We start from the raw sequence: 56,020 nt of genomic DNA, 5'->3' as shown, positions 1-56,020 counted from the left end.
TCAACGCCTTCGTCGGCTTGAAGCGCAACCCGCACGACATCGAACTGATGATGTTCGCCCAGGCGAACTCCGAGCACTGCCGTCACAAGATCTTCAACGCCAGTTGGGACATCGACGGCGAAAGCCAGGAAAAAAGCCTGTTCGGCATGATCAAGAACACCTACGTGATGCACAGCGAGGGCGTTCTGTCGGCTTACAAGGACAACGCCTCGGTGATCGTCGGCTCCGTGGCCGGGCGTTTCTTCCCGGACCCCGAAACCCGCCAGTACGGCGCGGTGCAGGAGCCGGTGCACATCCTGATGAAGGTTGAAACCCATAACCACCCGACCGCGATTGCCCCGTTCCCGGGCGCGTCCACCGGTTCCGGTGGCGAGATTCGTGACGAAGGCGCGACCGGTCGTGGCGCCAAGCCAAAAGCTGGCCTGACCGGTTTCACCGTGTCCAACCTGCAGATCCCGGGCTTCTTACAGCCGTGGGAAGTGCCGTACGGTAAGCCCGAGCGCATCGTTACCGCGCTGGACATCATGATCGAAGGCCCACTGGGCGGCGCTGCGTTCAACAACGAATTCGGTCGTCCGGCACTGACCGGCTACTTCCGTACCTTCGAACAGTCGATCAGCACCCCGCACGGTGATGAAGTGCGCGGTTACCACAAGCCGATCATGCTGGCTGGCGGCATGGGCAACATCCGTGAAGAACACGTCAAGAAAGGCGAGATCGTGGTCGGCTCCAAGCTGATCGTGCTCGGCGGCCCGGCGATGTTGATCGGCCTGGGCGGCGGCGCGGCTTCTTCCATGGCCACCGGCACCAGTTCGGCAGACCTGGACTTCGCCTCCGTGCAGCGTGAAAACCCTGAGATGGAGCGTCGCTGCCAGGAAGTCATCGACCGTTGCTGGCAACTGGGCGACAAGAACCCGATCAGCTTCATCCACGACGTGGGTGCGGGCGGCCTGTCCAACGCCTTCCCGGAACTGGTCAATGACGGCGACCGTGGTGGCCGTTTCGAACTGCGCAACATTCCAAACGACGAGCCGGGCATGGCCCCGCACGAAATCTGGAGTAACGAATCCCAGGAACGCTACGTGCTGGCAGTCGGCCCGGCCGACTTCGATCGCTTCAAGGCGATCTGCGAACGTGAGCGTTGCCCGTTTGCCGTCGTCGGCGAAGCCACGGCCGAGCCGCAGCTGACCGTCACCGACAGCCACTTCGGCAACAGCCCGGTGGACATGCCGCTCGAAGTGCTGTTGGGCAAAGCCCCGCGCATGCACCGTTCGGTAGTGCGTGAAAACGAGCTGGGCGACGATTTCGATCCGTCGACCCTCGACATCGGCAATTGCGTCGAGCGCGTCCTGCATCACCCGGCCGTCGCGAGCAAGAGCTTCCTGATCACCATCGGCGACCGCACCATCACCGGCCTCGTGGCCCGTGACCAAATGGTCGGCCCATGGCAGGTGCCGGTGGCCGACGTTGCCGTCACCGCCACCAGCTTCGACGTCTACACCGGTGAAGCCATGGCCATGGGCGAGCGCACTCCGCTGGCACTGCTGGACGCTCCGGCGTCGGGCCGCATGGCCATCGGCGAAACCCTGACCAACATCGCCGCTTCGCGTATCGGCAAGATCTCCGACATCAAGTTGTCGGCGAACTGGATGTCCGCTGCCGGTCACCCGGGTGAAGACGCACGTCTGTACGACACCGTGAAAGCGGTCGGCATGGAATTGTGCCCTGAGCTGGGCATCACCATTCCAGTGGGCAAGGACTCGATGTCCATGGCCACTCGCTGGAACGATGAAGGCGTGGACAAGGCCGTGACCTCGCCAATGTCCCTGATCGTGACCGGTTTCGCGCCAGTGACTGACATCCGTCAGACCCTGACCCCGCAACTGCGCATGGACAAGGGCACCACCGACCTGATCCTGATCGACCTGGGCCGTGGCCAGAACCGCATGGGCGCCTCGATCCTGGCCCAGGTGCATGGCAAGCTCGGCAAGCAGGCTCCGGACGTCGACGACGCCGAAGACCTGAAAGCCTTCTTCGCGGTGATCCAGGGCCTCAACGCCGACGGTCACCTGCTGGCTTACCACGACCGTTCCGACGGTGGTCTGCTGACCAGCGTGGTGGAAATGGCCTTCGCCGGTCATTGCGGCCTGAGCCTGAACCTCGACGGCCTGGCAGAAACGTCTGCTGACATCGCCGCGATCCTGTTCAACGAAGAACTGGGCGCCGTGATCCAGGTTCGCCAGGACGCTACCGCCGACATCCTGGCGCAATTCAGCGCTGCCGGCCTTGGCGAGTGCGTGTCGGTGATCGGCCAGCCGATCAACAATGGCCAGATCAACATCACCTTCAACGGTGACACCGTGTTCGAAGGCCAGCGTCGTCTGCTGCAACGCCAGTGGGCCGAGACCAGCTACCAGATCCAGCGTCTGCGTGACAACGCCGACTGCGCCGATCAAGAGTTCGACGTGCTGCTGGAAGAAGACAACCCGGGCCTGAGCGTCAAGCTCAGCTACGACGTCAACCAGGACATCGCCGCGCCTTACATCAAGAAAGGCATCCGCCCACAGGTTGCCGTGCTGCGTGAGCAGGGCGTCAACGGTCAGGTGGAAATGGCTGCCGCGTTCGATCGCGCTGGTTTCAACGCGATCGACGTGCACATGAGCGACATCCTGGCCGGTCGTGTCGACCTGAACGAGTTCAAGGGCCTGGTTGCCTGCGGCGGCTTCTCCTACGGTGACGTACTCGGCGCCGGTGAAGGCTGGGCCAAGTCGGCGCTGTTCAACAGCCGCGCCCGCGATGCGTTCCAGGGTTTCTTCGAGCGTAACGACAGCTTCACCCTCGGCGTGTGCAACGGTTGCCAGATGATGTCCAACCTGCACGAGCTGATCCCGGGCAGCGAGTTCTGGCCGCACTTCGTGCGTAACCGTTCCGAGCAGTTCGAAGCGCGCGTGGCGATGGTGCAGATCCAGGAGTCGAACTCGATCTTCCTGCAGGGCATGGCCGGTTCGCGCATGCCGATCGCCATCGCCCACGGTGAAGGCCATGCCGAGTTCGCCAGCGAAGAAGCGTTGCTGGAAGCTGATCTGTCCGGTTGCGTGGCGATGCGTTTCGTCGACAACCATGGCAAGGTCACCGAAACCTACCCGGCCAACCCGAACGGCTCGCCGCGCGGGATCACCGGTTTGACCAGCCGCGACGGTCGCGTGACCATCATGATGCCGCACCCGGAGCGTGTGTTCCGTGCCGTGCAGAACTCGTGGCGTTCGGAAGACTGGAACGAAGACGCGCCTTGGATGCGTATGTTCCGTAATGCGCGTGTGTGGGTGAACTGATAGCTGTGTACAAGCTCGCTTTCTTCGTTCCCGACAGCCATGTCGAAGTGGTCAAAAGTGCCGTATTCGCTGCCGGTGGCGGGCGGATCGGCGCTTACGATCACTGTGCCTGGCAGGTGTTGGGCCAGGGCCAGTTTCGCCCACTGGACGGCAGTCAGCCGTTCATTGGCGAGGCGGGGCAGGTCGAGCGGGTGGAGGAATGGAAGGTCGAGCTTGTGGTGGCCGATGAGTTGATTGGCTCGGTGGTGGCGGCTCTGAAACAGAGTCACCCCTACGAGACGCCGGCATACGAAGTGTGGCGGTTGGAGGATTTCTGATCCTTTGGTCGCGGCAATAAAAAACCCGCTGATTCGTCAGCGGGTTTTTTATTGCCTGTATTTTTCTTCGGGCGTAAAAAACCCGGCATGAAAGCCGGGTTTTTCAGGAGCGTCGAGCTTAAGCGGTGAAGGTTTTGCCTTCGAACTGCTCAGCCACGAACTTCCAGTTAACCAGGTTCCAGAACGCCTCAACGTACTTCGGACGCAGGTTGCGGTAGTCGATGTAGTAAGCGTGTTCCCAAACGTCGCAGGTCAGCAGCGGGGTGTCGCCGTTGGTCAGCGGGTTGCCGGCACCGATGGTGCTGGCCAGGCCCAGGGAGCCGTCAGCCTTTTTCACCAGCCAGCCCCAACCGGAACCGAAAGTGCCGATGGAAGTCTTGCTGAACTCTTCCTTGAACTTGTCGAACGAACCGAAGGCTGCGTTGATGGCGTCAGCCAGCGCGCCGGTTGGTTGACCGCCAGCGTTTGGCGCCAGGCAGTTCCAGTAGAAAGTGTGGTTCCACACTTGAGCGGCGTTGTTGAAGATGCCGCCCGAGGAAGTCTTGACGATTTCTTCCAGGGTCTTGCCTTCGAACTCGGTGCCAGGCACCAGGTTGTTCAGGTTCACGACATAGGTGTTGTGGTGCTTGTCGTGGTGAAATTCCAGGGTTTCCTTGGAAATGTGCGGCTGCAGGGCATCGTGTGCGTACGGCAGCGGCGGCAATTCGAAAGCCATTATGATTCTCCTAATCAGGTCAGTTGCGGTGAGCGCAAGGCCGATCACGGGCGGCCAGACAAGCGCCGGGGAGTTTGTACTCTTTGCGGCGCATCGGGTCGGATCATAGCACCGGGGGTGCGGCATAACCACGCAACATCTGTGTGGAATAGAGGTTCCAGAGCCTTTTGGAATAAATCAGCCGGCGCTGATCAGCTGTAATGCTACGGCGAACATCATCACCGCCACCAACAGGTCAAGAATTCGCCAGGTACTTGGCCGCGCCAGCCACGGCGCTAGCCATGCCGCACCGAGTGCCAAGGTAAAGAACCACAGCAATGACGCACTGGCCGCCCCAACTACATAAGCGCCGGGCTCCGTTTGCTGGGCGCCGAGGGAGCCAATCAACAGAACGGTGTCCAGGTAAACGTGCGGGTTGAGCAGGGTAACCGCCAACGCACTGAGCATCACCGCGCGCAACGAACGAACGGTCTGGTTCTCACCTTGTTGCAGACTCTGTCTGGAGCAGGCCCGACGCAACGCCTGGCTGCCATACCACAACAGAAACGCCGCGCCGCCCCAACGGGCAATGGCGAGCAGGGTCGGGTTTTGTGCCAGCACCGTGGCCAGGCCGAATACCCCGGCGGCCACCAGTAATGCATCGCAGGCCACGCAGAGTGCCGCCACCGGCAGGTGATGTTCACGTCGCAGGCTTTGCGCCAGTACGAATGCGTTCTGCGTGCCGATCGCCATGATCAGGCCGAAGGCCACCAACAGGCCGTTGATATAGCTTTGCCACATTATTTTTTACTCCGCGTTGGCTGCCAGGTCGCGCAGCACTTGCATCGCGCGTTCGGCGTCGGCCTGGCCGACAAACAAATGGTCGTGGTAGTAACCGGCGATCACATTGCAGCTGATGCCGGCATGGCCCAGGGCCGTGGCGAACGCGGCGGTCAGTCCGACGGCTTCGAGGGCCGAATGCACGTTCAGGGTGATCCACGCGGCGATGTAGTCGAAGCTGTATCCAGCCTGTTCTGCATGGGAGCGTTCGAGAATTACGGTCAGGCCTTCCTGCTCGCGAAAGCTGCCGATGATTTCCAGGCCCGCGGGCAATTGGCCGTTGGCCAGGGTGCAGAACACGTACTCGCCGGCATTGAGTTGCGGGCTCATGCTGCGCAGTAGCGTTGCCAGTGAAGTTTCGCCAGCCATGAGGAGGATCCTTGTGCAAGAGTTCGTGCTGGCCATTTTCCAGTAGTAACCTGTATAAGAAAAACCAATATTGCTGATCGCTCATTAGGAAAACTGATGTTCGACTATAAATTGCTTTCTGCCCTGGCTGCGGTGGTCGAGCAGGCCGGTTTTGAACGGGCAGCCCAGGTGTTGGGTTTGTCGCAATCGGCTATCTCCCAGCGCATCAAATTGCTTGAGGCGCGGGTCGGCCAGCCGGTGTTGGTGCGCGGCACGCCGCCGTCGCCGACCGAGATCGGCCGGCGGCTGCTCAACCATGTGCAGCAGGTACGTCTGCTTGAGCGGGATCTGCAAACGCTGGTGCCGGCGCTGGACGACGAGGGCCTGCCGGAACGCCTGCGAATCGCCCTGAATGCCGACAGCCTCGCGACCTGGTGGGCCCAGGCGGTGGGGGAATTTTGCGCGCAACACCACCTGTTGATGGATCTGGTGGTCGAGGACCAGACCGTCGGCCTCAAGCGCATGCGCGCAGGTGAAGTCGCGGCGTGCCTGTGTGCCAGTGAGCGCCCGGTAGCCGGTGCGCGCAGCGTATTGCTCGGGGCGATGCGTTACCGTGCATTGGCCAGCCCGGCCTTCATTGCGCGGCACTTTCCCCAAGGCGTGCGCGCCGATCAGTTGGCCCGGACTCCTGCGCTGGTGTTCGGCCCGGACGACTTCCTGCAGCATCGCTACCTGGCATCCCTGGGCGTCGATGGCGGTTTCGAACACCATCTTTGCCCATCGTCTGAAGGCTTTATCCGCCTCACCGAGGCCGGGCTTGGCTGGGGCCTGGTGCCGGAACTTCAGGTGCGCGAACAACTGGAGCGCGGCATTTTGCTGGAGCTTTTGCCAGATAAACCGATTGACGTGCCGCTGTACTGGCATCATTGGCGCAATGGCGGTCAGTTGCTGGGGTTGCTGACCGAGCAATTGGTGCAGGTGTCCCGGCAATGGTTGGTGCCGTTGGGCTGACAGGCAGCGTCAAGACCTCACGCAATACGCAAAAAACGAAATATTCGGAGCACTACATGAAGATTCTGGTCACCGGCGCAAGCGGCTTCATTGGCGGGCGCTTTGCGCGTTTCGCCCTGGAGCAGGGCCTGGACGTGCGGGTCAACGGTCGCCGGGCCGAAAGCGTCGAACATCTGGTGCGCCGTGGCGCGGAGTTTATCCAGGGCGACTTGTGCGATCCGCTGCTGGCACGCGACCTGTGCTCCGAGGTCGAGGCCGTGGTGCATTGCGCCGGTGCCGTTGGCCTGTGGGGGCGTTATCAGGATTTTCACCTGGGCAACGTCCAGGTCACCGAAAACGTGGTTGAAGCCTGCCTGAAGCAGCGGGTTCGGCGCCTGGTGCACTTGTCGTCGCCGTCGATCTATTTCGATGGTCGCGATCATCTGGGATTGACCGAAGAGCAGGTGCCTAAACGCTTCAAGCACCCGTACGCCGCGACCAAGTACCTGGCCGAGCAAAAAGTTTTCGGCGCCCAGGAGTTTGGCCTCGAAACCCTGGCGCTGCGCCCGCGTTTCGTGACCGGGGCCGGTGACATGAGCATCTTCCCGCGGTTGCTCAAGATGCAGCGCAAGGGGCGCCTGGCGATCATTGGCAACGGTTTGAACAAGGTCGACTTCACCAGCGTGCACAACCTCAATGAAGCGTTGCTCAGCAGTTTGCTGGCCACTGGTTCAGCCCTGGGCAAGGTGTACAACATCAGCAACGGCGCGCCGATCCCGTTGTGGGATGTGGTCAATTACGTCATGCGTAAAATGGAAGTCCCACAAGTCACGCGCTACCGTTCCTACGGCCTGGGCTACAGTGTCGCGGCGCTCAATGAGGGGTTCTGCAAGTTGTGGCCGGGTCGTCCCGAACCCACCCTGTCGCGACTGGGCATGCAGGTCATGAAGAAAAATTTCACCCTGGATATCAGTCGCGCCCGGCATTATCTGGACTACGACCCCAAGGTCAGTCTCTGGACGGCGCTCGATGAATTCTGCGCCTGGTGGAAGGCCCAGGACATTCGCTGAAATCGGCTTCACTGAACCGAGGTTGGGCTTCGGGGTCAATCGTTGCGGCCGTGGGGGGTTATACTGCGCCGCATCAAGCCAACACCGTGTTTCACAAAGGTTGACTCAATGTCCATGCGTAACGATGCCAACGATGACTTCGACGATGTACCGAGCCTGCGTGCAGACATCCTCGATGATGATTTCCCGAAGAGCACCCGCACCTCCGTGCACTCGCGCACGCCGCCAGTGGTCAAGGTCAAGGCGGCGAGTACCGGCCCGTTGTGGGCACTGGTCGGCGCCCTGTTCTTTGCCTTCGCAGGCCTTGCCTGGTGGAGCTTCCAGCAAATTTCGCTGATGGAGCAACAGCTGGTGGCAACCCAGGAAAGCTTTGCGCGAATCAGTGAAGAAGCGGCGGGGCGCCTGCAGGATATTTCCGGCAAGGTGGTCGCCAGCCAGACTAACGTCAGTACCGACAGCGAAGCGCTGAAGCTGCAAATCCGGCAGCTGCAAAATCAGCTGCAGGATCAGGGCAAGCAACAACAGGGCGTCGCCGGCCAGGCCTCGGACCTGGACAAACGCCTGGCGCAGATGACCGCGCAGACCAGCGACCTGGAAAAGCGCCTCGCCGAGATGGCCGCCCAGGACACCGAGCAGCAAAAGGCCAATGCGCAAGTGCAGGAGCAGGTCAAAGCCTTGGGCAGTGAACTGGCCACGCTGAAAAATACCCCGGCGGATACCGAGAAATTCGATGCGCAACTGAAGAGCCTGGGCGCCGACATCACGGCGCTGAAGAAACAGGGCAATCCGAACGCTGCCATCGATCGCCTGGAGCAGGACATCGTGGTTCTCAAAAGCCAGCAGGACAACCGTCCAGGCACCTCTCAAGGCGCAAGCACTGCTGAGTTCGATGCCTTCCGCAGCCAGGTCACCCGAACCATCAACAGCCTGCAAGCGCAGATCCAGAACCTGCAACAGCAGCTGCGCACTCGCCAGTAAGCCCTGCCTCATTCCCGGTTCGCCGGGAATGATCCCCGCCTCGATTCGCTGAATGTCCCTGCATGCGCCATTGCCGTCTACGCTCTTGAAACATCAAGAGAACGGGGGGACGTGCCATGGGAGTTGTGCAAAAGTTGGCCTGTTTGGGGGGCATGCTGTTGATGTGCCTAGGCCAGGTTCAAGCTGCCGAAACGGAAAAGGCCGACAGCCAGGCGGCCATTGCTTTGCTGGAAAAAGCCCTGGCCTACTACCACGACAATGGCGACAAGGCATTCGCCGCCTTCAGCCGTCAGGGCGAGTTTGTCGACCAGGACCGGTATGTCTTCGTGGTCGATACCAAGGGCGTGATGCTCGCCAGTGGTGGGCCATCGGCTGCATTGATTGGCCGGGATGTGTCGGATGTGCTCGGGCCGGATCTGCAGAAGGCTTTCAAGGATGCGCTCAAAGTGCCCGAGGGCAATGGCATCCAGCAAGCGGAGTACCGTTGGCAAAATTGGTCCGACGGCAAGGTCGAGCGCAAGCATGTCTACTATCAGCGAGTCGGCCAGCGAATCCTCGCGGTCGGTTACTACCTGCCACGGGCTTCAGCGGAGCAAGCCATGGCCTTGCTGAACAAGGCGGCGGCCGACCTGGCCAAGGACGAGAAGGGCACCCTGAAAGCCATCAACTCTCTGAAGGGCGGTTACCTGCAGGATGACCTGTATGTCTTCGTCGTCGACCTCGATACCCGGCGCTATGTCGCCCATGGCACCAACTTGCGATTGATCAACACGGATTTCAGCAAGATCAATGATCCGGATGGCAAGCCGGTGGGGGAGCCGATGCTGGCGCTGATCGCGAAACAGGATTACGGCGAGTATGAATACCGCTGGAAAAACCCGGTGACCGGTAAGGTCGAGAACAAGCATGCCTATCTGAAGAAGGTCGGGCATTTCCTGGTGGCGGTGGGGTATTACAGCCCTTGAATGGTATTGCCTGATACACCGCATTCGCGAGCAGGCCGCTCCCGCATTGAATCTCCAGTGATCACACATTTTGTGTACTCTGGAAATCATTGTGGGAGCGAGCCTGCTCGCGAATGCGGGCGACTCGGTCTCTCTACCGGACCTTGTCCTCGCGCCCGCGGAGCACCCTGTCCGGCATGGCGATCGCCGCCGCCAACCCCAGCAGCGACACCGCCGCACTTACCATCAACAGATGCCTGAACGTCAGCAACAGTTCAGCGCGCAGGGCATCCTGCGCGTCACCCTGTGCGGCGTTCAGGCCATCCAGCAAGACATTCCCCGAGTGACCCTCGGCCAACAGCGAAGAGCCAGCCAGGTGGGCGAAGCTCGAATCCTGCAACAACGCCAGCAACAGCGCCGACATCAGTGCCACGCCCACCGCTCCGCCCAATGAACGGAACAGGTTGGTGGTGCTGGTGGCAACGCCGATGTCTCGCTGTTGCACCGAGTTCTGCGTGCCGACCAGGGAGGTCGGAAACTGCATGCCCGAGGCGATACCGCAGAACAGCATGAACAGGCTGCTCAGCCAAAAGGACTGTGGCGGGCTGAACGCCATACCGAGAATCGACAACGGCATGAGCAGGGCGCCGGTCAGGATCATCGGTTTGTAGCGTCCGGTCACGGAGGTACGGCGGCCGGCGAAATATGCGCCAATCGGCAAGCCCATGGCCAGCGGCAGCAGGTGCAGGGCAGCGCTGTCGGCACCGGCACCGGTGACACTCTGGAAACGCAGGGGCATCAGTACGATCAACGAGATGGCCTGGAAACTGGTGAAGAAAATCGTGCACCAGCACAGGATCGCATTGCGGTTGGTGAACAGGTGCATCGGCAGCAATGGCTCCGATGCGCGTCGTTCATGCAGCACGAACAGGCCCAGCACCGCTGCCGCACAAGCCAGTAACCCCAATACTTCGGTACTGCGCCAGGAGTGCCCCTGACCGAATTGGGTGATGCCCAGCAGCAACGCCGTCAGTCCGATGATCATCAACAGGGTACCGAGGTAATCGATCACCGGTTTGCGTTGCGGAATCGGCAAGCCGACCAGCGTGCGATTGGCCACCAGCCATGCTCCCACGCCCAGCGGCAAATTGATCAGGAAGACCCAACGCCAGGAAAGGTATTCGGTCATGTATCCGCCCAGCACCGGGCCGGCGACGCTGGCCACCGCATACATGCTGCTGAAATAGCCCTGATAACGGCCGCGCTCACGGGGGGGCACGATGTCGCCGATGATTGCCTGGCTGACGGAGATCATTCCACCGGCTCCGATCCCCTGGAGAATTCGCGCCAGCACCAGTTGCTCCATGCTCTGGGCCATGCCACAGAACAGCGACGCCAGGGTGAATAACCCCATGCCAAACAGCATCAATTTGCGCCTGCCGTACAGATCGCCCAGCTTGCCGTAGATCGGCACCGCCACCGTCATCGCCACCATGTAGCCGGATATCACCCAGGCCAGCAAACTGACGTCCTTGAACTGTGCGGAAATGGCTGGCATCGACACAGCAACGATGGTTTGGTCCAGCGCACCGAGGAAAATAGCCAGCATCAGCGCGATCAGCACGCTGCGGATGGCCGGTTTGGGCAATTCAGGCTGGTGGAAAGTGGTCACGAATAAACCTGCGGCAGTGAATGACCCGCCAGTCAAGGCGAGCGGGATGCTCGCCAGTGTAAGTCGATAGGAGGCTATTCGATAGCCTCATAGGGAAGGCCTGGCCCATCGTTTTGCAAACCTTCGACCTGACGAGCGGCCATGCGGTCGCGGATGACTCCTGTCTGGCCTTAGACCATCACCGTTTTGCAACGGGTCAGCCCTTGCAGATCCCACGCGGCGGGGGGCGGTGATGGATTTTTATGGATCGAGTGCTTGCAATTTTCCCTTGCGGGCCGGTCAATTGAAGGTGAAAACTGAGCGGGTAGCTGTACATTCTGCCATTCGGTGCGATTATCGCCCGTCGTCCATTCCGAAACCTGGATTGAAGTGATGAACAAGCCTGACCTGCCTTCGATTCCGGTGTTCAAGCTCTACGGTGAAAGCCTGGATTGGCCGACCCCGGACTTGCTGCACTGTGAAACCATTTCCAAACGCAGTCGCGAACACCAATGGGAAATCAAACCCCACCGCCACGCCGATTTATGTCAGTTGCTCTTCGTGTTCAAAGGTCAGGCAGAGCTTGAAATCGAAGGCAAACGTTCGCAACTGACCGAACCGGCGATCCAGATCCTGCCGCCGTTGTCGGTGCATGGTTTTCGGTTCAGTGAAGACGTCGAGGGGTTCGTGGTCACCCTCGCGGCACCGCTTATCGCGCATCTTCAGGCGCAATTGGGGCATTCGGTGAATGCCCTGGCCCAGGCCGAGAGCTACCCGGCAGGCCAGGACGCCGCGTACCTCAACAGTCTGTTCAGCGCGTTGCAGAACGAATACACCGGCCACCAACCGGCGCGGGAAATGCTCATGCATTCGCTGGTCAGCGTGATCATGGTGTGGGTCAGCCGCCAGGTGATCCAGCGCCGGTCAGCGGGTCAACGACCGCAGCGGGCGCGGGAATACCTCAATGGCTACATCCAGTTGGTGGAAGAAACCTACCGCCAGCACGTCAAGGTTGAAGACCTGGCCCATCGGCTGGGGATTTCGGTCTCTCACCTCAATGGCACCTGCCGCGAGTTGGCGGGGCAACCGGCATTGCAGATCATGCACGAACGGCAGTTGTTGGAGGCCAAGCGCTTGCTGACCTACACCAGCATGACCATCTATGAAATGTCCGACGTGTTGGGGTTCTCTGATCCGACCAACTTCACGCGCCTGTTCCGACGCCGCGTTGGCATCTCGCCAAAGGCGTTCCGCGATCGCTTGAAGGCCGATCAGGACAAAGAAGGCTGATCCGCTCCTTAGCGCAGTGCGTTAAGGGTGGCGTTGTGTGGAATGCAGCGCTCGAAGTTGCAACTGGCAGCCTCCCGGGGCAAGTTGCGTAGCTGCTCGACACGCCACGCAGCAGCGCCATACAACCCGAGCGTGACCGCGCAGGTGATGAAGATGGCGAGGTACCTTCTTGTTTTGATGTTCATGGCGTAGACCTCTGAACGAATACCCTTCGGTATTACCTTGAGCATAGGTCAGATGCGTAGGAGCTGCCGGAGGCTGCGATCTTTTGATCTTGATTTTCAGCGGCGTTGAGAAGATCAATATCAAAAGATCGCAGCCTGCGGCAGCTCCTACAGGCCAGTATCCCACGCCGGTTTTTCGGGAAACCTCACCACCAGAAAATCCAGCAAGCAACGCAGCGCCGATGGCATGTGTTTGCGTGAGGCGTATACCGCGTACACGTTCATCTGCCTTGGCTCGGCCCGGGGCAGCAGGCGCACCAGCTCACCGCTGTGGATGTACACGCCGGCCTGATAAGTGGGGAGCATGGCCACGCCTGCGCCGGCCAGGGTGGCGCGAAGTAGCGTGCTGGCTTCGTTGGCGCTGATGTTGCCTTGCACAGGCACCGCCACCTGTTCGCCATCGAGTTCAAAGTGCCACAGGTTTTTGCCGAAGTACGAGTGGGTCAGGCAATTGTGCAGGCTCAAGTCCTCGATCCGCCGGGGTGCAGGGTGTTCGCGCAAATAGGCGGGGGCGGCGCAGATCACCGAGCGACACACCGTCAACCGACGGGCGATCAGGTTCGGGTCCAGGTCATTGCTGGTGCGAATGGCCAGGTCGATGCGCTCGTCCACCAGGTTCACCGTGCGGTCAAGCATCTGCAGGTCAATGCTGACAGCCGGGTAGCGCTTGACGAATGCCGCCATGGCATCGGCCAATTGCGCCTGGCCGAATGAGGTGCTGACGCTGATTCGCAGCAGGCCGTGAGGTGTATCGTCCGGCACGCTGACGGTAGCTTGCATGTCCGTGGACAGGTCAAGCATCTGCCGGCAGCGGGGCAGTATTTCGCTACCGGCGGTGGTCAGGCTCAATTTGCGCGTGGTGCGGTGCATCAGGCGTGCGCCAACCCAGTTTTCCAGTTCCGCCAGATAACGCGAAACCACCGGCCGTGACAGTTCCAGATGATCGGCGGCGGCCGACTGGCTGCCAAGATCGATCACCGTGACGAACACCCGCATTGCTTGTAGACGATCCATGATTTGCCCGGTTTCAGAAACAAACTATGTCCAAGCATCGCATTTTTTGTACTGAAGCAGGCAACTAAGCTCTGTTCCCATACCGGCCTTCCCTGGCCTGCAAACAACGGAGCAACAGATGATCGGTTTCACCACACTTAAACGCGTTTTGCTGGCGACCGCTGTCCTCGGCTTCGCCGCCCACGCAGCCGCGTCGACATTGACGCTGGATGTCTATAACCCCGGCGATAAAGCGATATTCCCGGTGACCTCGGTACTGGTCAGCGGCGAGAAAGAAGCAATCCTGGTGGACGCCCAGTTCGGCAAATCCCAGGCCGCGCAAGTGGTGGAAAAAATCCGCGCCAGTGGCAAGCAACTGACCACTATCTACATCAGCCACGGCGACCCGGATTATTACTTCGGCCTCGATACCCTGACGGCTGCATTCCCCAATGCAAAAGTGCTCGCTTCGCAGCCGACCGTTGATCACATCAAGCAAACCGTCGACGGCAAGCTGGCGTTCTGGGGGCCGAAATTGGGAGCTGACGCGCCCGCCAAAACGGTTGTGCCGGATGTGCTCAAGGGCGACAGCCTGATGCTCGAAGGGCAGAAGCTGCAAGTGATCGGCCTTGAAGGCAAGCAACCGGATCGCAGCTTCGTGTGGGTTCCGTCGATCAAGGCCGTGGTCGGTGGTGTGGTCGTGGCAGAAAACATCCACGTCTGGATGGCCGATACCCAGTCTCCCCAGTCCCATGCCGATTGGTTGGCGACGCTGCATTCGATCGAAACCCTGAAGCCGAACACCGTCGTGCCGGGCCATTACCTCGGCGATAGCGCCCGATCCCTGGCCGCCGTTAAATTCACCGCCGATTACATCAAGGCCTTCGATGAGGAAACCGCCAAGGCCAAAGATTCGGCGGCACTGATCGCGGCGATGAAAAAGCGCTACCCAGCACTGGGCGAGGAAAGCTCGTTGGAGCTGAGCGCCAAGGTCGCCAAGGGCGAGATGAAGTGGTAAATCTGCCAATGGGACGCAGAGCGTCCCGGGCTGCATTCCCACGCAGAGCGTGGGAACGATCATACGAGTACACCCCTGCAGGTTTCGATTACCGGGATTGCGCCTGTTCCACCAGCCAACCCATCAACTCGCGCAACTTCGGAGAAGGTGCGGGTTTTTCCGGGAAAACCAGGTAATACGCCAGCCCTGTTTTCACCTTCAATTCAAAGGGCATGACCAGCCTCCCGGCACTCAGGTCATCGCCAATCAACGACCAGTCACCGATCGCCACCCCCGTGCCCTGGGACGCCATCGACATGGCCAGGTCCAGCGTTTCGAAATGCTGGCCCTTGCTCACGTTGCTCAAGCGAATATCCGCAGTGGCCAGCCAGGCCTTCCAGTCCCGTTCATCCCGGGTCGGGTGAAGCAACATGTGTTGCTCCAGGTCCTTTGGCGATTGGAGCGGCACCGAACCTTCGAGCAATGGCTGGGAACACACCGGCGTCAGTTGCTCATCGAAGAGTTTTTGCGACAGCAGTGAGCTGTCCGGCGGCGCGCCATACATCACCGCGGCATCGAACTGCTCGCGATGAAAATCCACGCCGTGCTTGACCGTGGTGGTGAGCTCTACCGGCACGTCCGGGCGTTCCCTTTGCCATTGCAACAGGCGTGGCAGCAACCAGCGCATGACGCAGGTCGGAGCCTTTAGCTGGAGGGTTTCGCGCTTCTCGCCGATCTGTTCGACCGCTTCGTCGATCAAGCCGAAAATCTGCTGGACCCGTGGCAGCCATTCCCGTCCTTCGGCGGTCAGGTCCAGGCCTCGAGCCTGACGGATAAACAATTCGTAACCCAGGAAATCTTCCAGCCCGGCGATCTGCCGACTCACCGCGCCCTGGGTGATAAATAGCTGTTCAGCAGCACGGGTGAAATTGCAGCACTGCGCGGTAATCAGGAATGTGTGCAGCGCCGGCAGGGGAGGCAGTCGTTTCATCGGGATCCAAGGTATGACGTGAGGACATGGCTAGTATGACTTTTTATCCATTGTTGCGGCTATGTGTCGCCCGTTCCAATGAGGCCATCCCTGGACCTGCGAACCCATCATAAACACTGCGCAGGCCCGGCGTCTCAAACGAACAAGAAGGGCAATGACATGGCGACGTGTGGCGAAGTATTGGTCAAGTTACTCGAAGGTTATGGAGTCGAGCAGGTGTTCGGCATTCCCGGGGTTCATACCGTGGAGCTGTATCGCGGGCTGGCCCGTTCGAGCATCAACCACGTCACCCCGCGTCACGAACAGGGCGCCGGCTTCATGGCTGACGGCTATGCCCGCACCAGCGGCAAGCCGGGTGTGTGCTTCATCATCACCGGCCCTGGCATGACCAACATCACCACGGCAATGGGCCAGGCCTATGCCGACTCGATCCCGATGCTGGTGATCTCCAGCGTACAGACCCGCAACCAACTGGGCGGCGGTCGCGGCAAGCTCCACGAACTGCCGAACCAGAGCGCACTGGTCGGTGGCGTGGCGGCGTTCTCCCATACCCTGATGTCGGCGTCCGAATTGCCGGACGTGCTGGCCCGTGCCTTCGCGCTGTTCCAGGCCGGTCGCCCGCGCCCGGTGCACATCGAAATTCCGTTGGACGTACTGGTTGAAGAAGCCGACGACCTGCTCGCCAGCGTCCCGGTAAACATCGATCGCGCCGGCGCCGCACCGTCCGCCGTGAGCCGCATGACCGAGCTGCTGGCCGGTGCCAGGCGTCCGTTGATCCTCGCCGGTGGTGGCGCCATCGATGCCGCCGCCGAATTGACCGAACTGGCCGAATTGCTGGACGCGCCCGTAGCGCTGACCATCAATGCCAAGGGCATGCTGCGCTCTGCTCACCCGTTGCTGATCGGTTCGACCCAAAGCCTGGTTGCCACGCGCGCACTGGTCGCCGAGGCCGATGTGGTGCTGGCCATCGGTACCGAGCTGGCCGAGACCGACTACGACGTGACCTTCGCCGGTGGTTTCGAGATTCCTGGCAAGCTGCTGCGCGTCGACATCGATCCGGACCAGACCGTACGCAACTACCCGCCACACGTGGCCTTGGTCGCCGACTCGCGCAACGCTGCCCAAGCCTTGCTCAGCGCGCTGTCGCACAAGCCACTGGCCGAGCGCCGCAACGATTGGGGCCAGGTGCGCGCCGCCCGTTTGCGCGAAGAACTGGCCGCCACCTGGGACGCGCCGACCCTGGACCAGAGCCGCTTCCTGGAAACCGTTCTGCACGAACTGCCGAACGCGGTATTCGTCGGTGATTCGACCCAACCGGTGTACACCGGCAACCTGACCTTCAACCCGGAACGCCCGCGTCGCTGGTTCAACTCCTCCACCGGTTACGGCACCCTCGGTTACGCCTTGCCAGCGGCGATTGGCGCCTGGTTGGGCGGCACCGTCGAAGGCGGCGCACGTCCTCCAGTGGTGTGCCTGATCGGCGACGGCGGCCTGCAGTTCACCCTGCCGGAACTGGCCAGCGCCGTTGAAGCGCGCACCCCGGTGATCGTGCTGCTGTGGAACAACCAGGGTTACGAAGAGATCAAGAAGTACATGGTCAACCGTGCCATCGAGCCGGTGGGGGTGGACATCTACACCCCGGACTTCATCGGTGTAGCCAAGGCATTGGGTTGTGCAGCCGAGGCCGTCAATGGTGTTGAACAATTGCGTACGGCATTGCGTGTTGCCACCGATCGCCAGGGCCCGACCCTGATTGAAATCGATCAGGCCGCGTGGACGAAGGCGGTGTCGAAATGAGCTTTTCCACGACTTTTCCGACGACTTTGGATGGCCTTTTCATCGACGGTAAATGGTCGGCGGGCAAGGAACACTTGCGCGTGATCAACCCGGCGACCGAAGCGTTGTTGACCACGGTGAATGGCGGCGATGAGCGCGCCGTCGATCAGGCGGTCAGCGCAGCGAGCAAAGCCTTTGCCGACTGGTCGAAGACCACCGGCGCCGAACGTGGCGCGATCCTGCGCAAAATCGCTGCGGGTGTGCAGGCCGGTCGCGACCAGTTGATGCACTTGCAGTCGAGCAACAACGGCAAGCCATTGTTCGAAGCAGCCATCGACGTTGATGACGTGATCGCCACGTTCGAATATTACGCCGGCCTGGCTGAAGGTCTGGACGCGAAACAGGACAGCCCGGTAGAGCTGCCGACCGACGATTTCAGTGCGCGCCTGCGCCGTGAACCTTGCGGTGTGGTCGGCCTGATCGTGCCGTGGAACTTCCCGATGGTCACCACTGCGTGGAAACTCGCCCCGGCCCTGGCCGCCGGTTGCAGCGTGGTGCTCAAACCCTCGGAAGTAACGCCGCTGCCGGAGCTGGAACTGGCGAGGATCATTGCCCAGGCCGGCTTGCCTGCTGGTGTGTTCAACCTGGTGTGCGGCACTGGCCTGGCCGTTGGCGCACCGTTGTCGGCAGACCCGCGCATCGCCAAGGTGTCGTTCACCGGCAGCAACGCGGTCGGTGTGCAGGTCATGCAGCGGGCAGCGGAAACCGTCAAGGGCGTGAGCCTGGAACTGGGCGGCAAATCTTCCTTGCTGGTGCTGGCCGATGCCGATCTCGACCTGGCGGTGGAAGTGGCCTGCGGTGGCGGTTTCTTCAACGCCGGGCAGATGTGCTCCGCGACCAGCCGCGTGCTGGTTGCCGATGAGCTGGCCGATGAGTTCCTCCGTCGTGTGAAGGTCCGCGCCGAAGCCATTCGTGTGGCCGACCCGTTCGACCCGAACGTGGAGATGGGCACGCTGGTCAATCAGGCGCAGTACCAGCGCGTGCTCGGCCACATCGATCGCGGTTTGAGCGCTGGTGCCAAACTGGTTTGCGGCGGCAATCGTCCTGCAGACCTGCCGCGTGGATATTTTTTGCAGCCGACCGTTTTCACTGATGTGCCCCTCGACAGTGCGCTGTGGTGCGAAGAGATTTTCGGCCCGGTGATTTGCGTGCGTCGTTTCGCCTCTGAGGCTGAAGCGATTGCCCTGGCCAACGACAGCCAGTTTGGTCTGGTCGCCAGCGTGGTTACGCGTAACGCAGAAACGGCGGATCGCGTCGCCAACGCTTTGCAGGCGGGGCTCGTGTGGATCAATGCGCCGCAAGTGATCTTCCCGCAGACCGCCTGGGGTGGCTACAAGCAGAGCAGTATCGGCCGCGAATTGGGGCCATGGGGCTTGCAGGCTTTCCAGGAAATCAAGCACGTGATTCGCGCTGTCTGATGCCTCTCCCGTAGGAGCGAGCATGCTCGCTCCTACAGTGAGGCATGCGCCGACGTCATGGCTTCAATGAATTTTTATCGATAGTCAGGTGTTTTACACGACCTCAGGATGAACCCGCTGGCTCAGTAAAGCCCCCGAACATACGAGGGGTAAACGCTGAACCGGCTGCGCGGATGCAACAGTTTCGACCTGCCTTATACCTACAAAAACAAAGGGAGTCCGTAATGGGCGAGCATGATCTGAACAGACGTCAATTCATCAAGACCGTGGGCGTAGCCTCGGTTGCCGCGGCGGCCATGAGCCTGCCGTTCGTCAAGGCCAACGCCAGCGACACCCGCTTTCAAGGCAAGACCCTGCGCCTGCTGACCTGGTCCGACGATACCGGCCTGGCCGCACTGCGCAACATCGCCGCGACCTTCGAAGACAAGTACGGCTGCAAGGTCATCGCCGACCGCACCGGCAGTACCTCGGAAATGGTCGCCAAACTCAAGGCCGGTGGTGATCGTCCGCAGTACGACATCATCACCCTGGCCGGCGTCGGTGCCGAAGGCCTGGCCGCCGCCAACCTGCTGGAAAAGCCCGACCTCAACCGCATCCCCAACCTGGTCGACGTACCGGAGAAATACCGCACCGGCGCCAATGGCCACGGTATCGGCTACCTGCTCTGGTGCAACAGCCTGGTCTACAGCACGCGCACCATCAAGCAGGCACCGGACAGCTATGCCGCCCTGTGGGACGCCGACCTGTCGCCGAACATCTTCCTGCCGCCGCCGAACTGGACCGAGGCCATGGACCTGATCATCATCGCCGCCAAACTGGCCGGTGGTGACGAGCACAACATCGAGCCGGGCTTCAAGAAACTCGCCGAGCTCAAGGATCGTGTGGTGACCCTGGGCGAGAACCCGAACCAGATTGCCGAGCTGTTCCGCACTGGCTCCCTGGACATGGGCGGCCTGTACGCCCCGGCGTTTTTCCCGAAACAGATCCGCGATCCGAACTACGGTCTGGGCGCCACCTTCGGCATGAAGGAAGGTTTCTACACCGACCTGATGCTCTCGGTGATGCCGAAGAATCGTCCGGGCGATACCGACCTGACCTACGCCTTCATCAACCACTCCCTGGACCCGCTGGTGCAGGGCAAGATGGCTGAAGACATCTACAACGGCCCGGTCAACGCCAAGGCGATCATCTCCGCCGAAGCGCGCAAGAGCCCGTACATTCTCACCCCGGAGCAGATTGCCGAGAAGGCGATCATGCACGACAACGCCTTCCTGGCCACCGTGCATGACCAATGGATTCGTCGTTACACGGAAATCTTTTCTTCCTGATCTTCGACCACTGAAGATCCCCTGTGGGAGCGAGCCTGCTCGCGAATGCGGTCTGACATTCACCATTGATGTCGACTGACAAATCGCTTTCGCGAGCAGGCTCGCTCCCACAAGGGAATGATGTGTCTGGAAGATCTGTGTTTCAGCTGCTTTCCATTGACGAGACCTTTGCTATGGAACACCAACCTTTGACCCATTCGGTCAGTGTCGCTGAGCCGCGCCCGAACCGGGGTGTTTCGCCGACGGCCCGTGCCTGGTTTTTCCTCACGCCGTCGATGCTGTTTCTTGGCGTACTGATTGCCGCCAGCCTGCTGGTGCTGCGCATGAGCGTGGGCACCAAAGGCGCGGAATGGTCCGGGTTCAGCCTAGCCAGCTACGCCCAATTGCTCGAACCCTACTACCTTAAATCGCTGATGCTGACCCTGCGCCTGGCGCTGATCAGCGCGGTGATCGCGGTGATACTGGCGATCCCGGTGGCCTACACCATGTCGCGCCTGACTTCGCCGTTTGTGCGGCGGATCTTTCTCGCCGCAGTGCTGTTGCCGTTGCTGGTCAACCTGCTGCTGCAAAGCTACGGCTGGCTGGTGATTCTCGGTCCCGGCGGCATGCTCAACCAGGCACTGATGGGCCTGGGCCTGATCAAGCGCCCGATCATGCTGTTGTACAACCAGAACGGCGTGTTGATGGGCCTGGTGCAAACCGCCTTCCCGCTGGCCGTGCTGCCGATTGCCAGCGCCATGCGCGGCGTCGCCCGCAGCTACGAAGAAGCAGCCGCCACCCTCGGCGCCAGTCGTTTCCAGGTGTTCCGCCAAGTGGTCTTGCCTATGAGCCTGCCGGGGATCATCACCGGCGCGACGCTGGTGTTTGCCTACAACGCCAGCAGCTTCGTGGTGCCGCTGCTGCTCGGTGGTCGACGCGTGCCGATGCTGGCGGTGATGGTGCATGACCAGATCGCCCCGCTGATGAACTGGCCCGCCGCGTCCGCCGCCGGCGTGGTGCTGATCGTCACCACCCTGGCGATCATGACCTTGTCCGAATTCATCACTGGCCGTCGTCGGCGCATGCTGGAGGCTTCCCAATGAGCACCCTGACCAAGAAGCGATATGGGCTGTTGCCCGGCGAGACCGGCAAGTTTGCCGGCATCCTTTCGGGCTTCATCCTGCTGCTGGCGGTATTGCCGATCCTGACCATGATCGTGATGTCGTTCAGCGGCGCGTCGAACCTCGACTTCCCGCCCAGCAGCTATAGCCTGCAATGGTACAAGGCAGCCTGGCACACCTTCGTGTCGCCGGACTCCAGCGATGTGCTGAGCCTGGGCAAGGCCATGACCACCAGCCTGATGGTGTCGTGCCTGACCATGGTCTTCGCGACCATCATCGCCGTGCCGGCGGCCTATGCCCTGACCCGTTGCGAGTTCCGTGGCAAGGCCGTGGCGCTGCAATTGATGTCGCTGCCCCTGGTGTTCCCGATGGTGGTGCTGGGCCTGGCGTTGCTGCTGGTGTTCGACAGCCTGCCGTTCCAGATGACCACTTCGCGGCTGGTGATCGCCCACGTGATCCTGGCACTGCCGTTCGTGGTGAAGAACTGCACGGCGGCCATGCTCTCGATCGGCAGCGAAGTCGAAGAAGCCGCGCAAATGCTAGGTGCTTCGCCGCTACGGGCGATTGTCGACGTGGTGGTGCCGTTGATGAAGTCGGGGATCCTGGCAGGCATGTTGCTGGCGTTCATCGTCTCGTTCAACGAGTTCACCGTGACCTATTTCCTCTACACCATCGATGTGATGACCGTGCCGATCTGGATGTACAGCCGCACCGTGTCGTCGCTCGATCCAACCGTATTTTCGTTTGCCGTGCTGATCGTGCTGATCGACTTCGTCCTGATCTGGGCGCTGGAGAAGCTGGTCGGTGAAGGTGGCGTTTCGTTCTGATTTCTTGAGGTGATTCTTATGTCTGGTCTGATTCTGGAAAACGTCGAGAAATATTACGGCTCGGCCTGCGCGGTAAAAGATGTGAACCTGCATTTGCCCGAGGGCAAGCTGGTGTGTTTCCTGGGCCCGTCCGGTTGCGGCAAAACCACCTTGCTGCGCATGATCGCCGGCCTGGAAACCCTGAGCGGTGGCGAGATTCGCCTGGACGGCGAGGACATCGGCCATACCCCGGCGCACCTGCGTAATTTCGGCATGGTGTTCCAGTCCCTGGCGTTGTTCCCGCACATGACCGTGGGGGAAAACATCGCCTATCCACTGAAACTGCGCGGGGTCAGCAAGGCTGACCAGCAGGCGCGGGTGGTGGAGTTGCTGGAGTTGATTCAGCTGCAAGCGATGATCGATCGCCCGGTAGCGAAACTCTCCGGCGGCCAACGGCAACGCGTGGCGATTGCCCGGGCGATTGCCAACCACCCGAAAATCCTGTTGCTCGACGAGCCGCTGTCGGCGCTGGACGCCAAGCTGCGTGAGTCGATGCAGGTGGAAATCCGTCAGTTGCAACAGCGTCTGAACATCACCACCATCATGGTGACCCACGACCAGCGCGAGGCCATGACCATGGCTGATATCGTTGTCGTGCTGGGCGAGCACAAGGTGCAGCAGGTGGGTACGCCGATCGAAATCTACCGCCACCCGGCCAACGAGTTTGTCGCGGACTTCATCGGCTCGGGCAACATCTTCCCAGCCACGGCGCTGGGCGACGGCAAGGTCAGCCTGCCGGGCGGCGATGCGTTGCAAGTGCCAATCTGCAGCAGCATTGTGGTCGGTGAAAAAGTGAAGATGCTGATTCGCCCGGAAGACCTGCAACTGTCGGCGCCGCAAGCCACGGCGGGTAACCGCTTGCTGGGCAAGGTGACCTTCGTGCGCGATATCGGCGCGACCATCGAGACTACGGTGGAGTGTTCCGGGGTGTCGTTTACCGCGCTGAGTACACCGTGCCAGGGGTTTGGCTTGAGCGTTGGGCATCCGGTGTCGGTGACATTGCCGGCAGAGGCTTGCCGCGTACTCGGCGCCTGACTGTACTGGCCTCTTCGCGAGCAGGCTCGCTCCCACAGTGGATCTTCTGTGAACACAGCATTTGTTAACACCAAAGATCAAATGTGGGAGCGAGCCTGCTCGCGAAAGGGCCGGCACACCCCACACAAATCTCAGCTAGACACTCAGGCGCAACCGCGCCAGGTCCCGCAACGGCGGCGCGCCGAACAACCGGCTGTACTCCCGGCTGAATTGCGAAGGGCTTTCATAGCCGACCCGATACCCCGCCGCCGAAGCCTCCAGCCCTTCGGCCAGCATCAAGCGCCGCGCCTCCTGCAGGCGTAGCTGCTTTTGATACTGCAACGGACTCATTGCCGTCATCGCTTTGAAGCGGTGATGCAACGTCGACACGCTCAAGTTCACTTCTTTGGCCAGGTCATCGATACGCAGCGGCTGCTCATAGTTGCTGTTGAGCCACTTGATCGCCTGGCTGATGCGATGACTCTGACTGTTGGCAATGGCAATTTCATACAGCCGATGCCCCTGCTTGCTGCGTAATAACCGGTAGAGAATTTCCCGACGAATCAGCGGCGCGAGCATGGTGATGTCTTTCGGCGTGTCGAGCAATCGCGCCAGGCGCAGCACGGCGTCGAGCATTGCGCTGTCGAGACGTTCGACATACAACCCGCGTCCGGTTGGCCGGGTGGGTACGCCGAGGGGACCGGCGTCGGCGATCAGCGCGGTGATCTCCGCGGGGTCAATGTCCAGCCGCAAGGCCAGGATCGGTTCCTCGGTCGAGACATTGACCACCCGCCCGCTCAGCGGCATCGAGACCGAGACCACCAGGTAGTTCAGCGGGTCGTAATTGAAATACTCGTTAGCCAGCTGAACTTCTTTGCGTCCCTGGGCCATGATGCACAGCGCTGGTTGCGCCAGTACCGGGGCGAACTCGTGGGACTGGCTGTGGCGCGACATGAACAGTGAGCCGATGGCAGTGGCATAACTGCCATCTTCGGCAGTGTTGCGACGGATGATCGCCGCCAGTTCCGTGCGCTGCTTTTCCATGTCGGTGTCCAGCGGGGTTTGCGGCGGGTGTGAAAAGTGATCGAGAGACGACATGCAAGGCATCCTCGGCAAGGCATGGGTGATGGGGCAGAGCATATGTTTGTGCAAGCAACAGCGGTAGACACATCCTGCCAGATGCTTGCCTGATTCTGCACGGGGTTGTTTCCGTGCACGGGCAATGCGGGATGCAGACGGGAAAACTTGCTTGAAACTCGCATGGCAGAACCGTGACAGGATTTTCCATGTTGTTACAGCCAGTTCATGCACGTTCGCAGGATTGTGCAACGCGCCGGCAGGAATCGACTAACGACACAGGCACATCGGCCTTTAACCTTGGATCCTGTCGCAGCCCGTTCCGCTGGCTGCCTCGCGACTCCCCGGGAGGGTTGAACATGTCAAAGCAGATCCCCGTCAGTCATATGGCCTTTGTCCGGGCACGCCCGGGGCGTTCTCAAGAACTGGGAGTGCGCCTGAGCGCGCTGATCGAGCCGTCGCGGGCCGCACCAGGCTGCCTGAGCTTCGCCTTGCAGCAGTCGCAATGCGATCCGCAGTTGTGGCTGGTGTCCGGTTTTTGGGTCAACCAGCAGGCCATGAACGCGTACTTCAGCACGCCGGCCATGGAGGTTTTTGCCGAGCTGGTGCAGGAACTGGTGGTCGACAGCCTGGATTTTCACACCTTCAAGGACGTGTCGGCGACGCAGGCGTTGCGACAGTCCGGGGCAGCGGTACACAAACTGGCCGGTTGAGGGTTTAATGGCAGCATTCTCAACTAGCCAGGATGCGCGACATGGCACGCAAAGCCTTTGAACACTTCGAAGCCGTTTCAGCTGTAGTACCGGGCGAGGGTGGCTACCACGCCGCAATCGCAGTCAAGGCATTGGGTGGTTCCGGCGCCCCGCGTTTTCACAAAGTGTTGGAAGGCCAGACCTTCAAGACAGCTCACGAGGCCGATGATGCGGCCGCGAAGGAGCTGACTCGCCTCAAGGACGTCAAGGAAAACACCGACCTGCTCTGGTAATCACTTCACCGCCCCCGGGCGATACATCTTGAACAATGCCTCAGGCCCCAGCTGGAAATAATCCGCCGGCCCGCCGCCGCGCAGAATCGGTTCTGCCGCGGCGGTGTCGTACACCCCATCCTTCAATAGCCACTTGGCGATATGCACGGCGACGACTTCGCCGAGAATCAGCCAGCTCGGCACCACATTTCCGTCCGCCCGCTGCAGCTGAATAATCTGGGTGACCTTGCATTCGAAAGACACCGGGCTTTCGGCGACCCGTGGCACCTGAATGACTTTCGAGGGGACGGTGGTCAGGCCTGCCAGTTCGAACTCGTTGACCTGCGGTCCGACCATGGCACTGCTCTGGTTCATCTGCTCGGCCAGTGGCCGGGTGGCGAGGTTCCAGGCGAATTCACCCGTCTGTTCAATGTTGTTCAGGCTGTCTTTGCGCCCGACGCTGGAAAATCCAATGATCGGCGGGATGTAGTTGAAGGCGTTGAAAAAGCTGTAGGGCGCCAGGTTCAAGCGGCCTTCGCCATCCTGTGAAGAAATCCAGCCGATGGGGCGCGGGCCGACGATCGCGTTGAACGGGTCGTGGGGCAGGCCGTGGCCATTGGCGGGTTCGTAGTAGTGGATGTCATCGGGCATGGAGAAAAATCCTGGGGCTTTCGATAGGCGGTCATGGTGCTGGGACCGGCACTATTTTTCCAGCCAATAAACATCTCGTAGGAGCTGCCGCAGGCTGCGATCTTTTGATCTTGCCGTTGGAAATCAAAAGATCGCAGCCTGCGGCAGCTCCTACAGGTGTTGTGACAGTGCGCATGTTTTTGCTGTGCTCCAGAAATGACTAAGCCCGGCCGAAGCCGGGCTTTGGTGCCAATCTTGCGGATTAGCTGACGGAAGCACCGCCAGTGCGGTCGTAACCATCTTCAGCGACAGTGGCGCCGCCGGTGCGGTCGTAGCCATCTGCGGCGACGGTAGCGGAACCCGTGCGGTCATAGCCGTCTGCTGCAACAGCGGAACCAGTGCGGTCGTAACCGTCGGCAGCGAAGGTGTTGGCGGCCAGTACGGACAGGGCGATGGCGAGGAACAGTTTGGTTTTCATTTCATTTCTCCAGGTTCTTTGGCGTTTTGTCTCTCGGGCATGGGTTTCATGCTACGCCAATTAAACTGATTAAAAAGCGCAAAATAATGCTAAAAACAATCGATTAAGTAGATGTTAAGGCCGTGAGGCTTTACTGCTTTCAGAGACTAGTGAACGCATCGCATTTAACCGATCAGGCAAACTCAGGATGGCGGTCGGGCATTAACTCGTGATTAATCCATTGGATGGCGATTCTGTTTTCCAAGACCCTGGGCACCGCGCTTGGCGATTACCTGGCTGATGACTCGGGGCTTGGCTTTGCCGGTGGCGCGCTATTGATCGGCTCGACCATTGCGTTGGTCGTGCTGCTCAAATACTTCACGAAGATTTCGTCGGTGCTGTTGTTCTGGGTGGCGTTCGTGCTCACCCGGCCGTTCGGCGCGACATTGGGTGATTTCCTGACCAAGCCACATGAAAAGGGTGGGCTGGACTTTGGCACCATTGGTTCGACGCTGGTGCTGGCGGGGATTCTGGTGGTGATGATTGCGGGGGCTTCGTACGCGCAGAACACGTACGGGAATCGGGCGGCAGTCGAGTTGACTTGATACCGAGGCGTCCCCTTCGCGGGCAAGCCTCGCTCCCACAATGGATCCGAGTGAATCAGCCCTTGTGGGAGCGAGCCTGATCGCGAAGAGGCCGGTATGACCGACCTCGATGCGACTGTCAGTCAGTGACGATCCGCGAATGCTTGCGGGTGTCTTTCATGGTGACGTACACCAGCAGGGACACGGCGATGCACGCCGTGACATACCAGTAGTAACCGGTTTCCATGCCAATGCTCTTGAACCACAGCGCGATGTATTCAGCGGTGCCGCCGAAGATCGACACGGTCAGGGCATACGGCAGGCCTACGCCCAAGGCGCGGATTTCGGTCGGGAACAGCTCGGCTTTGACCACCGCGTTGATCGAGGTGTAGCCGCTGACGATGATCAGTGCCGCCATGATCAGGAAGAACGCGCCCCACCAGGTCGTGATGGTGTGCAAGGTGGTGAGGATCGGCACGGTGAAAATCGTGCCCAGTACGCCAAAGGCGATCAGGATCGGACGTCGGCCGATCTTGTCCGACAGGCCACCGATGATTGGCTGCAGGCACATGAACAGGAACAGCGTGGCGGCAGAGATGGTGGTGGAGTCGGAAATGCTCATGCCGACGGTGTTCACCAGGTATTTCTGCATGTAGGTGGTGTAGGTGTAGAACGCCAGGGTCCCGCCCATGGTCAGGCCAACCACGGTCATCAGCTCTTTCGGATGGCGCATCAGGGTGCGCATCGCGCTTTCCTTGGCCTTTTCTTTCTTGGTGAACGACTCGGTTTCTTCCATGCCACGGCGCAGGTACAGCGCGACCACGGCACACAGCGCGCCGATCGCGAACGGGATGCGCCAGCCCCAGGCGTATAGCTCTTCGGTGGTCAGTACGTTCTGCAGGACGATCAGTACACCCAGTGCTATGAGTTGACCGGAGATCAGGGTCACGTACTGGAAGCTGGAGTAGAAACCGCGACGTTCCTTGGTCGCCATCTCGCTCAGGTAAGTAGCGGAGGTGCCGTATTCGCCACCGACCGACAGGCCTTGCAGCAAGCGGGCGAACACCAGCAGGATCGGCGCACCGATACCGATGATTTCATAGCCCGGGCTCAGGGCGATCAGGAGCGAACCGAAGCACATCAGGTACACCGAGGCCATCAGGGCTTTCTTGCGTCCGACTTTGTCAGCGTACAGGCCCATCAGCCACCCGCCGATCGGGCGCATCAGGAAACCCACGGCGAAAATCGCAGCGGTATTCAGCAGTTGTGCGGTGGTGTCGCCTTTGGGGAAAAAGGTCTTGGCGAAATAGAGCGAGAAAGCGGCGTAGACGTACCAGTCATACCACTCGACCATGTTGCCGACAGAACCGCTGAAGATAGATTTGATACGGCTGGAAGTGGTTCGTTCTTTTGCCGGCGCGGCAACCGACCCACGGGGCAGGGTATTGGAGTTATCCATTGAAGGATCCTTCATTTAATTATTTTATGTGGAGCGCGCATAAACGCAGCCTGCGGGGGCTATAGCAGGAGCTGTGCCAAGAGGGAGAGGGCCGGTTTAGAGGGGGATTGAGGTTTGAGTGAGCGGAAATCCGCTTATTCTGGAGAGGGTGTGAGCGAAAAACCGCTTAACGCTTTGATCGTTCCCATGCTCCGCGTGGGAATGCAGCCAGGGACGCTCTGCGTCCCAAAAGCCGAACGCGGAGCGTCCGTCGAGGCATTCCCACGCAGAGCGTGGGAACGATCATTCACCGAGAAACATCTCTCGGTTAAGCCCATGCCGCTGCATCTTTTCATTGAACGTCCGGCGCGGCAGCTGCAGTTCTTCAAGCACCGCCTTCACATCACCCTTGTGCCGGGTCAATGCTGCGCGCAGGCACTGCGCTTCAAACGCTTCCTGCTGCGCTGCCAGTGACTGTCCCGGCTCGATGCCCGCCGGCACAGGCTCGCCAAGCCCCAACACCTGGCGCTCGGCTACGTTTGCCAGTTCGCGCACATTGCCTGGCCAGTCGTGACTCAACAGATGGCTCAACTGGGGCCCGCTCAACGGCGCAAAGGTTCGCCCCAGTCGCTCTGCAGCACTTTGGGCAAAGGCCTCGTACAACAACGGAATGTCTTCGCGACGGTCACGCAGCGGTGGCAGGCGCAATTCGGCGACGTTCAAACGGTAAGCCAGGTCCTCGCGGAAACGTCCGGCCCGTGCTTCGTCGAGCAAGTCCGGCTTGGTTGCGGCGATGATGCGCAAATCCACTCGAATACTCTGGTTCGAGCCCAAGCGCTCAAGCTTCTGCTCCTGTAGCACCCGCAGCAATTTCACTTGCTGGGCCAGGGGCATGCTTTCGATTTCATCGAGAAACAACGTGCCGCCATCGGCGTATTCGAGTTTGCCGATGCGCTTGCCTTGGGCACCGGTGAATGCGCCGCTTTCGTGGCCAAACAGTTCTGCTTCGAACAATTGTTCGGGGATGGCCGCGCAATTCAAGGCGACGAAGGGTTTATCGGCGCGCGGCCCGAAATCGTGCAGGCAGCGGGCAACCAGTTCTTTGCCGCTACCGGTTTCACCGCGGATCAATACGTTGACCGGCAACGCCGCCAAATCAAGAACCTGGCGACGTAGCGTCTGCAAGCCACGGGACACACCCAGCAGCGTCGCGTCGAGTTTGGCGCGGTTGTCGGCCTGCTCGTGCAAGGCGCGGTTTTCCAGCACCAGCCGGCGCTTGTCCAGCGCGCGGTGCAGGCTGCCAAGCAGGGTTTGCGGGCTGAAGGGTTTTTCCAGGAAGTCGTAAGCGCCATCGCGCATCGCATCGACAGCCATCGGCACGTCGCCATGGCCGGTCAGCAGAATCACCGGCAAGTCGGCATCGCGGCGCTGGACTTCAGCCAGCAGTTCCAGCCCGGACATGCCGGGCATGCGCACGTCGCTGAGGATCACTCCGGGGTAATGCGCGGGCAGTTGCGCCAGGCATTCGTCGGCGCGGCTGAACAGTTGCACCTGGAAACCCGACAGGCCCAACCACTGCTCGACGGCGCTGCGGATGCTGCTTTCGTCGTCGACCACCATCACTGAATTGAGCATGTGCCAGGAGCCTCCGGATCGATGGGCAAGGTGAGTGTGAACACCGCGCCGTTGTCGTGATTATCGGCGCTCAGGCGTCCTCCCGATTCGTGAACGATGGCAAAGGATACGGCCAGACCGATGCCCAGGCCATCACCCACCGGTTTGGTGGTGAAAAAGGGATCGAAGACCTTCGACAGGTTTTCTTCGGCGATGCCGCCGCCGTTGTCGATGACGCTCAGGCGCCACAGTTGTTCGTCGGCTTCCAGGCGGATTTCCAGGCGTTTGCAGGGTTTGTCCTGCATCGCATCCAGAGCGTTGCGTAGCAGATTGATCAACACTTGCTCCAGGCGAATTGCGTCGCCGCGCACCCACGCCGGGCGCGCCAGGTGCAGCACGGTGCTGACCTGTTCGTCGCGCAGGCGAGTGTCGAGCAGCTCAAGCGATTGGTCCACCACCGATGCCAGGTCCAGGCGTTCGCGCAAACCGCTGGGGCTTTTGCGGGCGAAGGTTTTCAGGTGGCCGGTGAGGGTGGCCATGCGCGTCAGCATGTCATCCACCGGCTTGAGAGCCTTGTAGGCGTCGTCGACCCGGCCGTGGTCGAGCAACAGTCGCAGCGTCGCCAGCTGCATGCGCTGGGCGGTCAGTGGTTGATTGATTTCATGGGCCAGCGCCGCCGACATCTGGCCGAGGGCCGCGAGTTTGGCCGATTGCACCAGACCGTCCTGGGCGGTGCGCAGGTCGCGGGTACGCTCTTCCACCAGCTGTTCGAGCTCTTCGCGACTACGCTGGCGCATTTTTGCCAGGCGCCAGCGCTGATTGAGGAACAGCAGCAGAAACACCAGTGTCAGCCACAGGCCGGCTGCGGCGAGGGCGGCGTTGCGACTGTCTTCGAATGCTACTTGCGGACGACGCAGCAGGTGCAGCGTCCAGCCCTCGGCGGCCAGCGGCAGGGATTCCCACAGGTAATCCGTCTTGCCGTCCGGACCGTCGACCCGCGCCAGTTCGCTGTTGTCGTCGAAGCGGCGCAACGATTGATAGTCGAGCCGCGTCAGCGGCTGCTTGTCGTATTGGCGGGTGGCCTTGAGCTCGGCAAGGTCGCTGTCGCTCAACGGTTTCAATTGGCGATAGCGCCAACCCGGCTGATTGGCGATGAAGATGATGCCGCGCGCATCGCTGACCAGCAGCGTGTCGCTGCCCTGGCGCCATTCGCGTTCCAGCTCGGGAAATTCGAGCTTCACTACCATGGCTCCGAGAAACTGCCCGTCGTCGTTGGTCACGGCACTGGACAAGAAGTAGCCCGGTATCCCGCTGGTCACCCCCACGGCATAAAAACGCCCGGTGCCCTGGGTGCGGGTCTGGTTGAAGTAAGGGCGAAAGCCATAATTGTGGCCGACGTAACTGCTGGGCAAGCGCCAGTTGCTTGCTGCCACGGCGAGACCGGTGCGATCGAGCAGTTCCAGGGTCGAGGACTCGGCGGCGCCATTGATCTTTTCCAGCTTGCGGTTCAGCACGTCCTGTTGCTCTGGGTTGACCGGGCCTTTGAGCGCGTCACGCAGCTGCGGGTCCAGCGCCAGCACCGAGGGCAGGGCGCGGTAGCGTTCGATCAGGGTGTGCAGGGATGTGGCATACAGCGCCAATTGCTGATTGGCACGGGCCGCATCTTCAACCAGGGACTGGCGCACGGTGTGGCGCATGGCCAGGGTGGCAGCAATGGCGGCACCGGCGATGATCAGCACGGTGTACAGCGCCAGGCGCAGGGATCGGGAAGTCAGCGGCATGCAGTGGACAACAGGAAAAAATGAGGGGGAGCACAATACCATGTGGAGGGCAGTCATCTCTCGCCGGTACCCATGCGCTGGCGCTGGTTTTACCGTGATGGTCGATCCCAGGCGTTTCAGTTTGTTACCAGCCAAAAAAAACCGGCGGGTCGTTGCCGACCGGCCGGTTTGTTGGGGTTTCAGTGCAGCTTACTGCACTTCCACCGCCAGGCTTTCACTGATCTTTTGCTGCCAGATGGCAGGACCGGTGATGTGTACCGACTCGCCCTTGCTGTCGACTGCGACAGTCACTGGCATGTCTTTCACGTCGAACTCGTAGATCGCTTCCATGCCCAGTTCGGCGAATGCCACCACGCGGGATTTCTTGATCGCTTGCGCCACCAGGTAAGCCGCGCCGCCCACTGCCATCAGGTAAACGGCCTTGTGGTCCTTGATCGCGTCGATTGCGGTCGGGCCGCGCTCGGATTTGCCGATCATGCCCAGCAGGCCGGTTTGCTCGAGAATCTGACGGGTAAACTTGTCCATGCGCGTGGCGGTGGTCGGGCCAGCCGGGCCTACCACTTCTTCGCGCACCGGATCGACCGGGCCGACGTAATAGATGAAGCGACCCTTCAGGTCCACCGGCAGGGTTTCACCCTTGTTCAGCATCTCGACCATGCGCTTGTGCGCAGCGTCGCGACCGGTAAGCATCTTGCCGTTGAGCAGGACGGTTTCGCCCGGCTTCCAGCTCTGCACTTCTTCCGGGGTCAGGGTGTCGAGGTTGACGCGACGGGCCGACGGACCCGCTTCCCAGACGATTTCCGGGTAGGCGTCCAAAGGTGGCGCTTCCAGGGATGCCGGGCCAGAACCGTCGAGCACGAAGTGCGCGTGACGGGTAGCGGCGCAGTTCGGGATCATGCACACCGGCAACGAGGCGGCGTGGGTCGGGTAATCCATGATCTTCACGTCGAGCACGGTGGTCAGGCCGCCGAGGCCCTGGGCGCCGATGCCCAGCTGGTTGACCTTCTCGAACAGCTCCAGGCGCATTTCTTCGATGCGGTTCTGCGGGCCGCGGGCCTTAAGCTCGTGAATGTCGATGGACTCCATCAACACTTCCTTGGCCATCACCGCGGCTTTCTCGGCGGTGCCGCCGATGCCGATGCCGAGCATGCCCGGTGGGCACCAGCCGGCACCCATGGTCGGAACGGTCTTGAGCACCCAGTCGACGATCGAGTCGGACGGGTTGAGCATGGCCATTTTCGACTTGTTCTCGGAACCGCCACCCTTGGCTGCCACGTCCACTTCCACGGTGTTACCCGGAACGATGGAGTAGTGGATGACGGCCGGGGTGTTGTCCTTGGTGTTTTTACGAGCGCCCGCCGGGTCGGCGAGGATCGAGGCGCGCAGGACGTTTTCCGGCAGGTTGTAAGCCCGGCGCACGCCTTCGTTGATCATGTCGTCCAGGCCCATGGTGGCGCCATCCCAACGTACGTCCATGCCTACGCGAACGAAAACGGTGACGATGCCGGTGTCCTGGCAGATCGGGCGGTGGCCGGTGGCGCACATCCGCGAGTTGATCAGGATCTGCGCCATGGAGTCACGGGCCGCTGGCGATTCTTCGCGCAGGTAGGCTTCGTGCATCGCCTGGATGAAATCCACGGGGTGGTAATAGGAAATGAACTGCAGGGCGTCGGCAACGCTCTGAATCAGGTCGTCTTGCTTGATCACGGTCATGAGTCGCGCTCCTCTAAAAGACGGGAACATTCAATAAGGTGCTTGCAGCTTGGGTACTTCGGTCGGTTGCAAGCACCTTTCAAGGCACGCCGGGCATGCTGGCGCGACGCTAAAAAGGCGCGGCAGTATACCGCGCATCAAAGGCAGGTACACGCGCCGGCGGTCAAACCTTGGTCTGATTGTCGTGCCCGATCCCCGTAGGAGCTGTCGAAGGCTGCGATCTTTTGATTTTGTTTTTAAGATCAAGATCAAAAGATCGCAGCCTGCGGCAGCTCACAGTGAAATTGTGTCACCCGAAAATTGAATGGTTATTTATCGGCCGCACCACTAAAGTGACATTCGGTCTGTAGAGTAGGACGCTCTGTCAGTCTCCTTTCATAGGGTGAGTCAACGATTGACCCATAACGCCATCCAGCGCCTGTTGCTCAAACGTTTTTCCCTCGCAGCCGGCACCTACGCCCTGGCCCTGCTACTGCTGTGGCTGGCGTTTTTTACCGGCCACTACGATGAGTCGCTGGCCAACGTCGCCGTCGGCAGTGGGCTGGTGGTCATCAGCCAGGCGGCGTTGTTCGTAGTGTTTTACAGCGGCTGCAACCTGCGTTTTTCCGACCCCAGCCTGACCGAGACGCAGGTGCTGCTGGGGCTGGGTTGGCAAACCTGGCTGATTGCCAATCTGGATGAGGCTCGTGGCGCGTTTCTGGTGTTCTACGTGCTGATTCTGTTGTTCGGGCTGTTTCATCTGTCGCGCCGTGCATTTGCGCGCTGTGCGTTGCTGGTCTTTTTCAGTTTCAGCGCGATCACGCTGTGGGAGGGCTACCACTTCCAGCTGGCCGACCCGGCGCTGGCCGCATTGCAGGTATGCGTACTGTTCATCGTGCTGGTCTGGCTTGAGCTGTACGCCCGTTACGTCCAGGCCTCCCGCCTGCGCATGCGTCAACGCCGCTTCGCCTTGCAGGCGCACCAGGACACGTTGCGCGGGATGATGCGCCAGCTCGAGGACCTGGTCGCTACCGACGAGTTGACCGGACTGTTCAATCGCCGGCATTTCCTGCGCCTGGCTTCACGCGAACTCAAGGCCATGGACGCCAGCGTCGTGCATGGCCTGGCGCTGATCGACCTCGATCACTTCAAGCGCATCAACGATATTCACGGCCATGCGGCTGGCGATCAGGTATTGCAGGCATTTGCCGGCGTGGCGTCGGCCTGCCTGCGCGACGGTGATGTCCTGGCGCGCTACGGCGGAGAAGAGTTTGTGGTGTTGCTGCCTGATTGCGATGCCGGTCGATTGACCGCTTGTTGCGAGCGGCTGCGCCTCGCCTTTATCGATGTCGAGCTGATCGGCTTGAAAGTCGGCAGTCTCAGCCTGTCCGCCGGCATGACCCTGCTGTTACCGGGTGATGATCTTGACGAGGCCTTGCAGCGGGCTGACCAGGCGCTTTATCGGGCCAAACGTGACGGCCGCAACCGTTGCGCTGCAGCATGGGAAAACGTCGATGCCTGAGTTGCGCGTCGGTGACCGCCAATGGTCGGTGCCAGTTGGCAGTAATCTGCTTGATGCCCTGAATCAGAACGGCGTGTCGGTGCCTTACAGCTGTCGTGCCGGCAGTTGCCATGCGTGCCTGGTGCAATGCGTGCAAGGGCTGCCGAGCGACAGCCGGCCCGATGCCTTGAGTGCGCAGCAGCGCCAGCAAGGCTGGCGGCTGGCATGCCAGTGCCAGGTGGTCGAGGATTTGCAAGTGCACACCTTCGACCCGCAGCAGGATGGCAGCCCGGCCGAAGTCGCGGCCGTCGATTGGTTGAGCGCCAGCGTATTGCGCTTGCGCCTCACCCCGCAGCGTCCATTGCGCTATAGCGCAGGTCAGCATCTGGTGTTGTGGGCCGGTAATGTGGCGCGGCCGTATTCCCTCGCCAGCCTGCCGGAGGAAGACCGCTTCCTGGAGTTCCACCTCGATTGCCGCCTGCCAGGTGAATTCAGTGACGCGGCGCGTCAGCTGAGCATTGGCGATCCAGTCCGCCTCGGCGAGTTGCGGGGCGGGGCATTGCATTACGACCCGGACTGGCATGCCCGGCCGTTGTGGCTAATGGCCGCCGGCACCGGCCTGGGACCATTGTTTGGCGTGTTGCGCGAAGCATTGCGTCAGGATCATCAGGGTGCCATCCGTGTGATTCACCTGGCCCATGATGCCAATGAGCATTATCTGGCCAAACCCCTGCAAGCCATGGCAGCCAGTCGTCCGAACCTCAGTATCGAGCTCTGGACCCCAGCCGGGTTGCCAGCGGCATTGGCGCAAATGCGCCTTGTCTCTCGGCAAAACCTCGCCTTGGTCTGTGGAGCCCCCGATAGCGTTGACGCCTTCGCCCGGCGCCTGTACCTGGCAGGACTGCCGCGTAATCAACTGCTGGCCGACGTGTTCCTGCCCCGTGGTTGAGATGATACAGCTCAAGGCAATGGCGGCATTGAACCCAAAAAAGATCGCAGCCTGCGGCAGCTCCTACAATGGAATGCGTTCCCTGTAGGAGCTGCCGCAGGCTGCGATCTTTTAATCTTCAAAACAAAAAAGCCCCGCCATTCACATGGCAGGGCTTTCGTTTTTCAGCGAGCGGTCACTCAGACCATCGGATCGCCAACGTGCAGGATCTTCATGCCGTTGGTGCCACCGGTGGTGTGGTAGCTGTCGCCCTTGGTCAGGATGACCCAGTCGCCTTTCTGTACGACGCCGCGCTTGACCAGTTCGTCGATCGCCTTCTGGCTGACTTCGTTCGGTGCCAGCGAAGCCGGATCGAATGGAATGGTGTACACGCCACGGAACAGCGCCGCGCGCGCCTGGGCTTCACGGTGTGGAGTGAACGCATAGATCGGCACCGAGGAACGGATGCGCGACATGATCAGCGGGGTGTAGCCACTTTCGGTCAGGGCGATGATCGCCTTCACGCCCGGGAAGTGGTTGGCGGTGTACATGGTGGCCAGGGCGATGCTCTCGTCGCAGCGCTGGAACTCCTTGCCAATGCGGTGGCTGGAGGTCTTGCTGGTTGGGTGCTTTTCAGCGCCAACGCAGATTCGCGCCATTGCTTGCACAGCTTCCAGCGGGTACAGGCCGGCGGCACTTTCGGCCGAGAGCATCACGGCGTCGGTGTAGTCGAGCACGGCGTTGGCTACGTCGGACACTTCGGCGCGGGTCGGCATCGGGTTCTGGATCATCGACTCCATCATCTGGGTCGCCACGATCACGGCCTTGTTGTGGCGACGCGCGTGCAGAATGATTTTCTTCTGGATGCCCACCAGTTCGGCGTCGCCGATTTCCACGCCCAGGTCACCACGGGCCACCATTACGGCGTCGGAGGCATTGATCAGGCCGTCGAGGGTTTCGTCGTCGGCTACGGCTTCGGCACGTTCGATCTTCGCCACCAGCCAGGCGGTACCGCCGGCTTCGTCGCGCAGTTGACGGGCGTATTCCATGTCGGCGGCGTCGCGCGGGAAGGACACGGCGAGGTAGTCGACCTGCATTTCGGCAGCGAGCTTGATGTCTGCCTTGTCTTTCTCGGTCAGGGCCGGTGCCGTCAGGCCACCACCGCGACGGTTGATGCCTTTATGGTCCGACAGCGGGCCGCCGATGGTCACGGTGCAGTTCAGTTCGGTAGCGGTGGCGGTGTCGACGCGCATCACCACGCGGCCGTCGTCGAGCAGCAGCTCGTCACCTACACCGCAGTCCTTGACCAGGTCCGGGTAGTCGATGCCGACCACTTGCTGGTTGCCTTCGGTCAGGGGATGGCTGGTGGAGAAGGTGAATTGATCACCGATCTTCAGCTCGATCTTCTTGTTGGCGAATTTGGCGATACGGATTTTCGGGCCTTGCAGGTCACCCAGCAGGGCAACGAAGCGGCCGTGCTTGGCAGCGAGGTCACGCACCAGCTTCGCGCGAGCCTTGTGCTCGTCGGGGGTGCCGTGGGAGAAGTTCAGGCGGGCTACGTCCAGGCCAGCCAGGATCAGCTGTTCGAGAACTTCCGGCGAGTTACTGGCCGGGCCAAGGGTGGCGACGATTTTGGTACGACGGACGGACATGCAAAGACTCCTGAGTTCAAGCGCTGAGTGAGGCTACTATGCTCTTGGGGTGTAGTCATTGTTCATGTGCACTACTTATTCGTTTGATTCTTTGAATGAACACTTTTGCTGACCTGCCACCTGAAGATTTTCGTCCACGGGTCGATACAGAGCTCAAGTCAGGAGAACTCCCATGCGATTCGTGCTCATAGCCGTCCTTGCCCTCAGTGTCGTGGGCTGCACCCGTTGGTCGATGAACCACCATTTGAACCTTGCCTATAGCGCCTATGACCGTGGTAATTGCGAGCAAGTGACGCTCGAGCTTTCCAAAGTTGAACGCGCCAGCCGCGCGCGGCCTTATGTGTGGCCAGAAGTGTCAATGTTGCGCGGTTTGTGTCTGGAACGGCAAAAACTGTTTGTCGATGCGGCGCAAACCTACCAGTTCATCATTGCTTCGTATCCGCAAAGCGAATACGCGTATCGCGCCCAGGCTCGCCTGGAAACCTTGCAAGCACTCAATCACTACCCGCTGCGAAGTTCGGCGACGGTACGTCCAACCCGCTTCTGATTACGTTTCTCATCTGGTGGCTGGCTCGCCGGCGACGGTGAGCTATAGTCGAATAGATCGGTTTGGAGCCTTGTCTGCAAACCGACGTAACACCTGTGATCGGCAGGAGTAAGCGGCAGCGGTTCATGGACTGTCGCACCAGGATCGGGGAGAGCGCGCCCATCGCCTGTCTATCAGGCCGGCCCGTTCCGAAGCATTAGTGCGGCCCTGCTTAAGGGCCTGGCAAAGCGAATTCAGCATGTTCACTGACCGCCGGATCGAGCGGCATCAACTGCCGTATTTTCTGAAAGTGTTCAACCGCATTACCGACAAGCCGATTGGCTATCTCGGCAACGTCTCCGAAGACGGGCTGATGCTTATCAGTCAGTTGCCGATGATGATCGGCGTGGATTTCGATTTGCGCCTGAAAATCCCCGCGAGCGGCGGGTGCATGCAGGTCATCGATCTGCGGGCGTGTTGCCTGTGGTGTCATGAAGACGCAACTCCTCACTACTATGACGCCGGGTTCAGCCTGCAACGGGCACCCCCGGAGTATGGGCAACTGGTGGAGGCATTGAGGCAGTACTTCAGTTTTCAGCCGTTGCCGGCGTCTGCCTGATGCCGCATGGGTTGCGCTTGGAGCGTTGTTAAATCGTCCCTGCTTTTTTCCAGCTCAAGTACCGGGTGACCAACTCGGGGCCCAACGCCTCGGGTTGCCCATCCACTACCGGTACTCCGTGGGCGATCAAGCGCTCATGGAGTGCTGCGCGCGAATTCAGGTATTCGACCGTCCCGCAATAGGCCAACGCCTCTGACAAAGTTTGCACCGGCAATAGTCGCGTCGTATCCAGGACGCTCTCACGCAAGCTTGCGACCAACACCTGGTGCTGCTTGCTCAAGCGCTTGACGGCAGTCAGCAGTTCATCATCGTCTTCATCGCGCAGGTTGGTGACCAGCAGCACCAGCGCCCGCCGTTTCTGCCGGGACAGCAGTTGGCTGGCAGCGGCTTGATAATCGGCGCTGCGTTGAGTGCTGTTCAGATCGTAGACCGAGTTGAGCACCACGTTGAGCTGGCCAGCGCCTTTCACCGGGGCGAGGAAGCGCGGATGATCACTGGCAAAGGTGCAGAGGCCTACCGCATCCCCTTGGCGCAGCGCGACGTAGCTCAACAACAGGCAGGCATTGAGCGCATGATCGAAATGCGCCAGCTCGCCGTCCTGGCTGCGCATGCGTCGACCGCAATCGAGCATGAAGATGATCTGTTGGTCACGCTCGTCCTGGTACTCCCGGGCAATGGGTGTGCGTTGGCGGGCAGTGGCTTTCCAGTCGATCTGGCGCAGGCTGTCGCCTTCGCGAAATTCCCTTAGCTGATGAAACTCCAGGCCCAGGCCACGTCGTTGGCGCTGGCGAACACCGAGTTGGCTGAGCCAGTTGTCCACCGCCAACAGTTGGCCGCCGTAGAGTCGGGCGAAGTCGGGATAGATGCGGGTGCTGTCAATCACGCTCAGCAGGCGTTTGCCGTGCCATAGCCCCAATGGGCTGGGCAGGCTGATTTCGCAGTTCTCGAAGCTGAAGTGGCCGCGCTTGAGCGGGCGCAGGCGATAATCGATGTCACTGTGCTGGCCGGGTTGAAGTTCCACCGACAGCGGCAGGTTTTCGAAGCTCAGGCCGTCGGGTACGTGGTCGTAGACCTGGATGTTCAGTGGCAGGGGAAAGTCGTGCTCGACTTGCAGTCGCACGACGCTCCAACGGCCGAGGGCCAGGCTGCCGGGCAGTTGACGTTGTACCCGGGGCGACGGCAGGCGGTTGAGACGGATGGCGTCGATTATTGCCAGGGCCAAGAGAGCCAGGAGCAAGCCCCAGTTGATCGAGAACAGCGTTGATGGAACCGCGATGTCCAATGCGTGCAATGTGCCCAGAATGAGACCGATGCCCAGCAAGGTCGCAAGCCAGGCCAGTAGCAGGCGCGAGGGTTTCACAGCCGTGGCGCCGGTACTTGGTCGAGCAGTTGCCGCAACACCTGATCGACGTCCAGCCCTTCGATATCCAGTTCCGGCGCTATGCGCACACGATGGCGCAGAACGGCCAGGGCGCAGCCTTTTATGTCGTCAGGGATCACAAACTCGCCACCGCGCAACAACGCCCGCGCCCTTGCGCAGCGCACCAGCGCAATGGATGCACGAGGCCCGGCACCGAGGGTCAGGCCGGGCCAACTGCGGGTGGTGCGAGCCAGGCGTACGGCGTAGTCGAGGACCTGGTCGTCCAGCGGCAAATCGCTGGCAATGCGCTGCAAGGCCAGGACTTCCCTGGCTTGCAGCACCGTGCGCAGCGGTTGGACATCGAGCATGTCGGCCCGGGTCGAGCGGCTGACCTGGCGCACCATGTCCAACTCCTGCTCCACGTCAGGGTAGTCCATGCGCACCTTGAGCATGAAGCGATCGAGTTCGGCTTCCGGCAACGGGTAAGTGCCTTCCTGTTCGATGGGGTTTTGCGTGGCGAGCACCATGAATGGCTGCGCGATGGGCAGGGCGCGGCCTTCGAGGGTGACTTGGCGTTCCTGCATGGCTTCGAGCAGTGCGGCCTGGGTTTTTGCCGGGGCCCGGTTGATCTCGTCGGCGAGCAACAGGTTGGTGAACAACGGTCCCTTGCGCAGCTTGAATTGCTCGGTCTGCATGTCGTACACCGCATGCCCGGTGACATCGCTTGGCATCAGGTCCGGCGTGAACTGGATACGCGCGAATTCGCCGCCGAAACAACGTGCCAGCGCCCTGACCAACAGCGTCTTGCCCAGCCCCGGCACGCCTTCGAGCAATACGTGGCCGCCAGCGAGCAGGGCGGTGAGAACGTCGTCGATGACGGTGTCCTGGCCGATCACGGCTTTTTGCAATTCATGGCGCACCGCCTGGGCCAACTGGCAGGCACGCTGGCGTTGCCGGATGGCGTGGTCGATTGCATCGGGCTCGATCGGTTGACTCATAACGCATTCCTCAAGGTTTGCAGGTGGGCGACCTGGCGGCTGAATTCAGCACTGGAAAACCGCTGTTTCGACCGCGGGCCCATGGCTTGGCTGATCGCGTCTGCGGGCTGGCCGCTCAGACGGGCGAGCACCCGCCATTGTTCGGCGACATCGAGTTGTTCATAGCCAGGATGACGATGTCTCACGCGGCGCAGTATGTCTTGCTGCAAGGCCTGCAACAGGCTGTCCTGGCCGTTGTGTCGCAACATGAAATCGGCGCTGGCGCGCAGGTGTTCCTGCAATTGGCGGCGAGCTTTGGTTTGCGGTTGCAGCAGTGGCCCATGGCGCACGCCGAAGTGCCAGCAACCCAGGCCGATCAGGGCGGCCAAGGCGACCAACGCCTGGGGGAAATGGCGTAGCAGCAGTGTCAGCAGGCTGTCGTGCTCGGTATTGAACAGCAGGGTCACGCTGGTATCGGCGGTCAGGTACCAGAGCAGCCAGGCGTTGTCGTATTGATCGATGGCCGGGGTTTTCCACAGGTCGGCGTCGGTCACCACAATGATCGAGCCAAGCCCGTGGTTCAGTTGCATCATATGGGTTGCCTTGGCACTGTTGGCCCAGGCCTTGGCGAGGTTTTTCGGGTCTTCGAGATGGAACGTGGTATCGAAGCCGGCGTAGGCCGGTGCGTCTTCATCTTCCAGATAGAGTTTGGTCAGTTGCGGGTAGGGATCATCCGGGGTGTCGGGCGGTGGGTCCTTGAGGTCTTTGCTCAGCGACTGTTGCAGTTGCACCCGATCCAGCAACAGGTCATTGCTTTGCCCGGTCTTTTCATCCCACAGCGACTGGGCAACGAACAGCAGGCGCCCGCCGGCTTGGGCCCAGTCCAGCACCTGATCGATCTGCCTGGGCGTCATGTTGTAGCGATCGCCTAGCAACAACAGGCTGTGATGCTGCGGCGCCAGGGTTGGCAGGATATCGAGGCTGTTGGCATGGCTGACACTCAGGCCCTGCTTGCGCAAAAAAAACTCGGCGGCCAGGTACGGGTTGACCAGGGCTTCAGGCGCCGGGCCATGGTCGATTTCGACCGGATAGGGCGTTGCCTTCAGGTACAGATAAATCATCAACACGGCCAGCAGGACAGCGGTCATCGTGCTGATGAATGGCCAGGCGCGCCGGTTCAATGGGGGATTCCCGAGTCAAATACGCCACGCCAGCCGTTACACAGTTCGCGCTGTACATGCGCGGGTGGCAATTGGTGCCCATAGGCCATGTTTTGCCAGTGCACGGTCAGGTCTTTGCTGAAGGCCAGCAGGGCCGGTTGCTGTAGTTGTTCGATGCGTTCAAGCACCTGGCCTTCGGTGTCGGCGGCTTTGAGTGGCATGTCGAAATCGTGCAAGAGGCGGCTGAGCAGGGCGCGATAGAGCAAGCCAAGCGCTGCACGCGGGTTGTTCTGCCAGAGGCTTTCGGCACTGGAGGCGATGTCGCAGGGCAGGGTCTCGCGGCTGAGGTCAAGACCAAATACCTGAGGGGCAGGCGGGTGGGGGGCTTTTTTAGCGGGACGCGGTCGACGGCTGACGAATGCCTGCAACCCCTCACGGTAGTACCAGATCAAGCCCCCGATGGCGGTGATCACGGCTGCCCACAGCACAACTTCGATCAGCGTGGCCAACGCGCCGAAGTCTCGGTTGTCAAACATCTGGAGCAGCGCCTTTAGCCATTGGGGTGTGTGGTCTTCATTCGCGCCTTGGTCCGCGGCCTGGTTTTCGCCGAATCGATAGCGGGTGACGGTTTCCCTGTTCTTGAACGGAGGCTGGTCGAGGATGGCCTTGATGCTGTCCCTGGACCCCTGGCTGGTCAGTGGTTGCTGCAGCATGCGCGGACTGTCGGCCGTCGCAAGGGCCGACTCGGACGCCCAGGCGATAGGGGCGATCGGCAGCAGCAAGGTCGCCGTCAGTAACAGGGCAAGGGTCGCTCCGCTCAAACGATGGGACAGGCTGCGAAACACCAGCTCGATATCCCAGGCTTCGAGTGCGGTGCGTCGGTTCAGGTACAGACTGAAGCCAGCGGCCACGTAGATCGGTTCCCAAATCACCAGCACCAGGACGTAGAAGCCGTTGGACAGGTGTTCCAGCCAGTGCCAGTCCTGCGTCGCGGCGCTGATCAGCGACTGCCAGCTCCAGTCGAGGGCGACCTGTTGTGGCAACAGCAGATAGAACAGCACCATCAAACCGATCCATAACGCGCCTTCCAGGTGCGCACCTATCACGGTCAGCCAGCGTGCAGCGCTGGCGTCACGCTGCAACAACACTTGCAACCGCTGTTGGCGCGCATCACCGCTCAGGCCTTCGAGCTGTAACACGGGCAGCGTGAAGCTGCGACTCAGGCTCAGGCGTCGCCAGGTCAGGCTGGCCAGCAGTTGTGGCTTGAGCAACCGTGGCCACTGGTAAAGCGCCTGTTTGAGGGTGGGCGTTTCTGCAAAAATGGCTTTGGAAAGGATGTACAAGGGCAAGCGTTCAAACGCCGGTTTCAGCCACCAGAAGATGAACACGGCCAAGGTCGGCGAATCCCACAGCAACCAGGTGAGCAGCGCGAAAACCGGCAAGGTGACAATCGCCCAACTGCTCATCAGCAGGCGCCGGTGGCGCTGGCTCAACAACATGCCGAGGTCCATGGCTTCCCAGGTCGGTCTTGGGCGAATGACCACGGTGGTGTCACTCAGGCGCATGATGCGTCCGTCCGGCGAATATCAAGTAAATCGCCACCAGCACCCAGAGGGCCGCACCGACCAGGTATTTGATCAGGGGTGCCGGTGTCGTCATCGACGACCAGTAGGCTTCTATAAATGCCGCAATCAGCAGAAACAACATGACGCCGCAAATCAGCAGAACACTCTTGCGGGCCGCCACGCGCAAGGCTTCGGCGCGGGGCAGGCGTCCCGGTGCAATCAACGCCCAACCCAGTTGCAGGCCGGCGGCACCCGCCAGGGCAATGGCCGTCAACTCAAAGGCACCGTGACCGACCACGAACGACCAGAAGCTTTGCCCGTAGCCGATATGCGTCAGGTGTCCGGCGACCGCGCCGATCATCAAGCCGTTGAAGATCAGGAAAAACGCGCTGCCCAGGCCGAACAGCAATCCGCTGGCGTAGGTCTGAAAGGCGATCCCTATGTTGTGCATGATGTAGTAGCCGAACATCGCCCAGTCTTCACTGGCCGCACGCTCCATCGAGCGTCCCAGGTGACCGGCATCGGGGTCGTACATGCTTTGCATGTCGCTGACCTGATCGGCTGGAATCAGGTTGTAGACCAGTTCCGGAAACAGATAAACCAGGCCTGCCATTGCGATCAGGCTGCCGAAAAACATCAGGCTGGCAGCGAGCACGAAGCGCCATTGTTCACGTACCAGCCGGGGGAAGCCCGCCAGGATGAAACCCAGTGCATGGGCTCCAAAATGGCTGCGATGTCGATAAAGCTGCTGATGCCCACGTAACACCTGTTGCTGCAATGAGTCATTCAGGAAACTGCTGTAACCGCGCTCGCGGGCCAGCGCCAGGTGTTGGCAGATGCGCCGATAATCGGCCAGGAAATTGTCGGCCCCTTTGGCTTTGCTGTCCCGCTCCAGCCTGTCCAGCAGGAGGGAGAACTGCTCCCATTCAGCCATATGTCGATGTTCGAAAAGGCTTTGTTTCATGTCGGACCCAACAAACCGTGGGCAATGCCGTTGAGTTCGGCCACGGCGCGGGAAGCCGGAACCTGCAAGGGGCGCGCGAGTATCGAGGCGAGCTCATTGACCCTGGCATCGGACAGTCCGGCCTGGCGTTCGGCAAAACCGAGGATGGCACGTTGCTCGGTCAGTGTCAGGGCAAAAGGAGGACGACGGGGTTGCGAGGGTGGGAGTTGGGGACGGGTAAGCGGCTGCTCGCGGTAGACCACCAGCGTGCCGGCGGCCAGGTCACCGAGGCGCTTGAAATTGGGGTGTTGCAGGCAACTGATAGCGCCGAGAAAGTAGCCAAACGGCAACATGTCGACAAATCGCAGCAGGTTGCGCAACAGTGACGCGGACCAGTCGATAGGCGTGCCATCGTCCTGTATGACCCGAAGACCCATCCATTGTTTGCCCGGTGAGCGCCCCTGGTTGAAGACTTCGAACAGCACCATGTACCACCAGCTTACGCCGAAGAGCAGGATCGAACCCAGCCCCGCACCGAGTTTTCCGAGCATTGCCAAAGCAATGAACATCAGGCCCAGGATCAACCCGCGTATCGCCAGGTCGATGGAAAACGCCAGTGCGCGCACCATCAAGCCGGCCGGTCGCAGCGGCAAGTCTATGCCTTCGGGCGTTTCCACCTGATACCGCGTGTCCAGTGGTGGTGGCAGCGTTGCTTTCCGTGGCAGTGCTGTGGTGTCGAGCATGGGCAACCTGATGGTGTGGCCTGATCGGTTTGTCTCTTCACCGGATGCTAGCAGCCTCGCCGGAAAAAACGACATAACTATGTATTGCATATTGCGTGGCCAGGGATGATTCAATGGCACGATTGCTGGCCGGAGCGGGACGGGAACGCCTAGACTTCGCCAATCTTCAGTTCAGGAATAGCCCGTGACCTCCATCTTCTGGTACGACTACGAAACGACGGGTATCAATCCCCGTTGCGACCGCCCGCTGCAAATGGCGGGGTTGCGTACTGACTTCGAGCTCAATGAAGTCGACGAGCCTGTCAATCTCTTTTGCCGGCCCAGCGACGACATCCTGCCGCATCCCGCGGCTTGCGCAATCACTGGCATCACGCCCGCCCAACTGGCCGAGGACGGGTTGAGCGAAGCCGACTTCATGACCCGGGTGCATGCCCAACTGGCGGCGCCGGGTACTTGCGGCGCCGGGTACAACACCTTGCGCTTCGACGATGAGATGACCCGCTACAGCCTGTACCGCAATTTTTTCGACCCTTATGCACGGGAATGGCAGGGTGGTAACAGTCGCTGGGACCTGATCGATGTCGTTCGCGCAGCCTATGCCTTGCGCCCCGATGGCCTTGTCTGGCCGACAGACGAAGAAGGACGAGTGACACTCAAGCTCGAACGCCTGACCGCCGCTAACGGGATCGATCATGGCAGCGCCCACGAAGCGCTGTCGGACGTTCGCGCCACGATTGCCCTGGCGCGCCTGATCCGGGAAAAACAGCCGAAGTTGTATGACTGGTTGTTTCAGCTTCGCAGTAAACAAAAGGTGCTGGACCAGGTGCGCTTGCTGCAACCGATGGTGCATGTTTCAGGGCGCTTTTCTGCGGCGCGCAACTATGTCGGTGTAGTGTTGCCCTTGGCCTGGCACCCACGTAATAAAAACGCACTGATTGTTTGCGACCTGCACCTCGACCCGCAGGGTTTGCTCGATCTCGATGCCGAAACCTTGCGCCAGCGTTTGTATACCCGCCGCGACGACCTGGCAGAAGATGAATTACCCGTACCGCTCAAGCTTATCCACATCAATAAATGCCCCGTGGTCGCGCCTTTATCGGTTCTTCGTCCCGCAGATCAGCTGCGCTTGGGGATGGATGTTGCGCTCTATCAGCAACGTGCACTGCGGCTAAGTGACGCGCAGCAGGATTGGCAAGCTAAAGTTCTGGCGATTTATGCCCGGGAAGATTTTTCCTCGAGCGAGGATCCTGAGCAACAGTTATACAACGGATTTATCGGGGACCGTGATCGGCGTTTATGCGAGCAAGTCAGAACAGCCGACCCGCTGCAATTGGCGCAACAGCAATGGCCTTTCGATGATGAACGTTTGCCAGAGCTATTGTTTCGATATCGAGCACGTAACTTTCCCGATACCTTGAATCTCGACGAGCAAGAACGCTGGCGAATATTCTGTCAGAAACGTCTATCAGTCCCTGAATGGGGCGCGCCAAATACCCTGGATAGTTTTACAGAGGCGGCAGCCCAGTTGGCCCTTACAGCGACATCGTTGCAGCAGGCGGTTCTCAATGATTGGCGGGAATATGTTCAGGGTCTTCGCAATCGTTTGAATCTTTGAAATCGAAAATGCCCCGGGGCTAAACTCCGGGCATAAAAAAACGCCAGCGTATGCTGGCGTTTTTTTTGTCGCAATCGATCCGCGACAAGCGCGTGAGCTTAGCCCAGCAGGGTAGCCCAGCCTTCAACCACGTCACCGCCCCACTTGGCTTTCCACTCTTTCAGAGTTTTGTGGTTGCCACCTTTGGTCTCGATGACTTCGCCGTTGTGCGGGTTTTTGTATTGTTTAACTTTGCGAGCACGCTTGGTGCCAGTAGTTTTTACTGCACCGCCACGTGGCGCTTTGGTTTTGGCTTCTGGATCCAGCAGCGCGATGATGTCGCGCAGGGATTTGGAATATTCGCCCATCAGGGTGCGCAGTTTGCCTTCGAATTCCAGCTCAGTCTGCAGTTTGTCGTCTTGGGACAGATTCTTCAAACGGGCTTGCAGCTCTTTGATAGCTTCTTCGGTGGCGCGATATTCGTTGATCAAGGACATGATTACTACCTTATGTAGGGCGCTGGATGGCAGGTGACAGTGCGGCAATAATAGTCAGGCTGTTTCATCAAGTAAACATTAAACCTGAGTTTATTTAATTAAATTCCAGTGAGTTCAGCGCACATTGGAGGCGCAGTTAAATAACTCGCCACCTGTGCTACAGATATTTACAAATCAGTGCTGGTCGATAGCCAATTAGGGGCGTTCGCCTGGTGCTGCGCGAACGTTGGCGCAGGCCATTGGGGAAGGCGGCGTGTCATCAATACTGCAGTTTTGCTGCACAATCGCTAGAATGCCCGCCTTTGCGAAGTTCTGGAGTTTCCCCCTCATGCGCACTTTTCGGCTGGTGATTTCTTGCCCGGACCGCGTCGGCATCGTTGCCAAAGTCAGTAACTTTCTGGCGTCACATAACGGCTGGATCACTGAAGCGAGCCACCACTCGGACAATCTCAGTGGTTGGTTCTTCATGCGTCACGAAATTCGTGCCGACTCGCTGCCTTTCGGGATCGAAGCCTTGCGCGAAGCCTTTGCGCCGATTGCCGAAGAGTTTTCGATGGACTGGCGTATTACCGATACCGAGCAGAAAAAGCGCGTCGTGTTGATGGCCAGCCGCGAGTCTCACTGCCTCGCCGACTTGCTGCATCGCTGGCACAGCGATGAACTGGATTGTGAAATCGCCTGCGTGATTTCCAACCACGACGACCTGCGCAGCATGGTCGAATGGCACGGCATTCCCTACTACCACGTACCGGTTAATCCCCAGGACAAGGAGCCGGCATTTGCCGAGGTCTCGCGCCTGGTCAAGCAGCATGATGCTGAAGTGGTCGTATTGGCCCGCTACATGCAAATCCTGCCGCCTGAGCTGTGCCGGGAATATGCGCACAAGGTCATCAACATCCACCACAGCTTCCTGCCGTCGTTCGTCGGCGCCAAGCCTTACCACCAGGCTTCCCTTCGAGGGGTAAAGCTGATTGGCGCTACTTGCCACTATGTGACTGAAGAGCTGGACGCCGGCCCGATCATCGAGCAGGACGTGGTGCGTGTCAGCCACAGCGACAGCATCGAAGACATGGTGCGCTTCGGTCGAGATGTCGAGAAAATGGTGCTGGCCCGTGGCCTGCGTTACCACCTGGAAGACCGGGTACTGGTACACGGCAACAAAACCGTGGTGTTTTGACCGCTGCACGACAGGGTTGAAATTCGAAGGGCCTGGGCGTTCAATCGCACAGGCCCTTCGCCGTTTCTGCACCGAGGACATGAGCATGGCCGATCCACTGGACAAAGCCACCTCGAAGGCACCCGCCACCTTGGGTGAGGGTTGCTTGAGTCGGTACGACCCCGATGAACTGAGCCCTGAAGATGGCACGGAGTTTTCGGGGGCTGCCGAGTTGTGGGAAGCGTTGCAGCTAGAGCCTGGGCCTACGGATACACGTTCTTCATAAGCTTCTTGAGCAATGGTCGGCCCAGCATCAGTAAAAACACCGGTCCACCCACCAGCAAATAAAAGTAATAGGTCACTGCCCGCCAGATCAGAATGGCGGCCGCCGCCGTGGATTTACCCACCATGGGCGCCAACAGTGCCGCTGACGTCAGTTCAGCCGCCCCCGCACCGCCTGGCAACAGGCTGAACTGCCCCGCACTCAATGAAACCATCTGGATCAGGAAGCTCCAGGCCCACTGCAAGTCCGCGCCGAGCCCGCGCAGCGCCAGGTACAACACGCTGTAACGCAAGATCCAATGCACGCACGTCAAACCAAACACGGTGATCAATGTTTGCGGGGGTAACTTCAGGGTGTCGGTAAACGCCGCCAGGAAGTGCAGGAGTTTGCGAGCCCAACGCATGCGGGTCGAGGGCTCGACGTTGAGGCGTGCCAGCAGTCGGCCCCCCATACGGATTACCAGGCGGTGATAGCGCGCCACCACCACGCAACTGACCAGCCCACCAAACATCGAGAGGGCACTGATGATCAGCAACCACGCCATGTGCTGGCTGAGATGCTGGAACAGGGCGTAAATCAGAATGCCGGTCAATGCGCAGAGAAAAAACAATAGATCGCTCAATTGGTCCATGGCAAACACGGCGCTGCCCCTGGCCGGTCGCACGCCATTGCGCGCCAGCAAGGCCATGATGGTCAGCGGCCCGCCGCTGCCTCCCGGCGTGGCGCAATAGGCAAATTCGGCGGCCATCACCACGCCAAGGCTCTTGACCGGGCTGACCTTGTCGCGCTGATCTCCCAGCAACAGGCGCAATCGCAGGGTATTGACCACCCAGCACAGCAAGATCATGCCGAGCATGACCAGCAAGCTGCTCAGTGGAAAGTCATTGAGCCGTGACCAGGTTTCGCTGCCGCCCAGGAGCCAGGGAATCAGTAACGCGGCAAGTAGACCGATGCACAGCAGGATCGAGCGGCTCATGCCGCACGCCCCATGCGCTGGCTTTGCAGGGCCAGCCAACGGGTCTTGGTCATGGGTACGCGGCCCTCATCGAGCAGGCGCTTGAGGGTTTGCAGCCAGTACGTACGCGAGAACTCATGACGCATGTCCACCGGGTGCAGGCCCAATCGAATTACCGGCGCCGATCGCCAGCGCTGTTCGAGTTGCTGGCTGACCAGTTTCGATACGCCACGCCGCCAGGCACTGCGCGCACTCCAGACCAGTCCGGGGGCATCGATTGCAGTGAAATCAGGCAGGCGAAAAAGATGCCGGGCATCACTGGTGTAATCCAGCGGTAATTGGCCCAAGGCCTGGCGCGTGCCTTCGCTCATCAACCAGGCGGGAGCGACGAAACCCTGGAGCGGCCAATTGTTCCGTTGGAACATATCAATGCCGGCGTGCAAGCGGTTGAGGGCGGCTTCGCGAGACAAACTGTAGAACTCGCCTTCATGGGTGTAGATCCGGCGCATGAACCAGTCACGGGGGTTGCTCGCCTTCGGCGCGTCATCGCAGTGAAAATAACCATGCAGCACCAGTTCATCGCCGCGCTCGAGCCGTGCGCCGAGCTGACGACAAAATTGCGGTTGGGCTCGCAAGTCGTAGTGTTTGTGGAAATCCGGCACAACAAGCCAGGTGATCGGCACGCTGCCAAGCGCGTCGACGGCTTCGACAAAGGGCTGGTAATCGGCCCAGGTGGGTGGCGCGACATCGTGCAGTACCAGCAGCAGGCTCGGGGCGCTCATAGATTCAACCATTGGCGGCTCGCGGCCATTGGCTGCCGAGGACGGCGTGATAATGGCCGAGCAGGCTGTTGACCACTGCGTCCCAGGCGTAATACCGCTCGACATGGCGTCGGGCTTGCTGGCCGAGGGCTACGCTGCCCTGGCTGAACAGTTCGCGCACGGCGTTGGCCATGGCCAACGGATCGTTGGGGGCGCACAAGACGCCACATTGATCGGTGATGATTTCCTCAAAGGCGCCAGCAGCCACCGCCACGACGGGGATACCGCAGGCCATGGCTTCGAGGGTCACCAGGCCAAAGGTTTCCTGGTCACCGGCATGCAGCAACGCGTCGGCACTGGCCATCAGGCGGGCGACTTGGGTGGCAGGGCGGAACCCGTCGATGACCGTGACGTTTCCCGGCACAGAGGTCGGCATCGACGAACCGACCAGCAGCAAGTGATAGCGTCGGCCCAGGCGCTTCATGCATTCGAGCAGCACCGGCAGGTTTTTCTCCTTGGAACCGCGCCCCGCGAAGATCAATAGATGAGTGTTTTCGTCAAGGCCCAGGTCGGCCCGAAGGTCGCTGTCCCGTGCATCGGGATGAAACACCTGGAGATCGACCCCCAGGGGCTGCACGAAAACGTTCTTCACCCCAAGGCCGGTCAGTTTATCGGCCATGACCCTGCTCGGTGCCAGTACCCGGTCGAAGTTTCCGTAGAGCTTGCTGACATAGGCCTCGACGTTTGGCGTGACCCAATTGCCCATTCTATTGCGGGCTAGCAGTGGCAGGTCGGAGTGATAAAAGCCGATGACGGGCACATCCAGTTGGCGACGGGCGTCCAGGGCCGCCCAGGCGGTGAGGTAGGGGTCGCCGACTTCAATCAAATCGGGGTGCAGATCCTGCAGGACATTGCGCCAGGGCGCGAGACGCAGAGGGAAGCGATAGCCTTTGCCGAAAGGCAGGGCGGGAGCCGGAACCGTATAGATGCCATCCTGTTCGCTGAGAACGGCCCCCGGTATCAACACGCTGTGGCGGATACCGGGCCTGGTGCACAGGCGATGATGCTTGGCATCCAGATAAGTGCGTACGCCACCGCTGGCAGGGGCGTAGAACATGGTTATGTCAGCGATATGCACGATGAACATTCCTCCAGTCCGTTGTTCTCCTTGGTTGACCTTAATGAAGAATAGTTGTTCGGTCAGGATTTGGCGGGGATGGGGAGGGGCTGGAGAGGGGGGTGGTGTATGGACGGATTGGTGTCAGGGTATTTCTCCTCGCGGGCGAGTCGGATCGCCGCCCGCGAAGAGGCCAGCTAAAACGCTAGATGCGGAAGCTGCCTACCAACTGCTTCAATCGCGCTGCCTGTTGCTCAAGGTCCGTACATGCGCGCAATGTTGACTGCAGGTTTTCCACACCTTCCTGGTTCAGGGTGTTGATTTCGGTGATGTCGACATTGATCGACTCGACCACGGCGGTCTGCTCCTCGGTGGCGGTTGCCACCGACTGGTTCATGCCGTCGATTTCGCCGATGCGTTGCGTCACGCTGCTCAGGCGCTCGCCAGCCAGGTTGGCAATTTCCACGCTGTCCTGACTGTGGCGCTGACTGTCGCTCATCGTGCTAACCGACTCGCGGGCGCCGACCTGCAGCTCTTCGATCATGGTCTGAACCTGCTGTGCCGATTCCTGGGTGCGATGCGCCAGGTTTCGCACTTCATCGGCCACCACGGCAAATCCACGCCCGGCTTCACCGGCCCGTGCCGCTTCGATGGCGGCATTGAGCGCCAGCAGGTTGGTTTGCTGGGAAATGCTGGTGATGACCTCAAGAATCTGACCAATGTTCACGGTTTTGCTGTTGAGCGATTCGATGTTGCTGCTCGAGGCGCTGAGCATGTTCGACAGTTGATTCATGGCGGCAATGCTGCGGTCTACCACTTGCTGGCCATCTTCGGCCAGGTTGCGGGCATCGCTGGCCTGGCTCGACGCTTGCGCGGCATTGCGGGCGATTTCCTGGGCGGCGGCACCGAGCTGGTTGATCGCCGCTGCCACGCTGCTGGTGCGCGACGCTTGCTGGTCGGAGTTGTACATCGACGAGTTCGAGGCGGCGACCACGCGTAATGCCACTTCGTTGACCTGGCCGGTGGCCGAGGACACTTCGCGGATCGATCCGTGGATTCGTTCCACGAAACGGTTGAAAGCGGTGCCGAGGTTACCGAACTCGTCGTTGTTCTGGATCACCAGGCGTTTGGTCAGGTCGCCTTCGCCGTCGGCGATGTCGGCCATGGCCCGGGTCATGACGTGCAGCGGCTGAATCAACAGGCGGATCAGCATGCCCAGCAGGGCGATGATGATGGCGACGGCGATCACCGTGGCAATCACTGCCGAGGTGCGGAACTCGCTGAGCATCGAGAAGGCCTTGTCCTTGTCCACCGACAGGCCGATGTACCAATTGACCGACGGCAGGCCCTTGATCGGAGTAAAGGTGACGATGCGGGTCTTGCCGTCGACCACGATTTCACTGAAGTCGCGGCTGATGCGCGGGGTATTTTGCGGGTATGCCTCGCCCAGGGACTTCATGACCAGGGCTTTGTCGGGGTGGACCAGGATCTTGCCGTCGGCGCTGACCAGAAATGCGTAGCCCATGCCGTCGAAATCCCGGGCGCTGAGGGTATCGATCAAGGTTTGCAGGCTGAGGTCGCCGCCCACTACGCCAACGCCTTGCCCGGCTTTCGTCGAGGCCATGGCCAGGGAAATGATCGTTTGTCCGGTCGCAGCATCGACATAGGGTTCGGTCAGGGTCGGCGTGCTGCTGTTTTGCGCACCCTTGTACCAAGGACGAACCCGAGGGTCGAAACCGTCCGGCATCTTCGCATCCGGACGGATGGTGAAGTGCCCGGAAGCGTCGCCTAGGTAGGACGCCATGAACGTCGACGTCAGAGCTTTCTGTTCCAGCAGGGCGGCGACGTTGGCTTGTTCCGGGTTGATGGCAATGTTTTGCGAGAGGTTCTCGATCAGCAGGATACGGCCGGTCAGCCAGGTCTGGATATTGCTGGCGGTGACGTCGCCCATCTCGTTGAGATAGTTGCCCAAGTCTTCGCGGATGGCATTGCGCTGTAAATAGTCGTTATACAGGGTAAATGAGGCGAAAGTCGCAATGACGATAAGGGCGGCGGCAAGCAGGATTTTGTGGCTGAAGCGTAGATTTTTGTTCATGGCTTGGGGTTCCGCTAAGGTCTTAATGCCCAGCGCGTGCTTTTATAAAGGAACGCACGATGGGCAATGTTGAAAGCAAGTGATATTTCCGTCGCTCCTTAAGGGAAATGTCCGACAGATTTGTGTCTGTCTGCTTTGTCGATATTTCTATCGGCTGTGTAGGACCAAAGATTAACCATGGGTGACCAAATGCCTGATTCATTGCAACTTGTTATCGGCGCCGATCTCGCGGGCCAGCCGATCGCCCAGGCCATGCGCCTGGCGAACCGTCACGGATTGATCGCAGGCGCTACCGGGACCGGCAAGACCGTCACGTTGCAACGTCTGGCCGAAGCCTTCAGCGATGCCGGCGTGGCGGTCTTTGCCGCCGACATCAAGGGTGACCTGTGCGGCCTGGGCGCTGCCGGCAACCCCCAGGGCAAAGTCGCCGAGCGCATTGCCGGCATGCCGTGGCTGAGCCACAAGCCTGCGGCCTATCCGGTGACCTTGTGGGACATTCACGGTCAGTCCGGTCATCCTTTACGCACGACGTTGAGCGAAATGGGGCCGTTGCTCCTCGGCAGCCTGCTGGAATTGACCGACAGCCAGCAGTCGGCGCTGTATGCCGCGTTCAAGGTGGCCGACCGCGAAGGCTTGTTGCTGCTGGATCTGAAGGATCTCAAGGCGCTGCTCAATCACCTCAAGGACCACCCCGAACTGCTGGGGGATGACGCGGCGCTGATGACCACCGGCTCCAGCCAGGCCCTGCTACGACGCCTGGCAACCCTGGAACAGCAGGGCGCTGAGGCGCTGTTTGGTGAGCCGGCGCTGCAACTGGAGGATATTCTGCAACCGACCGCCGATGGCCGCGGGCGCATCCATCTGCTCGATGCCAGTCGCCTGGTGCATGAAGCCCCCAAGGTCTACGCGACGTTCCTGTTGTGGCTGCTGGCGGAACTGTTCGAGCAACTGCCGGAACGTGGCGATGCGGACAAACCGTTGCTGGCGCTGTTTTTCGACGAGGCGCATTTGTTGTTCGCCGGCACGCCCAAGGCGCTGCAGGATCGACTGGAACAAGTGGTGCGGCTGATTCGATCCAAAGGGGTGGGGGTGTATTTCGTCACCCAGTCACCGGGCGACTTGCCCGATGACGTGTTGGCCCAGCTGGGCCTGCGCATCCAGCACGGCTTGCGCGCGTTCACCGCCAAGGAGCAGAAATCTCTGCGAGCGGTGGCCGATGGCTTCCGACCGAATCCGGCGTTTGACGCCCTGTCGGTGCTGACTGAGCTGGGCATCGGCGAGGCACTGGTGGGCACCTTGCAGGACAAGGGCACACCGGAAATGGTCCAGCGCGTGCTGGTGGCTCCACCGCAATCACGCATCGGGCCGCTGACGGAAACGGAGCGCACGCTGCTGATAGCCGGTTCGCCGTGCAAGGGGCGGTACGACAAGGCGATCGATCGCGAATCAGCCTATGAAATACTGATGGGCCGCAAGGGGCTGGCACCCGAACCTGAGGCAGCGCCGGCGAAACCGGCGGCGCAGGAGCCGAGCTTCACCGAGCAAGCCGGAGAGTTTCTCGGCACGGCGGCGGGACAGGCACTGAAATCAGCGATGCGACAGGCGGCTAATCAGCTGGGACGGCAATTGGTGCGCGGGTTGATGGGGTCATTGTTGGGCGGCAGCAAACGCCGCTAACTGTGGGAGCGAGCCTGCTCGCGAATCCGATGTTACATTCAACATTTATGTCGACTGAAGCACCGCTTTCGCGAGCAGGCTCGCTCCCACAGGGGTTCTATGTCATGCCCTGGACTTGGCGTGCGCCGCCAGGCGCTCCAGCGCCGCCCGCAGATTTGGATCGCTGATGCCGTCGGCCGTGGCCTGGATGGTCGCGGCCGCATCATTGGATAAATCCATGGTATGCCCGGTCGCCCCTTGTTGAACGGTAGGCGGCTGGACCTTGAAGAGGATTCGCGTGAGGCTGGCGAACTCATCGAACATCTGCAGTTGCCGCTGCAGGCGTTTTTGCTGGTAGCGCAGGCGGGTGGCCCAATGACCATCGGTGACAATGAGCAACAAACTGCCTTCGCGCCAGGACGCCACGTGGCAATGCGCGCGCGCGGCGGGTTGCAGCTGGCTCTCGAGCAAGCG

The 56,020-nt window shown here is 60.5% G+C and carries 51 protein-coding genes and 2 pseudogenes (2 of these 53 cut by a window edge); 25 read left to right on the top strand and 28 right to left on the bottom strand.

Annotation, left to right across the window (positions count from 1 at the left end):
• Positions 1-3,332, top strand: partial view of a phosphoribosylformylglycinamidine synthase gene (gene purL, locus AC1Q8Q_RS06360; RefSeq protein ID WP_020799462.1) — the 3' portion only. The gene continues 565 nt to the left of window position 1, outside the view; the window shows 3,332 of its 3,897 coding nt (coding positions 566-3,897); its start codon lies off the left edge, out of view; it ends in the stop codon at positions 3,330-3,332.
• Positions 3,333-3,337: 5 nt separating this feature from the next.
• Complete coding sequence (locus tag AC1Q8Q_RS06355; protein ID WP_020799463.1) at positions 3,338-3,649, top strand: YqfO family protein; 312 nt, start codon at positions 3,338-3,340, stop codon at positions 3,647-3,649.
• A gap of 118 nt (positions 3,650-3,767) precedes the next feature.
• Here the strand turns inward: AC1Q8Q_RS06355 and AC1Q8Q_RS06350 are convergent, their stop codons facing one another.
• The 3 genes from AC1Q8Q_RS06350 to AC1Q8Q_RS06340 all read right to left on the bottom strand — a co-directional run bounded on the left by AC1Q8Q_RS06350 (position 3,768) and on the right by AC1Q8Q_RS06340 (position 5,552).
• A complete protein-coding gene (locus AC1Q8Q_RS06350; RefSeq protein ID WP_033043443.1) occupies positions 3,768-4,364 on the bottom strand; it encodes a superoxide dismutase in 597 nt (198 codons plus the stop codon).
• A gap of 177 nt (positions 4,365-4,541) precedes the next feature.
• Positions 4,542-5,144 (bottom strand): LysE/ArgO family amino acid transporter, encoded by a 603-nt coding sequence (locus AC1Q8Q_RS06345; RefSeq protein ID WP_033043445.1) that lies wholly within the window; start codon positions 5,142-5,144, stop codon positions 4,542-4,544.
• A 6-nt stretch (positions 5,145-5,150) separates the two neighbouring features.
• The gene (locus AC1Q8Q_RS06340; RefSeq protein ID WP_083349693.1) at positions 5,151-5,552 is read right to left on the bottom strand and encodes an ACT domain-containing protein; all 402 of its coding nucleotides are present in this window, start codon (positions 5,550-5,552) and stop codon (positions 5,151-5,153) included.
• Between the two features lie 96 nt (positions 5,553-5,648).
• Here AC1Q8Q_RS06340 and AC1Q8Q_RS06335 point away from each other — a divergent pair, with 96 nt between their 5' ends.
• From AC1Q8Q_RS06335 to AC1Q8Q_RS06320, 4 genes are all read left to right on the top strand, one after another.
• Positions 5,649-6,542, top strand: a complete 894-nt coding sequence (locus AC1Q8Q_RS06335; protein WP_492614897.1) for a LysR family transcriptional regulator ArgP — start codon at positions 5,649-5,651, stop codon at positions 6,540-6,542.
• A gap of 56 nt (positions 6,543-6,598) precedes the next feature.
• Entirely contained in the window at positions 6,599-7,591 is a 993-nt protein-coding gene (locus tag AC1Q8Q_RS06330) for an NAD-dependent epimerase/dehydratase family protein (protein ID WP_033043457.1), read from the top strand.
• Positions 7,592-7,699: 108 nt separating this feature from the next.
• The gene (locus AC1Q8Q_RS06325; RefSeq protein WP_033043448.1) at positions 7,700-8,569 is read left to right on the top strand and encodes an ATPase; all 870 of its coding nucleotides are present in this window, start codon (positions 7,700-7,702) and stop codon (positions 8,567-8,569) included.
• Positions 8,570-8,685: 116 nt separating this feature from the next.
• A complete protein-coding gene (locus AC1Q8Q_RS06320; protein WP_033043449.1) occupies positions 8,686-9,534 on the top strand; it encodes a cache domain-containing protein in 849 nt (282 codons plus the stop codon).
• Between the two features lie 133 nt (positions 9,535-9,667).
• On the opposite strand, the gene AC1Q8Q_RS06315 is transcribed toward AC1Q8Q_RS06320, so the two are convergent.
• Positions 9,668-11,185: an MDR family MFS transporter gene (locus AC1Q8Q_RS06315; protein ID WP_020799472.1), complete on the bottom strand. Its 1,518-nt coding sequence runs from the start codon at positions 11,183-11,185 to the stop codon at positions 9,668-9,670.
• Between the two features lie 372 nt (positions 11,186-11,557).
• On the opposite strand from AC1Q8Q_RS06315, the gene AC1Q8Q_RS06310 reads away from it, so the two are divergent.
• On the top strand, positions 11,558-12,454 hold the full coding sequence (locus tag AC1Q8Q_RS06310; protein WP_033043451.1) for a helix-turn-helix domain-containing protein: 897 nt from the start codon (positions 11,558-11,560) through the stop codon (positions 12,452-12,454).
• 8 nt (positions 12,455-12,462) lie between these two features.
• Here the strand turns inward: AC1Q8Q_RS06310 and AC1Q8Q_RS06305 are convergent, their stop codons facing one another.
• Together AC1Q8Q_RS06305 and AC1Q8Q_RS06300 are read right to left on the bottom strand one after the other, a co-directional pair.
• Positions 12,463-12,639, bottom strand: coding sequence for a hypothetical protein (locus AC1Q8Q_RS06305; protein ID WP_020799474.1), 177 nt, complete (start codon positions 12,637-12,639; stop codon positions 12,463-12,465).
• A 147-nt stretch (positions 12,640-12,786) separates the two neighbouring features.
• Complete coding sequence (locus AC1Q8Q_RS06300; protein WP_492614896.1) at positions 12,787-13,692, bottom strand: LysR family transcriptional regulator; 906 nt, start codon at positions 13,690-13,692, stop codon at positions 12,787-12,789.
• A 118-nt stretch (positions 13,693-13,810) separates the two neighbouring features.
• Between AC1Q8Q_RS06300 and AC1Q8Q_RS06295 the strand changes: the two genes are divergently transcribed.
• Positions 13,811-14,689: an MBL fold metallo-hydrolase gene (locus AC1Q8Q_RS06295; RefSeq protein ID WP_168758867.1), complete on the top strand. Its 879-nt coding sequence runs from the start codon at positions 13,811-13,813 to the stop codon at positions 14,687-14,689.
• 88 nt (positions 14,690-14,777) lie between these two features.
• On the opposite strand, the gene AC1Q8Q_RS06290 is transcribed toward AC1Q8Q_RS06295, so the two are convergent.
• Positions 14,778-15,659, bottom strand: coding sequence for a LysR substrate-binding domain-containing protein (locus tag AC1Q8Q_RS06290; RefSeq protein WP_020799477.1), 882 nt, complete (start codon positions 15,657-15,659; stop codon positions 14,778-14,780).
• Positions 15,660-15,818: 159 nt separating this feature from the next.
• Here AC1Q8Q_RS06290 and AC1Q8Q_RS06285 point away from each other — a divergent pair, with 159 nt between their 5' ends.
• The 6 genes from AC1Q8Q_RS06285 to AC1Q8Q_RS06260 all read left to right on the top strand — a co-directional run bounded on the left by AC1Q8Q_RS06285 (position 15,819) and on the right by AC1Q8Q_RS06260 (position 23,242).
• Positions 15,819-17,456, top strand: a complete 1,638-nt coding sequence (locus AC1Q8Q_RS06285; RefSeq protein ID WP_033041992.1) for a 5-guanidino-2-oxopentanoate decarboxylase — start codon at positions 15,819-15,821, stop codon at positions 17,454-17,456.
• Complete coding sequence (locus AC1Q8Q_RS06280) at positions 17,453-18,913, top strand: aldehyde dehydrogenase family protein (protein ID WP_492614895.1); 1,461 nt, start codon at positions 17,453-17,455, stop codon at positions 18,911-18,913. Before AC1Q8Q_RS06285 ends, AC1Q8Q_RS06280 begins: the two co-directional genes overlap by 4 nt.
• A 224-nt stretch (positions 18,914-19,137) precedes the next feature.
• Positions 19,138-20,241 (top strand): extracellular solute-binding protein, encoded by a 1,104-nt coding sequence (locus AC1Q8Q_RS06275; protein ID WP_020799480.1) that lies wholly within the window; start codon positions 19,138-19,140, stop codon positions 20,239-20,241.
• 173 nt (positions 20,242-20,414) lie between these two features.
• Positions 20,415-21,323, top strand: a complete 909-nt coding sequence (locus tag AC1Q8Q_RS06270) for an ABC transporter permease (protein ID WP_033041993.1) — start codon at positions 20,415-20,417, stop codon at positions 21,321-21,323.
• A complete protein-coding gene (locus AC1Q8Q_RS06265) occupies positions 21,320-22,168 on the top strand; it encodes an ABC transporter permease (RefSeq protein WP_492614894.1) in 849 nt (282 codons plus the stop codon). The genes AC1Q8Q_RS06270 and AC1Q8Q_RS06265 overlap by 4 nt, the downstream gene beginning before the upstream one ends.
• 18 nt (positions 22,169-22,186) lie before the next feature.
• On the top strand, positions 22,187-23,242 hold the full coding sequence (locus tag AC1Q8Q_RS06260; RefSeq protein ID WP_033041989.1) for an ABC transporter ATP-binding protein: 1,056 nt from the start codon (positions 22,187-22,189) through the stop codon (positions 23,240-23,242).
• A 135-nt stretch (positions 23,243-23,377) separates the two neighbouring features.
• Here the strand turns inward: AC1Q8Q_RS06260 and AC1Q8Q_RS06255 are convergent, their stop codons facing one another.
• On the bottom strand, positions 23,378-24,319 hold the full coding sequence (locus AC1Q8Q_RS06255) for an AraC family transcriptional regulator (protein WP_020799484.1): 942 nt from the start codon (positions 24,317-24,319) through the stop codon (positions 23,378-23,380).
• A gap of 338 nt (positions 24,320-24,657) precedes the next feature.
• On the opposite strand from AC1Q8Q_RS06255, the gene AC1Q8Q_RS06250 reads away from it, so the two are divergent.
• A complete protein-coding gene (locus tag AC1Q8Q_RS06250) occupies positions 24,658-25,011 on the top strand; it encodes a putative quinol monooxygenase (RefSeq protein WP_033041757.1) in 354 nt (117 codons plus the stop codon).
• A 41-nt stretch (positions 25,012-25,052) separates the two neighbouring features.
• A complete protein-coding gene (locus AC1Q8Q_RS06245) occupies positions 25,053-25,283 on the top strand; it encodes a hypothetical protein (RefSeq protein ID WP_020799486.1) in 231 nt (76 codons plus the stop codon).
• Here AC1Q8Q_RS06245 and AC1Q8Q_RS06240 read toward each other — a convergent pair whose 3' ends face one another.
• Together AC1Q8Q_RS06240 and AC1Q8Q_RS06235 are read right to left on the bottom strand one after the other, a co-directional pair.
• The gene (locus tag AC1Q8Q_RS06240) at positions 25,284-25,913 is read right to left on the bottom strand and encodes a flavin reductase family protein (protein WP_020799488.1); all 630 of its coding nucleotides are present in this window, start codon (positions 25,911-25,913) and stop codon (positions 25,284-25,286) included.
• Positions 25,914-26,154: 241 nt separating this feature from the next.
• Positions 26,155-26,370: a hypothetical protein gene (locus tag AC1Q8Q_RS06235; protein WP_008061934.1), complete on the bottom strand. Its 216-nt coding sequence runs from the start codon at positions 26,368-26,370 to the stop codon at positions 26,155-26,157.
• Between the two features lie 212 nt (positions 26,371-26,582).
• On the opposite strand from AC1Q8Q_RS06235, the pseudogene AC1Q8Q_RS06230 reads away from it, so the two are divergent.
• Positions 26,583-26,954: pseudogene (locus AC1Q8Q_RS06230) on the top strand (COG4705 family protein); the annotation flags it as partial.
• A gap of 118 nt (positions 26,955-27,072) precedes the next feature.
• Here the strand turns inward: AC1Q8Q_RS06230 and AC1Q8Q_RS06225 are convergent.
• The 4 genes from AC1Q8Q_RS06225 to AC1Q8Q_RS06210 form a co-directional block, all read right to left on the bottom strand.
• Positions 27,073-28,392, bottom strand: coding sequence for an MFS transporter (locus AC1Q8Q_RS06225; protein ID WP_033044967.1), 1,320 nt, complete (start codon positions 28,390-28,392; stop codon positions 27,073-27,075).
• 282 nt (positions 28,393-28,674) lie between these two features.
• Positions 28,675-30,006, bottom strand: coding sequence for a sigma-54-dependent transcriptional regulator (locus AC1Q8Q_RS06220; protein ID WP_033044968.1), 1,332 nt, complete (start codon positions 30,004-30,006; stop codon positions 28,675-28,677).
• Positions 29,991-31,766 (bottom strand): sensor histidine kinase, encoded by a 1,776-nt coding sequence (locus AC1Q8Q_RS06215; protein ID WP_492614893.1) that lies wholly within the window; start codon positions 31,764-31,766, stop codon positions 29,991-29,993. Before AC1Q8Q_RS06215 ends, AC1Q8Q_RS06220 begins: the two co-directional genes overlap by 16 nt.
• Before the next feature lie 189 nt (positions 31,767-31,955).
• Positions 31,956-33,479 carry a fumarate hydratase gene (locus AC1Q8Q_RS06210; protein ID WP_008061943.1) on the bottom strand — a complete coding sequence of 508 codons (1,524 nt, stop codon included), beginning with the start codon at positions 33,477-33,479 and terminating at the stop codon, positions 31,956-31,958.
• A 394-nt stretch (positions 33,480-33,873) separates the two neighbouring features.
• Between AC1Q8Q_RS06210 and AC1Q8Q_RS06205 the strand changes: the two genes are divergently transcribed.
• Together AC1Q8Q_RS06205 and AC1Q8Q_RS06200 are read left to right on the top strand one after the other, a co-directional pair.
• Positions 33,874-34,980, top strand: a complete 1,107-nt coding sequence (locus AC1Q8Q_RS06205) for a GGDEF domain-containing protein (protein ID WP_083349686.1) — start codon at positions 33,874-33,876, stop codon at positions 34,978-34,980.
• The gene (locus tag AC1Q8Q_RS06200) at positions 34,973-35,908 is read left to right on the top strand and encodes an iron-sulfur-binding ferredoxin reductase (RefSeq protein WP_492614892.1); all 936 of its coding nucleotides are present in this window, start codon (positions 34,973-34,975) and stop codon (positions 35,906-35,908) included. Before AC1Q8Q_RS06205 ends, AC1Q8Q_RS06200 begins: the two co-directional genes overlap by 8 nt.
• Positions 35,909-36,087: 179 nt before the next feature.
• On the opposite strand, the gene pyk is transcribed toward AC1Q8Q_RS06200, so the two are convergent.
• Positions 36,088-37,539, bottom strand: a complete 1,452-nt coding sequence (gene pyk, locus AC1Q8Q_RS06195; RefSeq protein WP_020797866.1) for a pyruvate kinase — start codon at positions 37,537-37,539, stop codon at positions 36,088-36,090.
• A gap of 172 nt (positions 37,540-37,711) precedes the next feature.
• Between pyk and AC1Q8Q_RS06190 the strand changes: the two genes are divergently transcribed.
• Together AC1Q8Q_RS06190 and AC1Q8Q_RS06185 are read left to right on the top strand one after the other, a co-directional pair.
• On the top strand, positions 37,712-38,086 hold the full coding sequence (locus AC1Q8Q_RS06190; RefSeq protein WP_020797867.1) for a tetratricopeptide repeat protein: 375 nt from the start codon (positions 37,712-37,714) through the stop codon (positions 38,084-38,086).
• Between the two features lie 238 nt (positions 38,087-38,324).
• Positions 38,325-38,684 (top strand): PilZ domain-containing protein, encoded by a 360-nt coding sequence (locus tag AC1Q8Q_RS06185; protein WP_020797868.1) that lies wholly within the window; start codon positions 38,325-38,327, stop codon positions 38,682-38,684.
• A 28-nt stretch (positions 38,685-38,712) separates the two neighbouring features.
• Here AC1Q8Q_RS06185 and AC1Q8Q_RS06180 read toward each other — a convergent pair whose 3' ends face one another.
• From AC1Q8Q_RS06180 to AC1Q8Q_RS06155, 6 genes are read right to left on the bottom strand one after another with little or no spacing between them, the layout of a single operon-like run.
• Positions 38,713-40,044, bottom strand: a complete 1,332-nt coding sequence (locus AC1Q8Q_RS06180) for a DUF58 domain-containing protein (protein ID WP_083349685.1) — start codon at positions 40,042-40,044, stop codon at positions 38,713-38,715.
• On the bottom strand, positions 40,041-41,042 hold the full coding sequence (locus AC1Q8Q_RS06175; protein ID WP_020797870.1) for an AAA family ATPase: 1,002 nt from the start codon (positions 41,040-41,042) through the stop codon (positions 40,041-40,043). Before AC1Q8Q_RS06175 ends, AC1Q8Q_RS06180 begins: the two co-directional genes overlap by 4 nt.
• On the bottom strand, positions 41,039-42,202 hold the full coding sequence (locus tag AC1Q8Q_RS06170; protein ID WP_020797871.1) for a DUF4350 domain-containing protein: 1,164 nt from the start codon (positions 42,200-42,202) through the stop codon (positions 41,039-41,041). Before AC1Q8Q_RS06170 ends, AC1Q8Q_RS06175 begins: the two co-directional genes overlap by 4 nt.
• A complete protein-coding gene (locus tag AC1Q8Q_RS06165) occupies positions 42,199-43,746 on the bottom strand; it encodes a DUF4129 domain-containing protein (protein ID WP_492614891.1) in 1,548 nt (515 codons plus the stop codon). The genes AC1Q8Q_RS06170 and AC1Q8Q_RS06165 overlap by 4 nt, the downstream gene beginning before the upstream one ends.
• Complete coding sequence (locus AC1Q8Q_RS06160) at positions 43,733-44,710, bottom strand: stage II sporulation protein M (protein WP_083350190.1); 978 nt, start codon at positions 44,708-44,710, stop codon at positions 43,733-43,735. The genes AC1Q8Q_RS06165 and AC1Q8Q_RS06160 overlap by 14 nt, the downstream gene beginning before the upstream one ends.
• Positions 44,707-45,432 carry an RDD family protein gene (locus AC1Q8Q_RS06155; protein WP_168758859.1) on the bottom strand — a complete coding sequence of 242 codons (726 nt, stop codon included), beginning with the start codon at positions 45,430-45,432 and terminating at the stop codon, positions 44,707-44,709. The genes AC1Q8Q_RS06160 and AC1Q8Q_RS06155 overlap by 4 nt, the downstream gene beginning before the upstream one ends.
• A 184-nt stretch (positions 45,433-45,616) precedes the next feature.
• Between AC1Q8Q_RS06155 and sbcB the strand changes: the two genes are divergently transcribed.
• Positions 45,617-47,047, top strand: a complete 1,431-nt coding sequence (gene sbcB, locus AC1Q8Q_RS06150) for an exodeoxyribonuclease I (RefSeq protein WP_020797875.1) — start codon at positions 45,617-45,619, stop codon at positions 47,045-47,047.
• A 98-nt stretch (positions 47,048-47,145) separates the two neighbouring features.
• On the opposite strand, the gene mvaT is transcribed toward sbcB, so the two are convergent.
• Entirely contained in the window at positions 47,146-47,523 is a 378-nt protein-coding gene (gene mvaT, locus AC1Q8Q_RS06145; RefSeq protein ID WP_008058684.1) for a histone-like nucleoid-structuring protein MvaT, read from the bottom strand.
• Positions 47,524-47,851: 328 nt separating this feature from the next.
• On the opposite strand from mvaT, the gene purU reads away from it, so the two are divergent.
• Together purU and AC1Q8Q_RS06135 are read left to right on the top strand one after the other, a co-directional pair.
• Entirely contained in the window at positions 47,852-48,700 is an 849-nt protein-coding gene (gene purU, locus AC1Q8Q_RS06140) for a formyltetrahydrofolate deformylase (RefSeq protein WP_020797876.1), read from the top strand.
• An 85-nt stretch (positions 48,701-48,785) separates the two neighbouring features.
• Positions 48,786-48,965, top strand: coding sequence for a hypothetical protein (locus AC1Q8Q_RS06135; protein ID WP_020797877.1), 180 nt, complete (start codon positions 48,786-48,788; stop codon positions 48,963-48,965).
• Here the strand turns inward: AC1Q8Q_RS06135 and gpgF are convergent.
• The 5 genes and pseudogenes from gpgF to AC1Q8Q_RS06110 form a co-directional block, all read right to left on the bottom strand.
• On the bottom strand, positions 48,943-49,938 hold the full coding sequence (gene gpgF / locus AC1Q8Q_RS06130) for a glucosaminyl phosphatidylglycerol flippase (RefSeq protein ID WP_020797878.1): 996 nt from the start codon (positions 49,936-49,938) through the stop codon (positions 48,943-48,945). The genes AC1Q8Q_RS06135 and gpgF overlap by 23 nt on opposite strands.
• The gene (gene gpgD / locus AC1Q8Q_RS06125) at positions 49,935-50,711 is read right to left on the bottom strand and encodes an N-acetylglucosaminyl phosphatidylglycerol deacetylase (RefSeq protein WP_492614890.1); all 777 of its coding nucleotides are present in this window, start codon (positions 50,709-50,711) and stop codon (positions 49,935-49,937) included. The genes gpgF and gpgD overlap by 4 nt, the downstream gene beginning before the upstream one ends.
• Positions 50,704-51,825: an N-acetylglucosaminyl phosphatidylglycerol synthase gene (gpgS, locus tag AC1Q8Q_RS06120; RefSeq protein ID WP_020797880.1), complete on the bottom strand. Its 1,122-nt coding sequence runs from the start codon at positions 51,823-51,825 to the stop codon at positions 50,704-50,706. Before gpgS ends, gpgD begins: the two co-directional genes overlap by 8 nt.
• 175 nt (positions 51,826-52,000) lie before the next feature.
• A complete protein-coding gene (locus tag AC1Q8Q_RS06115) occupies positions 52,001-52,765 on the bottom strand; it encodes a methyl-accepting chemotaxis protein (RefSeq protein WP_371106612.1) in 765 nt (254 codons plus the stop codon).
• Positions 52,766-52,858: 93 nt separating this feature from the next.
• Positions 52,859-53,890 (bottom strand): annotated as a pseudogene (locus tag AC1Q8Q_RS06110) (cache domain-containing protein); the annotation flags it as partial.
• 189 nt (positions 53,891-54,079) lie between these two features.
• Here AC1Q8Q_RS06110 and AC1Q8Q_RS06105 point away from each other — a divergent pair.
• Positions 54,080-55,567 carry a helicase HerA-like domain-containing protein gene (locus tag AC1Q8Q_RS06105; protein ID WP_492614889.1) on the top strand — a complete coding sequence of 496 codons (1,488 nt, stop codon included), beginning with the start codon at positions 54,080-54,082 and terminating at the stop codon, positions 55,565-55,567.
• Between the two features lie 102 nt (positions 55,568-55,669).
• Here AC1Q8Q_RS06105 and AC1Q8Q_RS06100 read toward each other — a convergent pair whose 3' ends face one another.
• Positions 55,670-56,020 carry the 3' portion of a DUF721 domain-containing protein gene (locus AC1Q8Q_RS06100; RefSeq protein ID WP_020797883.1) on the bottom strand. Its footprint extends 105 nt past the window's final position, so the window shows 351 of its 456 coding nt (coding positions 106-456); the start codon falls outside the window, past its right edge — the gene reads right to left on this strand; its stop codon occupies positions 55,670-55,672.

Source organism: Pseudomonas sp. GW823-FHT06B06, from assembly GCF_058795195.1.
The sequence above is the reverse complement of the archived record's forward strand: the minus strand, read 5'-3'. Positions and strand labels throughout refer to the sequence as shown.

Bases quoted from the DNA above. Each gene is read 5' to 3' on its own strand.
- AC1Q8Q_RS06240 (WP_020799488.1), bottom strand. From the start codon at position 25,913: ATGCCCGATGACATCCACTACTACGAACCCGCCAATGGCCACGGCCTG.
- AC1Q8Q_RS06245 (WP_020799486.1), top strand. From the start codon at position 25,053: ATGGCACGCAAAGCCTTTGAACACTTCGAAGCCGTTTCAGCTGTAGTA.
- AC1Q8Q_RS06235 (WP_008061934.1), bottom strand. From the start codon at position 26,370: ATGAAAACCAAACTGTTCCTCGCCATCGCCCTGTCCGTACTGGCCGCC.
- AC1Q8Q_RS06280 (WP_492614895.1), top strand. From the start codon at position 17,453: ATGAGCTTTTCCACGACTTTTCCGACGACTTTGGATGGCCTTTTCATC.
- AC1Q8Q_RS06155 (WP_168758859.1), bottom strand. From the start codon at position 45,432: ATGCTCGACACCACAGCACTGCCACGGAAAGCAACGCTGCCACCACCA.
- mvaT (WP_008058684.1), bottom strand. From the start codon at position 47,523: ATGTCCTTGATCAACGAATATCGCGCCACCGAAGAAGCTATCAAAGAG.
- AC1Q8Q_RS06305 (WP_020799474.1), bottom strand. From the start codon at position 12,639: ATGAACATCAAAACAAGAAGGTACCTCGCCATCTTCATCACCTGCGCG.
- gpgS (WP_020797880.1), bottom strand. From the start codon at position 51,825: ATGTTCATCGTGCATATCGCTGACATAACCATGTTCTACGCCCCTGCC.
- AC1Q8Q_RS06115 (WP_371106612.1), bottom strand. From the start codon at position 52,765: ATGTACAACTCCGACCAGCAAGCGTCGCGCACCAGCAGCGTGGCAGCG.
- AC1Q8Q_RS06185 (WP_020797868.1), top strand. From the start codon at position 38,325: ATGTTCACTGACCGCCGGATCGAGCGGCATCAACTGCCGTATTTTCTG.
- AC1Q8Q_RS06300 (WP_492614896.1), bottom strand. From the start codon at position 13,692: ATGGATCGTCTACAAGCAATGCGGGTGTTCGTCACGGTGATCGATCTT.
- AC1Q8Q_RS06215 (WP_492614893.1), bottom strand. From the start codon at position 31,766: ATGCCGCTGACTTCCCGATCCCTGCGCCTGGCGCTGTACACCGTGCTG.
- AC1Q8Q_RS06255 (WP_020799484.1), bottom strand. From the start codon at position 24,319: ATGTCGTCTCTCGATCACTTTTCACACCCGCCGCAAACCCCGCTGGAC.
- AC1Q8Q_RS06250 (WP_033041757.1), top strand. From the start codon at position 24,658: ATGTCAAAGCAGATCCCCGTCAGTCATATGGCCTTTGTCCGGGCACGC.
- AC1Q8Q_RS06320 (WP_033043449.1), top strand. From the start codon at position 8,686: ATGGGAGTTGTGCAAAAGTTGGCCTGTTTGGGGGGCATGCTGTTGATG.
- AC1Q8Q_RS06105 (WP_492614889.1), top strand. From the start codon at position 54,080: ATGCCTGATTCATTGCAACTTGTTATCGGCGCCGATCTCGCGGGCCAG.
- AC1Q8Q_RS06220 (WP_033044968.1), bottom strand. From the start codon at position 30,006: ATGCTCAATTCAGTGATGGTGGTCGACGACGAAAGCAGCATCCGCAGC.
- AC1Q8Q_RS06225 (WP_033044967.1), bottom strand. From the start codon at position 28,392: ATGGATAACTCCAATACCCTGCCCCGTGGGTCGGTTGCCGCGCCGGCA.
- pyk (WP_020797866.1), bottom strand. From the start codon at position 37,539: ATGTCCGTCCGTCGTACCAAAATCGTCGCCACCCTTGGCCCGGCCAGT.
- AC1Q8Q_RS06190 (WP_020797867.1), top strand. From the start codon at position 37,712: ATGCGATTCGTGCTCATAGCCGTCCTTGCCCTCAGTGTCGTGGGCTGC.
- AC1Q8Q_RS06260 (WP_033041989.1), top strand. From the start codon at position 22,187: ATGTCTGGTCTGATTCTGGAAAACGTCGAGAAATATTACGGCTCGGCC.
- gpgD (WP_492614890.1), bottom strand. From the start codon at position 50,711: ATGGTTGAATCTATGAGCGCCCCGAGCCTGCTGCTGGTACTGCACGAT.
- AC1Q8Q_RS06290 (WP_020799477.1), bottom strand. From the start codon at position 15,659: ATGAAACGACTGCCTCCCCTGCCGGCGCTGCACACATTCCTGATTACC.
- AC1Q8Q_RS06270 (WP_033041993.1), top strand. From the start codon at position 20,415: ATGGAACACCAACCTTTGACCCATTCGGTCAGTGTCGCTGAGCCGCGC.
- AC1Q8Q_RS06275 (WP_020799480.1), top strand. From the start codon at position 19,138: ATGGGCGAGCATGATCTGAACAGACGTCAATTCATCAAGACCGTGGGC.
- AC1Q8Q_RS06200 (WP_492614892.1), top strand. From the start codon at position 34,973: ATGCCTGAGTTGCGCGTCGGTGACCGCCAATGGTCGGTGCCAGTTGGC.
- AC1Q8Q_RS06265 (WP_492614894.1), top strand. From the start codon at position 21,320: ATGAGCACCCTGACCAAGAAGCGATATGGGCTGTTGCCCGGCGAGACC.
- AC1Q8Q_RS06330 (WP_033043457.1), top strand. From the start codon at position 6,599: ATGAAGATTCTGGTCACCGGCGCAAGCGGCTTCATTGGCGGGCGCTTT.
- AC1Q8Q_RS06345 (WP_033043445.1), bottom strand. From the start codon at position 5,144: ATGTGGCAAAGCTATATCAACGGCCTGTTGGTGGCCTTCGGCCTGATC.
- AC1Q8Q_RS06135 (WP_020797877.1), top strand. From the start codon at position 48,786: ATGGCCGATCCACTGGACAAAGCCACCTCGAAGGCACCCGCCACCTTG.
- AC1Q8Q_RS06310 (WP_033043451.1), top strand. From the start codon at position 11,558: ATGAACAAGCCTGACCTGCCTTCGATTCCGGTGTTCAAGCTCTACGGT.
- AC1Q8Q_RS06210 (WP_008061943.1), bottom strand. From the start codon at position 33,479: ATGACCGTGATCAAGCAAGACGACCTGATTCAGAGCGTTGCCGACGCC.
- AC1Q8Q_RS06340 (WP_083349693.1), bottom strand. From the start codon at position 5,552: ATGGCTGGCGAAACTTCACTGGCAACGCTACTGCGCAGCATGAGCCCG.
- gpgF (WP_020797878.1), bottom strand. From the start codon at position 49,938: ATGAGCCGCTCGATCCTGCTGTGCATCGGTCTACTTGCCGCGTTACTG.
- AC1Q8Q_RS06350 (WP_033043443.1), bottom strand. From the start codon at position 4,364: ATGGCTTTCGAATTGCCGCCGCTGCCGTACGCACACGATGCCCTGCAG.
- AC1Q8Q_RS06285 (WP_033041992.1), top strand. From the start codon at position 15,819: ATGGCGACGTGTGGCGAAGTATTGGTCAAGTTACTCGAAGGTTATGGA.
- AC1Q8Q_RS06325 (WP_033043448.1), top strand. From the start codon at position 7,700: ATGTCCATGCGTAACGATGCCAACGATGACTTCGACGATGTACCGAGC.
- AC1Q8Q_RS06165 (WP_492614891.1), bottom strand. From the start codon at position 43,746: ATGCGCCTGAGTGACACCACCGTGGTCATTCGCCCAAGACCGACCTGG.
- AC1Q8Q_RS06175 (WP_020797870.1), bottom strand. From the start codon at position 41,042: ATGAGTCAACCGATCGAGCCCGATGCAATCGACCACGCCATCCGGCAA.
- AC1Q8Q_RS06335 (WP_492614897.1), top strand. From the start codon at position 5,649: ATGTTCGACTATAAATTGCTTTCTGCCCTGGCTGCGGTGGTCGAGCAG.
- AC1Q8Q_RS06160 (WP_083350190.1), bottom strand. From the start codon at position 44,710: ATGAAACAAAGCCTTTTCGAACATCGACATATGGCTGAATGGGAGCAG.
- purU (WP_020797876.1), top strand. From the start codon at position 47,852: ATGCGCACTTTTCGGCTGGTGATTTCTTGCCCGGACCGCGTCGGCATC.
- AC1Q8Q_RS06295 (WP_168758867.1), top strand. From the start codon at position 13,811: ATGATCGGTTTCACCACACTTAAACGCGTTTTGCTGGCGACCGCTGTC.